At 67.0% G+C, this 55,310-nt stretch carries 52 protein-coding genes, 1 other RNA gene, 1 pseudogene and 1 riboswitch (2 of these 55 only partly in view); of the genes and pseudogenes, 28 read left to right on the plus strand and 26 right to left on the minus strand.

Annotation, left to right across the window (positions count from 1 at the left end; translation table 11 throughout):
- On the plus strand, window positions 1–41 hold the end of the coding sequence (gene ggt, locus ACTJI4_RS03205; protein ID WP_440868491.1) for a gamma-glutamyltransferase. Its footprint begins 1,678 nt before the window's first position; the window shows 41 of its 1,719 coding nt (coding positions 1,679–1,719); its start codon lies off the left edge, out of view; it ends in the stop codon at window positions 39–41.
- Between the two features lie 148 nt (window positions 42–189).
- Here ggt and ACTJI4_RS03210 read toward each other — a convergent pair whose 3' ends face one another.
- Window positions 190–1,761, minus strand: coding sequence for a BCCT family transporter (locus ACTJI4_RS03210; RefSeq protein ID WP_440868492.1), 1,572 nt, complete (start codon window positions 1,759–1,761; stop codon window positions 190–192).
- Between the two features lie 68 nt (window positions 1,762–1,829).
- Window positions 1,830–1,931, plus strand: a riboswitch (TPP riboswitch).
- Between the two features lie 113 nt (window positions 1,932–2,044).
- Here ACTJI4_RS03210 and thiC point away from each other — a divergent pair.
- From thiC to ACTJI4_RS03235, 5 genes are all read left to right on the plus strand, one after another.
- Window positions 2,045–3,814 (plus strand): phosphomethylpyrimidine synthase ThiC, encoded by a 1,770-nt coding sequence (gene thiC / locus ACTJI4_RS03215; RefSeq protein WP_440868493.1) that lies wholly within the window; start codon window positions 2,045–2,047, stop codon window positions 3,812–3,814.
- 114 nt (window positions 3,815–3,928) lie between these two features.
- Window positions 3,929–4,606 (plus strand): ion channel, encoded by a 678-nt coding sequence (locus ACTJI4_RS03220; RefSeq protein ID WP_392917994.1) that lies wholly within the window; start codon window positions 3,929–3,931, stop codon window positions 4,604–4,606.
- Window positions 4,607–4,878: 272 nt separating this feature from the next.
- Window positions 4,879–7,194 (plus strand): winged helix-turn-helix domain-containing protein, encoded by a 2,316-nt coding sequence (locus ACTJI4_RS03225; protein WP_440868494.1) that lies wholly within the window; start codon window positions 4,879–4,881, stop codon window positions 7,192–7,194.
- Window positions 7,195–7,316: 122 nt separating this feature from the next.
- Window positions 7,317–8,198 (plus strand): helix-turn-helix transcriptional regulator, encoded by an 882-nt coding sequence (locus tag ACTJI4_RS03230; RefSeq protein ID WP_440868495.1) that lies wholly within the window; start codon window positions 7,317–7,319, stop codon window positions 8,196–8,198.
- 68 nt (window positions 8,199–8,266) lie between these two features.
- Window positions 8,267–11,110: a TonB-dependent receptor gene (locus ACTJI4_RS03235; RefSeq protein WP_392917985.1), complete on the plus strand. Its 2,844-nt coding sequence runs from the start codon at window positions 8,267–8,269 to the stop codon at window positions 11,108–11,110.
- A gap of 238 nt (window positions 11,111–11,348) precedes the next feature.
- Here the strand turns inward: ACTJI4_RS03235 and ACTJI4_RS03240 are convergent, their stop codons facing one another.
- Together ACTJI4_RS03240 and ppa are read right to left on the minus strand one after the other, a co-directional pair.
- Window positions 11,349–12,470 carry an HDOD domain-containing protein gene (locus ACTJI4_RS03240; RefSeq protein WP_392917982.1) on the minus strand — a complete coding sequence of 374 codons (1,122 nt, stop codon included), beginning with the start codon at window positions 12,468–12,470 and terminating at the stop codon, window positions 11,349–11,351.
- Between the two features lie 152 nt (window positions 12,471–12,622).
- Window positions 12,623–13,159 carry an inorganic diphosphatase gene (gene ppa / locus ACTJI4_RS03245; RefSeq protein ID WP_320458030.1) on the minus strand — a complete coding sequence of 179 codons (537 nt, stop codon included), beginning with the start codon at window positions 13,157–13,159 and terminating at the stop codon, window positions 12,623–12,625.
- A 189-nt stretch (window positions 13,160–13,348) separates the two neighbouring features.
- On the opposite strand from ppa, the gene ACTJI4_RS03250 reads away from it, so the two are divergent.
- The 5 genes from ACTJI4_RS03250 to ACTJI4_RS03270 all read left to right on the plus strand — a co-directional run bounded on the left by ACTJI4_RS03250 (window position 13,349) and on the right by ACTJI4_RS03270 (window position 19,122).
- A complete protein-coding gene (locus ACTJI4_RS03250; protein ID WP_392917978.1) occupies window positions 13,349–13,873 on the plus strand; it encodes a hypothetical protein in 525 nt (174 codons plus the stop codon).
- Between the two features lie 39 nt (window positions 13,874–13,912).
- Window positions 13,913–14,419, plus strand: coding sequence for a hypothetical protein (locus tag ACTJI4_RS03255; protein ID WP_392917976.1), 507 nt, complete (start codon window positions 13,913–13,915; stop codon window positions 14,417–14,419).
- 108 nt (window positions 14,420–14,527) lie between these two features.
- Window positions 14,528–15,028 carry an RNA polymerase sigma factor gene (locus tag ACTJI4_RS03260; RefSeq protein WP_392917973.1) on the plus strand — a complete coding sequence of 167 codons (501 nt, stop codon included), beginning with the start codon at window positions 14,528–14,530 and terminating at the stop codon, window positions 15,026–15,028.
- Window positions 15,029–15,101: 73 nt separating this feature from the next.
- Entirely contained in the window at window positions 15,102–16,064 is a 963-nt protein-coding gene (locus ACTJI4_RS03265; RefSeq protein ID WP_392917971.1) for a FecR family protein, read from the plus strand.
- Window positions 16,065–16,197: 133 nt separating this feature from the next.
- The gene (locus ACTJI4_RS03270; protein WP_392917969.1) at window positions 16,198–19,122 is read left to right on the plus strand and encodes a TonB-dependent receptor; all 2,925 of its coding nucleotides are present in this window, start codon (window positions 16,198–16,200) and stop codon (window positions 19,120–19,122) included.
- A 39-nt stretch (window positions 19,123–19,161) separates the two neighbouring features.
- Here ACTJI4_RS03270 and ACTJI4_RS03275 read toward each other — a convergent pair whose 3' ends face one another.
- The gene (locus tag ACTJI4_RS03275; protein WP_392917967.1) at window positions 19,162–19,407 is read right to left on the minus strand and encodes a DUF2789 domain-containing protein; all 246 of its coding nucleotides are present in this window, start codon (window positions 19,405–19,407) and stop codon (window positions 19,162–19,164) included.
- 177 nt (window positions 19,408–19,584) lie between these two features.
- On the opposite strand from ACTJI4_RS03275, the gene ACTJI4_RS03280 reads away from it, so the two are divergent.
- Both ACTJI4_RS03280 and ACTJI4_RS03285 read left to right on the plus strand, forming a co-directional pair.
- Window positions 19,585–20,172: a biliverdin-producing heme oxygenase gene (locus ACTJI4_RS03280; RefSeq protein ID WP_392917965.1), complete on the plus strand. Its 588-nt coding sequence runs from the start codon at window positions 19,585–19,587 to the stop codon at window positions 20,170–20,172.
- Window positions 20,173–20,200: 28 nt separating this feature from the next.
- Complete coding sequence (locus ACTJI4_RS03285; RefSeq protein WP_440868496.1) at window positions 20,201–20,563, plus strand: YbaN family protein; 363 nt, start codon at window positions 20,201–20,203, stop codon at window positions 20,561–20,563.
- 49 nt (window positions 20,564–20,612) lie between these two features.
- Here ACTJI4_RS03285 and ACTJI4_RS03290 read toward each other — a convergent pair whose 3' ends face one another.
- Window positions 20,613–22,640: a sodium-translocating pyrophosphatase gene (locus ACTJI4_RS03290; RefSeq protein WP_392917961.1), complete on the minus strand. Its 2,028-nt coding sequence runs from the start codon at window positions 22,638–22,640 to the stop codon at window positions 20,613–20,615.
- 336 nt (window positions 22,641–22,976) lie between these two features.
- On the opposite strand from ACTJI4_RS03290, the gene ACTJI4_RS03295 reads away from it, so the two are divergent.
- Window positions 22,977–23,480, plus strand: coding sequence for a hypothetical protein (locus ACTJI4_RS03295; RefSeq protein ID WP_440868497.1), 504 nt, complete (start codon window positions 22,977–22,979; stop codon window positions 23,478–23,480).
- A gap of 97 nt (window positions 23,481–23,577) precedes the next feature.
- Here the strand turns inward: ACTJI4_RS03295 and ACTJI4_RS03300 are convergent, their stop codons facing one another.
- The gene (locus ACTJI4_RS03300; RefSeq protein WP_440868498.1) at window positions 23,578–24,834 is read right to left on the minus strand and encodes a 6-phosphofructokinase; all 1,257 of its coding nucleotides are present in this window, start codon (window positions 24,832–24,834) and stop codon (window positions 23,578–23,580) included.
- Between the two features lie 139 nt (window positions 24,835–24,973).
- On the opposite strand from ACTJI4_RS03300, the gene ACTJI4_RS03305 reads away from it, so the two are divergent.
- The 3 genes from ACTJI4_RS03305 (at window position 24,974) to ACTJI4_RS03315 (ending at window position 27,890) form a co-directional block, all read left to right on the plus strand.
- On the plus strand, window positions 24,974–25,537 hold the full coding sequence (locus ACTJI4_RS03305) for an adenylate kinase (protein WP_392917953.1): 564 nt from the start codon (window positions 24,974–24,976) through the stop codon (window positions 25,535–25,537).
- 366 nt (window positions 25,538–25,903) lie between these two features.
- Window positions 25,904–27,268, plus strand: coding sequence for a UDP-N-acetylmuramate:L-alanyl-gamma-D-glutamyl-meso-diaminopimelate ligase (gene mpl / locus ACTJI4_RS03310; protein ID WP_440868499.1), 1,365 nt, complete (start codon window positions 25,904–25,906; stop codon window positions 27,266–27,268).
- 10 nt (window positions 27,269–27,278) lie between these two features.
- Complete coding sequence (locus ACTJI4_RS03315; protein ID WP_392917948.1) at window positions 27,279–27,890, plus strand: LON peptidase substrate-binding domain-containing protein; 612 nt, start codon at window positions 27,279–27,281, stop codon at window positions 27,888–27,890.
- 41 nt (window positions 27,891–27,931) lie between these two features.
- On the opposite strand, the gene ACTJI4_RS03320 is transcribed toward ACTJI4_RS03315, so the two are convergent.
- Window positions 27,932–29,920 carry a VTT domain-containing protein gene (locus tag ACTJI4_RS03320; protein ID WP_440868500.1) on the minus strand — a complete coding sequence of 663 codons (1,989 nt, stop codon included), beginning with the start codon at window positions 29,918–29,920 and terminating at the stop codon, window positions 27,932–27,934.
- 55 nt (window positions 29,921–29,975) lie between these two features.
- Here ACTJI4_RS03320 and ACTJI4_RS03325 point away from each other — a divergent pair, with 55 nt between their 5' ends.
- A complete protein-coding gene (locus tag ACTJI4_RS03325) occupies window positions 29,976–30,638 on the plus strand; it encodes a phosphotransferase (RefSeq protein WP_440868501.1) in 663 nt (220 codons plus the stop codon).
- Window positions 30,639–30,841: 203 nt separating this feature from the next.
- Complete coding sequence (locus tag ACTJI4_RS03330; protein WP_392917939.1) at window positions 30,842–31,684, plus strand: SDR family oxidoreductase; 843 nt, start codon at window positions 30,842–30,844, stop codon at window positions 31,682–31,684.
- A 436-nt stretch (window positions 31,685–32,120) separates the two neighbouring features.
- Here ACTJI4_RS03330 and ACTJI4_RS03335 read toward each other — a convergent pair whose 3' ends face one another.
- On the minus strand, window positions 32,121–32,993 hold the full coding sequence (locus ACTJI4_RS03335) for an ion transporter (protein WP_440868502.1): 873 nt from the start codon (window positions 32,991–32,993) through the stop codon (window positions 32,121–32,123).
- Between the two features lie 64 nt (window positions 32,994–33,057).
- Between ACTJI4_RS03335 and ACTJI4_RS03340 the strand changes: the two genes are divergently transcribed.
- Window positions 33,058–34,287 carry an acetylornithine transaminase gene (locus ACTJI4_RS03340; protein ID WP_440868503.1) on the plus strand — a complete coding sequence of 410 codons (1,230 nt, stop codon included), beginning with the start codon at window positions 33,058–33,060 and terminating at the stop codon, window positions 34,285–34,287.
- 34 nt (window positions 34,288–34,321) lie between these two features.
- On the opposite strand, the gene ACTJI4_RS03345 is transcribed toward ACTJI4_RS03340, so the two are convergent.
- Window positions 34,322–34,936, minus strand: a complete 615-nt coding sequence (locus tag ACTJI4_RS03345) for an HAD-IA family hydrolase (protein WP_440868504.1) — start codon at window positions 34,934–34,936, stop codon at window positions 34,322–34,324.
- A 143-nt stretch (window positions 34,937–35,079) separates the two neighbouring features.
- Here ACTJI4_RS03345 and azu point away from each other — a divergent pair, with 143 nt between their 5' ends.
- A complete protein-coding gene (gene azu, locus ACTJI4_RS03350; protein ID WP_440868627.1) occupies window positions 35,080–35,508 on the plus strand; it encodes an azurin in 429 nt (142 codons plus the stop codon).
- Window positions 35,509–35,533: 25 nt separating this feature from the next.
- Here azu and hemL read toward each other — a convergent pair whose 3' ends face one another.
- Together hemL and thiE are read right to left on the minus strand one after the other, a co-directional pair.
- Window positions 35,534–36,823, minus strand: coding sequence for a glutamate-1-semialdehyde 2,1-aminomutase (hemL, locus tag ACTJI4_RS03355; protein WP_440868505.1), 1,290 nt, complete (start codon window positions 36,821–36,823; stop codon window positions 35,534–35,536).
- Complete coding sequence (gene thiE / locus ACTJI4_RS03360; protein ID WP_440868506.1) at window positions 36,820–37,467, minus strand: thiamine phosphate synthase; 648 nt, start codon at window positions 37,465–37,467, stop codon at window positions 36,820–36,822. The genes hemL and thiE overlap by 4 nt, the downstream gene beginning before the upstream one ends.
- A gap of 72 nt (window positions 37,468–37,539) precedes the next feature.
- On the opposite strand from thiE, the gene ACTJI4_RS03365 reads away from it, so the two are divergent.
- Window positions 37,540–37,731, plus strand: a complete 192-nt coding sequence (locus ACTJI4_RS03365) for a rubredoxin (RefSeq protein ID WP_392917922.1) — start codon at window positions 37,540–37,542, stop codon at window positions 37,729–37,731.
- Window positions 37,732–37,852: 121 nt separating this feature from the next.
- On the opposite strand, the gene ACTJI4_RS03370 is transcribed toward ACTJI4_RS03365, so the two are convergent.
- The 8 genes from ACTJI4_RS03370 to ACTJI4_RS03405 form a co-directional block, all read right to left on the minus strand.
- Entirely contained in the window at window positions 37,853–38,698 is an 846-nt protein-coding gene (locus ACTJI4_RS03370) for a SirB1 family protein (protein ID WP_392917919.1), read from the minus strand.
- Window positions 38,699–38,786: 88 nt separating this feature from the next.
- Entirely contained in the window at window positions 38,787–39,233 is a 447-nt protein-coding gene (locus tag ACTJI4_RS03375; protein WP_392918876.1) for a DUF192 domain-containing protein, read from the minus strand.
- A gap of 55 nt (window positions 39,234–39,288) precedes the next feature.
- Complete coding sequence (gene rpiA, locus ACTJI4_RS03380; protein ID WP_392917916.1) at window positions 39,289–39,936, minus strand: ribose-5-phosphate isomerase RpiA; 648 nt, start codon at window positions 39,934–39,936, stop codon at window positions 39,289–39,291.
- A gap of 25 nt (window positions 39,937–39,961) precedes the next feature.
- A complete protein-coding gene (locus ACTJI4_RS03385) occupies window positions 39,962–40,438 on the minus strand; it encodes an EVE domain-containing protein (protein WP_068853897.1) in 477 nt (158 codons plus the stop codon).
- 8 nt (window positions 40,439–40,446) lie between these two features.
- On the minus strand, window positions 40,447–41,022 hold the full coding sequence (locus ACTJI4_RS03390) for a 5-formyltetrahydrofolate cyclo-ligase (protein ID WP_392917912.1): 576 nt from the start codon (window positions 41,020–41,022) through the stop codon (window positions 40,447–40,449).
- Between the two features lie 70 nt (window positions 41,023–41,092).
- Window positions 41,093–41,277: non-coding RNA, 6S RNA (gene ssrS, locus ACTJI4_RS03395), on the minus strand.
- Window positions 41,278–41,368: 91 nt separating this feature from the next.
- The gene (locus ACTJI4_RS03400; protein ID WP_392917909.1) at window positions 41,369–41,665 is read right to left on the minus strand and encodes a cell division protein ZapA; all 297 of its coding nucleotides are present in this window, start codon (window positions 41,663–41,665) and stop codon (window positions 41,369–41,371) included.
- Window positions 41,662–41,883, minus strand: coding sequence for a TIGR02449 family protein (locus ACTJI4_RS03405; RefSeq protein ID WP_068853894.1), 222 nt, complete (start codon window positions 41,881–41,883; stop codon window positions 41,662–41,664). Before ACTJI4_RS03405 ends, ACTJI4_RS03400 begins: the two co-directional genes overlap by 4 nt.
- Window positions 41,884–42,012: 129 nt before the next feature.
- Here ACTJI4_RS03405 and ACTJI4_RS03410 point away from each other — a divergent pair, with 129 nt between their 5' ends.
- The gene (locus tag ACTJI4_RS03410; RefSeq protein WP_440868507.1) at window positions 42,013–42,561 is read left to right on the plus strand and encodes a UPF0149 family protein; all 549 of its coding nucleotides are present in this window, start codon (window positions 42,013–42,015) and stop codon (window positions 42,559–42,561) included.
- A gap of 7 nt (window positions 42,562–42,568) precedes the next feature.
- Complete coding sequence (locus ACTJI4_RS03415) at window positions 42,569–43,897, plus strand: aminopeptidase P N-terminal domain-containing protein (RefSeq protein ID WP_440868628.1); 1,329 nt, start codon at window positions 42,569–42,571, stop codon at window positions 43,895–43,897.
- A 416-nt stretch (window positions 43,898–44,313) separates the two neighbouring features.
- On the opposite strand, the gene pepQ is transcribed toward ACTJI4_RS03415, so the two are convergent.
- The 7 genes and pseudogenes from pepQ to rph form a co-directional block, all read right to left on the minus strand.
- Window positions 44,314–45,639, minus strand: a complete 1,326-nt coding sequence (pepQ, locus tag ACTJI4_RS03420; RefSeq protein WP_440868508.1) for a Xaa-Pro dipeptidase — start codon at window positions 45,637–45,639, stop codon at window positions 44,314–44,316.
- A gap of 82 nt (window positions 45,640–45,721) precedes the next feature.
- Window positions 45,722–46,069 carry a PilZ domain-containing protein gene (locus ACTJI4_RS03425; RefSeq protein ID WP_392917900.1) on the minus strand — a complete coding sequence of 116 codons (348 nt, stop codon included), beginning with the start codon at window positions 46,067–46,069 and terminating at the stop codon, window positions 45,722–45,724.
- A complete protein-coding gene (locus ACTJI4_RS03430; RefSeq protein WP_440868509.1) occupies window positions 46,066–48,531 on the minus strand; it encodes a DUF1631 domain-containing protein in 2,466 nt (821 codons plus the stop codon). The genes ACTJI4_RS03425 and ACTJI4_RS03430 overlap by 4 nt, the downstream gene beginning before the upstream one ends.
- A gap of 81 nt (window positions 48,532–48,612) precedes the next feature.
- Entirely contained in the window at window positions 48,613–49,818 is a 1,206-nt protein-coding gene (gene hemW / locus ACTJI4_RS03435; RefSeq protein WP_392918871.1) for a radical SAM family heme chaperone HemW, read from the minus strand.
- A gap of 58 nt (window positions 49,819–49,876) precedes the next feature.
- On the minus strand, window positions 49,877–50,470 hold the full coding sequence (gene rdgB / locus ACTJI4_RS03440) for an RdgB/HAM1 family non-canonical purine NTP pyrophosphatase (protein ID WP_392917894.1): 594 nt from the start codon (window positions 50,468–50,470) through the stop codon (window positions 49,877–49,879).
- Between the two features lie 3 nt (window positions 50,471–50,473).
- Window positions 50,474–50,857, minus strand: a pseudogene (locus tag ACTJI4_RS03445) (VOC family protein); the annotation flags it as partial.
- A complete protein-coding gene (gene rph / locus ACTJI4_RS03450; protein ID WP_440868510.1) occupies window positions 50,854–51,582 on the minus strand; it encodes a ribonuclease PH in 729 nt (242 codons plus the stop codon). The pseudogene ACTJI4_RS03445 and the gene rph, both read right to left, overlap by 4 nt.
- Window positions 51,583–51,702: 120 nt before the next feature.
- Here rph and ACTJI4_RS03455 point away from each other — a divergent pair, with 120 nt between their 5' ends.
- The 4 genes from ACTJI4_RS03455 to ACTJI4_RS03470 form a co-directional block, all read left to right on the plus strand.
- Window positions 51,703–52,563 (plus strand): YicC/YloC family endoribonuclease, encoded by an 861-nt coding sequence (locus ACTJI4_RS03455; RefSeq protein ID WP_392917886.1) that lies wholly within the window; start codon window positions 51,703–51,705, stop codon window positions 52,561–52,563.
- Window positions 52,560–53,225: a guanylate kinase gene (gene gmk / locus ACTJI4_RS03460; RefSeq protein ID WP_392917883.1), complete on the plus strand. Its 666-nt coding sequence runs from the start codon at window positions 52,560–52,562 to the stop codon at window positions 53,223–53,225. The genes ACTJI4_RS03455 and gmk overlap by 4 nt, the downstream gene beginning before the upstream one ends.
- 111 nt (window positions 53,226–53,336) lie before the next feature.
- A complete protein-coding gene (rpoZ, locus tag ACTJI4_RS03465; protein WP_068853884.1) occupies window positions 53,337–53,636 on the plus strand; it encodes a DNA-directed RNA polymerase subunit omega in 300 nt (99 codons plus the stop codon).
- Window positions 53,637–53,808: 172 nt separating this feature from the next.
- Window positions 53,809–55,310, plus strand: the 5' portion of a protein-coding gene (locus tag ACTJI4_RS03470) for a RelA/SpoT family protein (protein ID WP_440868511.1). Its footprint extends 658 nt past the window's final position; 1,502 of the gene's 2,160 nt are visible here — the first part of the coding sequence; the start codon lies at window positions 53,809–53,811; the stop codon falls past the right edge of the window.

Below are 55,310 nucleotides of genomic sequence, written 5' to 3' on the forward strand. Positions count from 1 at the left end.
CATCCGAAAGCCGTAAGGATGGCCAAGCGGCGGGGTACTAAAGAGTTTCGTAGAGCCGGGCTCTGCCCGGCTGCTTCATGCATCCAGGCGAACGGCCACTGGTTCAATCATGGCCTGAGCTGGGCTTACCCTCGACGGCGTGTTGGTGGCCACGGGAAGATCGACGGCGGCTTCGATCATTTTCATGCGTTAACCATCCGCTCGCGACGCCTCATCGCGCGTCTCTTCCTGCGCGGCGATCTCGCGCTCGATCCAGGCATCCATCATCCGCCGCGCGCGCAACGCGCGGCGGCGCTGCAGGGCGTACTCCATGTCGAGCACGCGGTACAGCGACCACATGACCGCCAGCATCAGCAGTGCAAAGGGCAGGGCGGCGATGGTGATCATGCCCTGCAGCGCATCCAGGCCGCCGGCCAGCAACAGCACGGCGGCGATCAGCGCGATCGCCACGCCCCAGGTGATCCGTCGCGACAGCGGCGGATCGCCGGCTTCGTCGGTGGACATGCTGGCCAGTACCAGCACGGCGGAGTCTGCCGAAGTAACGAAGAAGATCATCAATAGCAGCAGTGCGATCACCGAAAGCACGGTGGGCATCGGCAGGCTGTCGAACATGGTGAACAACACGGTTTCGTAGCCGTTGCCCAGCGCCTGCACCAGGTCTACATGGCCGAATATCTGCGACCACAGCGCCGTGCCGCCGAACACCGAGAACCACAGGAAGCCCAGCACGCTCGGTGCGATCACCACGCCGAGCACGAATTCGCGGATGCTGCGGCCGCGCGAGACCCGGGCAATGAAGGAACCGACGAACGGCGCCCATGCGATCCACCACGCCCAGTAGAAGATGGTCCAGTCGGCCACCCAGGTACTGCCCGAGAACGGCGACATGCGCAGGCTCATGGTCACCAGCTGGTTGAGGTAAGAGCCGATGGTGGTGGTGAAGGTATCGAAAATGAAGGCAGTCGGACCCAGTACCAGCACCAGCGCCAGCAGCACCGCCGCCAGCCCCAGGTTGAAGTTGGACAGCCACTTGATGCCGCGATGCACGCCGCTGGCAGTGGAGGCCATGTACAGCACGAAGGCTACCGCGATGATGGTCAGCTGCAGCGGCGCGCCGGCGTGGAGTCCGAACACGCGCTCAAGCCCGGCGGCGATCTGGATGGTGCCAAAGCCGAGCGTGGTGGCCACGCCGATCGCGGTGGCGACCACCGCCGCCACGTTCACCACGGTGCCGATCCAGCCCCGATGGTGCGTGCCGATCAGCGGCTGCAGCAGGTCGCTGATCAGTCCACGGCCGTTGCGGTTGAACTGGAACCAGGCCATCGCCAGCCCGATCAGCGCGTAGATCGCCCACGGATGCAGGCCCCAGTGGAAGAATGCATAGCGCATCGAGGCGCGCGCCGCGTCCATGCTCTGTGGTGGCAGGCCTTCGGGTGGCGTGACGAAGTGCGAAACCGGTTCTGCCGCGCCCCAGAACACCAGGCCGATCCCCATGCCGGCGGCGAACAGCATCGACATCCAGCTGGCGTTGGAAAAATCCGGTTCGGCGTCTTCGCCGCCGATCCGCAGCGAACCCAGCCGCCCGAAGGCGAGGTAGAGCAGGAACGAAAGGGTGATGAACACCACCAGCAGGTACAGCCAGCCGGCACTGCGGATGATGTGCACCAGCCCGCCGCGCACGAGCTCGTTGAACGGGTCGGGTGCCACGCCAGCGGCCAGCACCAGCAGCACCACCAGGGCGATGGAGAGTCGAAATACCATGCGCGCCAGTCTAGCCAAGGCGGCATGACATGGCTGTTCACACCTCCGGCGCAGGTGTGGTCTAATCCGCCCCGAAGCGGGGGTACCGCGGCCATGTGGCCACGGTTGAGACAGTCCCTTCGAACCTGATCCGGTTGATACCGGCGTAGGGAAGCTTCGCAACAGCCGATGCACCGCGCCGCCCAGCCCCCGCCTGGAAACCGCGCGCCGTGCGCCTGCCGTGCGCCGCCGCTTCGTCCCTCGCCGTGCGAACCCTCGCACCGACAACCCAGGACGATGCCCGATGAACGCACACCCTTCCGCCCTGCAGCAACAGGCCCAGCAGCTGTCTGAATCGGTCACCCGACCCATTCCCGGCTCACGCAAGATCTACGTGCCCGGCTCGCGCAGCGACCTGCGGGTGCCGATGCGCGAGATCGCGCTGAGTGGCGGCAACGCCCCGCTGACCGTGTACGACACCTCCGGCCCGTATACCGATCCTGATGCCCGCATCGACCTGTCCACCGGCCTGCCGGCGTTGCGCGCGGGCTGGGTCGCCGAGCGCGGCGACACCGAGCTGCTGGGCCGGCCCAGCTCGGCGTTCGGGCGGTCGCGCGCAACCGATGCGCGGCTGGACGCGGTGCGCTTTTCGTCGCGGCTGCAACCGCGCCGCGCCGTGGCCGGCGCCAACGTCACCCAGATGCACTACGCCCGGCGCGGCATCATCACTCCGGAAATGGAGTTCGTGGCGATCCGCGAAAACCAGCGCATCGAGGCGATCCGCGACCAGGCGCTGCTGGTGCAGCACCCCGGGCAGTCGTTCGGTGCCTCCATCCCCGCCTCGATCACCCCGGCGTTCGTGCGCGAGGAAATCGCGCGCGGGCGGGCGGTGCTGCCCAACAACATCAACCACCCCGAAAGCGAGCCCATGATCATCGGCCGCAACTTCCTGACCAAGATCAATGCCAACATCGGCAACAGCGCGGTGTCGTCCGGCATCGCCGAGGAAGTGGAAAAGCTGGTGTGGGCGATCCGCTGGGGCGGTGACACGGTCATGGACCTGTCCACCGGCAAGCACATCCATGAAACCCGCGAATGGATCCTGCGCAACTCGCCGGTGGCGATCGGTACGGTGCCGATCTACCAGGCGTTGGAGAAGGTCGATGGCCGCGCCGAGGACCTGAGCTGGGAGATCTTCCGCGACACCCTCATCGAGCAGGCCGAGCAGGGCGTGGACTACTTCACCGTCCATGCCGGCGTGCTGCTGCGCCACGTGCCGCTCACCGCCAATCGGGTCACCGGCATCGTCTCGCGCGGCGGCTCGATCATGGCCAAGTGGTGCCTGGCCCATCAGCGCGAGAACTTCCTCTACACGCACTTCGAGGACATCTGCGAGATCATGAAGGCCTACGACGTGACCTTCTCGCTGGGCGACGGCCTGCGCCCCGGCTGCATTGCCGATGCCAACGATGCGGCGCAGTTCGGCGAGCTGGAAGCGCTGGGCGAGCTGACGAAGATTGCCTGGAAGCACGATGTGCAGACCATGATCGAAGGCCCCGGCCATGTGCCGATGCAGCTGATCAAGGAGAACATGGACAAGCAGCTGCGCGAATGCGGCGAGGCGCCGTTCTACACGCTGGGGCCGCTCACCACCGACATCGCGCCGGGCTACGACCACATCACCAGTGCGATCGGCGCGGCGATGATCGGCTGGTACGGCACCGCCATGCTCTGCTACGTCACCCCCAAGGAGCACCTGGGCCTGCCCAACCGGCAGGACGTGCGCGACGGCATCATGGCCTACCGCATCGCGGCCCACGCCGCCGACCTGGCCAAGGGCCATCCGGGTGCTCAGGTGCGCGACAACGCGCTGAGCAAGGCGCGCTTCGAGTTCCGCTGGGAAGACCAGTTCCACCTGGGCCTGGATCCGGACAAGGCGCGCGGGTTCCATGACGAAACCCTGCCCAAGGACGCCCACAAGGACGCCCATTTCTGCTCGATGTGTGGCCCGCACTTCTGTTCGATGAAGATCACCCAGGACGTGCGCGACTACGCAGCGGGCCAAGCGGGGTAGGTCACGACCGTTGGTCGTGACCCGCCAGGACGGGCGGCCAAGGCGGACCGTCATGCCGCCTCGGCGCGGCAGCCGCTAAGCTTCGGGAACCGACACAGGGGCAGGAACACCACGATGGCCATAGCGCGCACCACCCGATGGCTGGCCATCGCCCGCCGACACCCCTCGGCCTGGTTGCTGGGGGTGCAGCTGCTGGGGGTGCTGCTGTACCCCGCCATGGACGAGTCCGGCGCCGGTCGCGCGCTGTTCGGCGCCTTTGGCATCGCGGTGCTCGGCCTGGCACTGTGGGTGGTGCGGCGCAGCCCGCTGGGAATGTGGGTGGCGCTGCTGCTGGCCATCCCCTCGGTGGTGTTCTCGCTCTCCGGGGCGCTGCTGGGGCGGCCGGCACTGGTCACCACCGCCCAGCTGCTGGAGTGCCTGCTCTATTTCTATACGGCCGGCAGCCTGATCGCCTACATGCTGCAGGACCACAAGGTGACCCGCGACGAGCTGTTCGCCGCGGGCGCCACCTTCACGCTGCTCGCGTGGGCGTTCGCGTTCGCCTTCGCGGTCTGCCAACAGTTTTTCCCGGGCAGTTTCGTGGCCACCAGCGAAAGCGACCTGCGCACGTGGATGGAGCTGCTTTATCTGAGCTTCAGTTTGTTGTCCGGAGTGGGGCTGAGCGACGTGGTGCCGGTGCACCCGCAGGCACGCGCGCTGGTGATGCTCGAACAGTTCGCGGGCGTGATGTACGTAGCGTTGGTGGTGTCGCGACTGGTCGGCCTGACCATGATCCGCAACGCGCGAAACTGAATCGCTGATAAAAAAATACTGAATCGCAGATAAAAAATTCGCGCCATGAGGCGCGAATGTTGAAGCGATTTATGTGGATTCGTCGGCGAGAGAGGCCTGATGTCCTCTGCGCGCACAGGCGCAGTTAACCGGCATAGGCTAGTATTCGCGCGCTTCAGTGTTTTTGCCCTTTGCGCTGATGCCTTGTGCGGAATCTGGCGGTTCGTTCGATCTGTGGTTGATTCGATGAATGCTGCGTTCCCGTTGTTCAGTTGTCTGTACGTAGCGCCGGAATGATCAGCCTGGAAAGTGAGACACCCGCTGCCGACCGCCTCCGGATCGGCGACTGCACCATTACGCTGTCATCGCGTGAAGTGGTGGTGGACGGCGCGCGTCGTCCGCGGCGTCTCACGCCCAAGGCGCTGGGTGTCCTCAAGGTGCTCATGCGCGCTCCCGGTGCGGTCGTCACCCGCGATGAGCTGTTCGCCGAGGTCTGGCCGGACACGCTGCCGACCAATGACGTGCTGACCCAGGCGGTGACCCAGCTGCGCAAGGCGTTCTCGCGCGACGACGACGCGGGCACGGCATATATCGAAACGATCGCCAAGACCGGCTATCGACTGCTGCAGCCGGTAACGGCGCTGGTCGAACCGACCGCCGATGCACTCGATGCCGGGCTGGCACCCACTGAAGATGAGCGCAACGCGCTGGCCGCCACCTTCGCCGCCGCCCAGGCCGTGCCGCGCCCGCGCAGCCGCTGGCGCCGCGCGCGCCGCTATGTGCTGCTTGCCATTGGCCTGGCCATGGTCGTCGCACTGCTGGTGCTCACGGCGCTGCTGCTGCAGCGGCCCTCGCCCAACCCCACCGCCAGCGGGGTACTGGAAGATGGCAGCCGCGTGGTCGGCAGCCCGCAGCGCCCGTATCGCCTGATCACCGCCACCGCCGGGTTCGAGACCTACCCGACCGTATCCCCGGACGGCTCGCAGGTCGCCTATGAAGCGGACGACGCAGCCGGCGGCGGCAGCGCGGTCAAGGTGCAGACCTCGGGCAATGCGCCCGCGCGGCTGCTGACCGAGACTCCGGCCGGCTATTCCGACCGCTTCCCGAACTGGTCGCCGAACGGCCGCGATATCGCGTTCGCGCGCTTCGGACCGGAGGCCAGCTGCGAGGTGTTGATCGCCAGCGCCACCGGCGGCGCGATCCGCCATGTGACCCGCTGCGACGGCACCGAGCTGCTCAGCTTCGACTGGACGCCTGACGGCCGCGGGCTGGTATTCGGGTCGCTGTCGGGGCGCCACGCCCATCGCGGCATCCGCGTACTGGACATCGCCAGCGGGGCCTGGACCCCGGTCAACTACCAGGTCGCCGACGACAGCTTCGACTACGCCCCGCGCTTCTCCCCCGATGGGCGCTGGATCGTGTTCGTGCGCAATCCGCAGATCGGCGACCTGTGGCGGCTGCCGGCAGCGGGCGGCCAGCCCGAGCAGCTCACCAGCGACTCTGCCGAGATACGTGGGTGGGCCTGGCGTGGCGACAGCCGCCACATCGTGTTCGGCCGCCGCGTGGACAGCGAGGCCCGGCTGTACGAACTGGATACCGAAACGCGCACTCTGCGGGATGTCGGCCTGGACGACGCGCAGTCGCCGGCGCTGTCGCGCCACAACAACATGCTGGCCTTCGTGCACCGCAAGGCGCAGTTCGGCCTGTTCCGCGTGCCGGTGAAGGACGGGCGTCCAGGTACCCCTGAGCGGCTGTTCCCGTCCAACGGACGCGATGCCCAGCCGATGCTGGCGCCCGATGGCCGGCAACTGGTGTTCACCTCGGATCGTTCCGGCAATTACGGGCTGTGGTGGGCGGACCTGACCCGGCCCGAGTCGTTGCGACCGGTCGAAGGCCTGCGCCCGGAAACCCGGCAGGCCGCCGATTGGTCGCCGGACAGCACCCACTTGCTGGTGTCTGGCCGCGATGCCCAGGCACGGCCGTTGATTTACGAGGTTTCCCCACGCGACGAACAGGTCGTGGCGCTTCCGGTGCCGGTGGCACAACCACTGCAGGCGCTGTATGCGGGCGACAATGATCACCTGCTGGTCGTCGAGCGCGACCATGATGAGCACATGCGGCTGTCGCTGTTTGACCGGCGCAGTACGCCGTGGAAACTGCTCGGCCACGTGGACGGGGTCTCGCAGGCACGGCTCGATCCGGGCAACCAGCGCGTCCTGTTCACCCGCCTGGCGGCAGGCGGGCTGTGGTCGGCCGATCTTCGCCTGGATCCGTCCAGCATCCGGCAGGTCAGCGAAGACCGGCCCTCGCGCTGGCGCTACCGAACCTGGGCCGTGGCCCGCGATGGCAGTCTGGATTACCTCTCCAACCGTGCCGATTGTTCAACGGTGTTTACCCGCATCAGCGCCCCCTCGGCCGGTGTCGAGTACTGCCTGGATGCGCAACGGCTCAGCGCCGGCAACGGCTTCAGCGCGCAGCCCGACGGCAGTGCGCTGTACCTGGCCCTGGCCGTCGCCGATGGCGCCGATATTGGCGTGATGACCCTGTCCGAACCCGCACGCCCGGTGTTCTCGCTGGTTCCCAACGTATTGTTCTGGAAGGGAAAGTAGTCGTCGTACTTTTTTCGTGATGGCGTCGTGGCGAATTCGGATCAATCTCGTCGAAACGTCCTGACGCACACCGCCTGATTTGGCAAAACGGGAGCCCTGTAACGGCAAACCCGGTGTACGTCATGCGTCAGCTTTCCCTCGCCGATCGCGGTCAATCGCTCTCCCTGGACAAGATCGTCGACGACGGTCCACTGCCGACCTGCCTGGGCGTGGCCCGGCTGGGCAGCCTGCAGACGGCCGGCACCACCTTCACCGTATGGATGCAGCTGCGTGGCAGCGCGTGGGTCGAATCCAAGGAAGGCCGCTTCCGCCTCCGCCAGCGCGAGTGGATCGCGTTCGAAAAGGAATCCAAGCCGATGATCCAGGCCGGCCGCGATGGCTTGTGCATCGGCTTGAGCCTGGCGCCTGAAGCGCTGCGCGCGTTGGGCGAACTGGCCGACTGCAGCCTGTACGCCGGTCGCGGCAGCATGAGCCGCAGTGAAGTGCGGGTCGCGCTGCGCCTGTGGCGCGATGCACTGGCCAGCGGCCAGCCCGCGCAGGCACTGCGCCCGGTGTTGCTGCACCTGGCCTCGATGCAGCGTGGCATGGCTGTCGGCGTGCAGCGCTGCCCGGGCCGTTCGCGCATCCGCAAGCGCCAGGTGTTCGGCCGCATGCAGCGTGCGCGCCTGTATCTGGAAGGCAACAGCCACCGGGTCGTGCGGATCGGCGAACTGGCCGAGCTGACCAACTTCTCCAGCTGGTACCTGTCCAAGACATTCCAGAGCCTGTATGAAGAAAGCCCGCAGTCGCTGTCGGCACGCCTGCGCCTGGAGCGCGCAGCGGATCTGCTGCGCGATACCGACATGATGATCGGTGAAGTTGCGGCCGCCAGCGGCTTCGACAACTGCTGCAGCTTCGCGCGCGCATTCCGCGCCCGTTATGGCCAGTCGGCGTCGGGCTATCGGCAGACTGGCGGATCGCTTTCGCCAAACTCGGCAAAGAGTCCGGTGGCATCGCGCAAATAATTAACGGTAACGCAATCGTAACTTTCCGAGGCGGTTTAACACGCTACTAACGTACCTTGGAGAGATTGATGAATTTTCGTACTCCCGCAGTGCGGCTGGGTCTTCTGCCGGCCGGCATTGCGCTGGCGCTCGTGCCGAGCTTCGCTTCGGCACAGGAAGCAGCCTCCGGCACCACTGACCTGGATCGCATCTCGGTCACCGGCTCGCGTATTCGCGGCGCCAACATGGAGACCCAGCAGCCGATCCTGACGATGACCCGCGAAGCCCTGGAAAAGCAGGGTTTCTCGAACGTCGCCGACGTGCTGAACAACCTGACCTCGGCCGGTTCGCCGGCCATCTCGCGTTCGGACTCGCTGTCCTCGGGCGAGAACGTGGGCGGCTACTACGTCGACATCCGTAACTTGGGCGCCCAGCGCACCCTGGTGCTGATGAACGGCAAGCGTCTTGGCGCCACCACCGGCGGCTACCAGGATCTGAGCCAGATTCCGATGTCGGCCGTTGAGCGCATTGAAGTCCTGAAGGACGGCGCCTCCTCGATCTACGGTTCCGACGCCATCGCTGGCGTGGTCAACGTGATTACCCGCAAGAACTTCGACGGCGGTGAAGTCAACGTCTACTTCGGTCAGTACGACCAGGGCGACGGCGAGAACCAGCAGTACTCGATGACCCTGGGTGCAACTGGCGAGCGCGGCAGCCTGACCCTGTCGGCCGAATACTCCAAGCAGGATCCGGTGTGGGCCAAGGACCGTTGGTACAGCCGTGATGGCAGCCGTGGTCCGAACTCCGTGGCCGCCGATGGCAGTCCGATCAGCCAGTACGGCAGCTGGTGCAACCCGCTGCAGGTCAACTGCGCCGATTCCAAGACCGCCGTGTGGCAGACCCTGAATCAGGGTGGCAACCCGAACAATCCGAACGACTACCACACGCTGACCGCCGAGGAGTACGCCAACTCCAACGAGCAGATGAGCCTGCTGACCGGTATCGAGCGCAAGTCGCTGTACGTCAACGGCACCTACGACTTCACCGACGCCATCAGCCTGAACACCGATGTGCTCTACAACGAGCGCAACACGTTCCAGCAGATTGCCGGCTACCCGTACCAGTCGTCGTCGTTCGGCACCCCGCTGACTGCTGAAAGCGCCTTCAACCCGGTCGGCCAGGACGTCAGCTTCCGTCGCCGCCTGTGGGAAGTGCCGCGTACCACCGACAGCCAGCTGAAGACCCTGCGCTTCGCCCCGACCGTCAGCGGCTACTTCGAGCTGGCTGGCAAGTCCTTCGATTGGGACGTCGGCGCGCTGTGGAACCGCAATGAGTCGATCAAGACCCAGCGCGGCGACATGAGCCTGATCGCTTCCGAACAGGCCCTGGGTGCGTCCTTCATCAATGCGCAGGGCGTGGCACAGTGTGGTACCGCTGCCAACCCGATCGCACTGGGCGACTGCCGTCCGTGGAACCCGCTGCTCCCGTACGGCGTTGCAGGCCAGGGTTCGCTGGCGGATCCGGAGCTGCAGGACTTCCTGTTCCCGACCTACACCACCCGTGGTGTGACCAAGACCACCAGCTTCACCGCCAACCTGTCCGGTTCCATCGTGACCCTGCCGGCCGGCGACCTCGGCTTCGCCGTGGGCGTGGAGCACCGCAAGGAAGAAGGCAGCTACGTGCCGGATGCCTTTGCACAGTCGGGCATGTCCACCGGTCTGGGCCAGAAGCCGACCCAGGGTGAGTACGATCTGAACGAGGTCTACCTCGAACTGAACGTGCCGATCCTGGCCGACATGGCGTTCGCCAAGGAACTGACCCTGAACGTTGCCAGCCGTTATTCGGACTACAGCAACTTCGGTGGCACCACCAACAGCAAGTTCGGCCTGACCTGGCGTCCGATCGACGAGCTGCTGGTCCGCGGCACCTATGCCGAGGGCTTCCGCGCTCCGACCATCAGCGACCTGTACGGTGGCCTGAGCTCGAGCTTCGAGCGTTACACCGATCCGTGCGCCGTTGGCGTGTCGGGCAGCGTGGCCGGCAATGCCGCCTGCCTTGCCGGTGGCGCTCCGGCCAACTACGTGCAGTTGGGCCAGGGCAACGTCCCGTGCTCGACCACGCCGTGCCAGTCGGGCGACCAGTTCATCTCGGGTGCGAACCCGAACCTGTCGCCGGAAACCTCCAAGAGCAAGACCGTCGGTCTGGTCTGGAGCCCGCGTTGGGTGCAGGGCCTGGATGTCTCGCTGGATTGGTACCGCTACGAAATCAGCAACATGATCATCGACGACTCCGTCGATCGCATTCTGCGTGATTGCTACGTGCTGGGCGATTCCAGCCGTTGCAGCAGCGTGACCCGTGCGGCCGATGGCCACATCAGCGCGATCACCTATGGCACCGCCAACCTCGGCAAGATGGACACCGAAGGTTACGACCTGGGCATCAAGTACCGCCTGCCGGAACTGGCCATCGGTCAGTTCAACATTGACTGGCAGACCAGCTACCTGACCAAGTACGACGAAGCCGCACAGAACGCCGCTGGCGACAACATCATGATCGGCAAGGTGGGTCAGGATGCACTGTTCCGCGTGCGCTCGAACCTGGGCGTCAACTGGTCGCTGGGCAGCTTCGGTGTGAACTACACCGCGCGCTACTACTCGGGCCTCAACGAAGCCTGCATCGCGATCGGCTGCACCGATCCGGACCGCATCGCTTACGGCGAGACGGCTCCGCTGCGCAAGACCGGCTCCAACACTTTCCACGACCTGCAGGTCAGCTGGAAGGCGCCGTGGGATGCCACCATCGCCTTGGGCGCGAACAACGTGTTCGACCACAAGGGTCCGCTGATGTACTCGCAGCAGAACTCGAGCTTCGCCTACTACGGCGGTTTCGATATCGGCCGCTTCCTGTACATGAAGTACACCCAGAAGTTCTGATCCATCGAACCACTGGTGCAATTGCAATAAGAGAGAGGGCGGCCCGCAAGGGCCGCCCTTTCTTTTTGATCACGACCAACGGTCGTGATCTACCGATGACACGAGCAACGGTCGTGATCTACCGCTGACCCACGACCATTGGCGATGGCGCCGCGCAAAAAAAATGGCGCGCCACACGGCACGCCATCATCGTTCCTGAAATCGCCGCCGGCAGGCAACGACCGCTGGTCGTTGCGCCTTATGCGTCCGCCGTAGCGAGACCCATCAACCCATTGGCGTGATCCCGCCACTGCGGCAGCTTGGCCAGCACGCCCGCACGCTGCAGGTAGTCCTCGTCCACCGGGTCGCCGTTGACCAGCGCCAGCGCCACGTGCACTGCGCCGGTGACCCAGAAGCTGCGCGTGTTGGAACGCTGCGGCTGCAGGTGGAAGGCCACCGCTTCGATGATCGGCATCGGCAGGCCCCACAGCCCCAGCAGGTAGGCACCGGCTTCGCTGTGCCCCGGGCGCGGATCGGCGTCGTCGGCCGGTTCGCTGCGCTCGTTGCGCACACCGGGCAGCAGCAGGCCGATATCGGCCAGCAGTGCGGCAGTCGCGCCCAGTTCGGCGCTGGAGTCAGGCAACAGCTTCGCGGCCAGCCGCGACGCGAGCAGGGCGCGCTGCTGCAGCGCGTTGCGCTCGCCGCTGGACAGCGGCGAGGCCGAGAACACCTCGCTGGCCAGCACCAGGTCGCGCAGGGTTGCCAGGCCCAGCCGGGTCACGGCGGTGCGCAGGTCGGAAATGGTCCGGCCGCTGTTGAAGAAGGCCGAGTTGGACAGCTGCAGCACCTTGGCCGCGATGGCCGGATCGGCCGACACCAGCTTGGACACGTCGGCCGTGTCGGTGTCGTCGTCGTGCTCCAGTGCCTGGGTCAGGCTCAGGTACAGGTGCGGCGGCGAAGGCAGCTTCTCGATGCGGCCGATGGCACTGCGCAGGCGCGCACTGTCAAGCAGCTCGCGCAGCTCTTCCAGGCTGGTCAGCGCTTCAAGCAGCACTTCCGGTGCCAGCGGCAGCGGCAGGAAACGGTGGGCAACGCCGATCAGGCGTGCCGGCGGCGGGCGGTTGCCCTGGGCCGCGTCGACCAGCGCGATGCGGATCGTCTCCGGGCGCAGCGTCCGGATCTGGCCCAACAACGTGGTGGCGTTGAGATCGGGCAGGGAAGGGCAGGCGATCACCGCATCCACCGGCGTGGACGCCACCATGTTCATGGCCGTCTGGCCATCGGGTGCCCGCAACGGCTGCCACTCTTCCCCAAGATCGGCAATGAAATCCATCAGCTCAGCCGACAGGCTGGCTTCGTCCCCAACTAGCAGAATACGCACGACACAATCCCCTGGGTGACCACGATGAAACGCACCGTGGACGGTGTAGAAGTCGCAATGTACCCAATCCGGCGCAAACAGTGATGCGCCGCATTGTAAAAACGTGATGCCCATCGCTCCGGCGGCGTGCGCCGGAGCAGGGTCATTCAGCCTCAGCTGTTGCTGGACAGGTAGCGCTGGTGGGCGTCAACCAGGATCTGCTTGGCTTCGGCAGCGCCGCCCCAGCCGTCCAGCTTGACCCACTTGCCCTTCTCCAGGTCCTTGTAGTGCTCGAAGAAGTGGCCGATGCGCTCCAGCCAGTGCTTGGACACCTGCTCGATGTCTTCCACGTGCGCGTAGCCGCTGAACACCTTGGAGATCGGCACGGCCAGGATCTTTTCGTCGCCGCCGGCTTCGTCGCTCATCTTCAGCACGCCCACCGGACGGCAGCGCACCACCGAACCCGGGACCAGCGGCAGCGGCAGCACGACCAGCACGTCGGCCGGATCGCCGTCGCCACACAGGGTGCTCGGCACGTAGCCGTAGTTGCAGGGGTAGCGCATCGGGGTGGAGAGGATGCGGTCGACGAAGATCGCGCCGGTTTCCTTGTCCACTTCGTACTTGACCGGTTCCGAGTCCTTCGGGATCTCGATGATGACGTTGATTTCTTCCGGCGGGTTCTTGCCGGGCGAGACGAGTTCCAGACCCATGGTGTGCTCCGAGAGGGGGGGATGGCGCGATAAGACCTCCCATTTTATGCCTTTGCCGGCCAACGTGCAGGTGGGGGCATGCCGACCCACGTTCGCGGCGAGCGCCGACCCGCGGACTGGCGCCCCGCTGATCCCCCCCAAGCCGCCGGCAGCGCACCGTAGAGCTCCCGCCACGAGCCCGAGCGCCCCATGTCCCAGCCTTCACCGTTGCGCCGTCTGCAGTCGCTGTGCTCCGTCCTGCTGGTGGCCGGCACCGTCCTGCCAGCCCCGGCGGCCGCCAGCCCGCCGCGCTACATCGACCTTGCCGACCGCCTGGAACCGGGCGAGCCGGTCGACGACACCGCCTATCACGATCTCGACCGCTGGCTGGCAGAGGAGTTCACCGATGCCTGCCCGGACGTGTTCTGCGCGGGCGCGTTCGGAAACTACCGCCCGCTGCGCCTCAACTGCGTGGTCGACACCCGTGACGACCACATCCACAACTGCCGGTACGCGGTGGTCGCCAGCCAGAGCCGGGTCCATCCCGGCAACGGGGCGGTCACCACCGAACTCAGCCAGTGGCATTGTCCGGTACCGCTGCCGGCCGGTGTGTCGGCCGCCACGTTCCTGTCGGTCATGACCACCCTTCAGCCGGACAGCTCCGGCTACCTGTTCAACCGCCTGCCGGGCTCGTCGGAGTCACTGTTCGACGTCCTGCGCCGCTGCCTGCCTTGACCCCATGAACCTGAACCCAGGACCCGAGGAGAACTGCCCATGCATGGCCTTTCCGTACTGCTCCGTTGTTCCCTGTTGCCCGCCGCGCTGCTGCTCCTGCTTCCTGCATCGGTCGTGCGCGCTGCCGCCGCAGTTCAACCGCTGCACGTCGATCTGGTCGATTACCCCACGCCGCAGGCGAACTGGTCAGCCTTCCGCGACCTGCGCCACCGCCTTGAGGCCGGGTTCGACGACGTCTGCCCCGACACCTTCTGCGAAGGCGAGTACACCGACTACCAGCCGCTGAAGATGCGCTGCTCGGTTGAACTGGCCACGGGTCGGGTGAAAACATGTGGCTGGGCATTTGCCGCCAGCGATCTGCAGGTCGACCCATCGACGGGCAACCTGGAGCGGCAGCAGCCCACCTGGCTGTGCCATTTCCCGATTGGCGGCGGCACTACCGTAGCGGCGTTGCTGGCGGCGATGGACGGGCCGCAGCCGCTGTTACGGCGTCTTCCCGGTACGGGACAGTCGGTATTCGAGGCGCTGGGAGACTGCCTGCGCTAGTCGCCCGCGCAAGGGGGGGGGCTGCATTTTGTGGATGCGATGCAACGAACTTAACGTGACGCATTCTCATTTGGGCGGTAAGATGCGGCTGCTCCGCGCGCCCTCCGCATGTCCTCCAACGCCTCCACCCTGACCGACCTGTTGATCCGCGAACGCCCGGCGCTGCTGCGCCTTGCGCAACGGATCCTCGGCAGCGACGGCAGCGCCGAGGACGTGATTCAGGCTGTCTGGTTCAAGGCGCGCGGGGTGGATGCCAGCCTGACCATCGACAACCCGCGGGCCTATCTGTACCGTCTGGCCACCAACCTGGCTACCGACCAGGGCCGGGAACGCAGCCGCCATGCGCGGCTGTTGGCCGACCACTATCTGTGGGGGCCGGATGAAGTGCTGTCCACGGAAGAACAGGCCATGGCCCAGGACGAGCTGCAGCGCGTGCTCGCCGCAGCCGACCACCTTCCCGAACCGACGCGCACGATCTTCCGCCTCAACCGGTTGCAGGGGCTGACCCAAGCGGAAATTGCCCGGCGCCGCGGCGTGTCGGTCACGACCGTGGAAAACCATGTGCGCGCTGCGTTGCAGCGGCTGGCATGGGCGCGTAGCGGCCGGTGACGCGCGGGCGTGGGGAAGTGCCGTTCCCCAGGTCTTGATGGTATCGGCGCTGCCCTTCCCACGCTTGCCAGCCATGAGCCCGCACGACCTGCCCACCGACCCGACCACGCCCACCCCGCCCGACCTGCTTGCCGAACAGGCGCAGGCGTGGATCACATGGCTGGCCTCCGGCTCCGTGGATGCGCCGCGCATGCAGGCCTTTGAAAACTGGCTCAGCCTGCCCGGTCATCGCCGGGCATTCGAATACGAGCGCCAGCTGTGGCAGGCCGTGGCGCAGCCCCCGGCGGTGGCACAGCGCGCGCAGACCCGCCATCGTCGCCTTTCACGCTTGGCCCTGGCCACTGCCGCCGCGTTGGCGCTGGCATGGGTTTCACCCGAAGCCTGGCTGCGCCTGCGCGCGGATCATCGCAGCAGCCAGGAGGTCGTCACGCTCGCCTTGCCCGATGGCAGCCGCGCGGTGCTGGATGCCGATTCGGCGATTGCCGTGGACTACGACGACCAGCGGCGCGGCATCCGCCTGCTGCGCGGGCGCGCCTGGTTCGAAGTTGCGCCCGGGCACGCGCAGCCATTCCAGGTGAGCGCGCAGGGCGGCATGGTGGAGGACATCGCGACGGCGTTCGCGGTGGCCAGCACCCCGCAGGGGGTGCAAGCGGAAGTCTCGCAGGGCCAGGTCCGCGTCGCGGCCTCACCCAATGGCGGGTGGACGTACCTGTTGGCGGGCCAGCGCGCCGGCTTCGCGCAAGGAGGTCGGGTGGTGCGCCATGACGACCTCGCCCCCGATCGCATCGCCGCATGGCGCGACGGCGAGCTGCTCCTCGATTCCACCGGGGTGGCAGACGCGGTTGCGCAGATTGCCCGCTATCGCGACGGACCCACCTACGTGCGCGGCGACCTCTCATCCCTCCCCACGGTCAACGCTGCGCTGCGCGCGGACCAGCCCGAGCAGGCACTGGACGCGCTGGCGACGTCGGCCGGGCTGCGTGTCACGCGCCTTCCGATGGGCGTGGCGATCGTGAGCGTCGCACCGGCGCGCTGAACCCGCCTTGGGGAAGTGGCCGCGCCGCACGTCTTACCCCCGAACGTACCCGCCGCCGCCACGTACGCGCAGCGCCCGCACCCCGTGCGGGGAAGCCGTGCTTCCGCGGCATCGCCTCTCGACAGGTTTCAACATGCTTCCTCTTTCCCGACCGGCGCCGATGCTGCGCCCGTCCCGCCTGTTCATCGCGCTGTTGGCCGCCGGCATGGCCTGGGCAAGCACGCCGCCCGCCGTGGCTCAGTCGGCGGACACCCGCGCACTGGCCGGCACCCGTCAGTTCGACATCCCCGCCCAGCCGCTCGCCGATGCACTGCGTAGCTACATGCGTCAATCCGGGGTGCAGGTGGCGTACCCGTCCGCACTGGCCGACGGCGCACGCTCCACCAGCGTGCGCGGGGCGCTGGACCCACAGGTGGCACTGGCGCGGCTGCTGCACGGCAGCGGCCTGGTGCCGCGCGCGCTGGGCCCGGGTGCGGCGACCCTGGAGCGCGCGCCGCGCGGCCAGGGCGACGACGGGGTGATCCACACCGCTCCCCTGCGCGTGGCCGCAGACCAGGTCAGCGCCCAAGGCGCCGCCGAGCGCGCGCTGGAGCAGTACCGCAACAGCGGTTCAAGCGTATACGTGCCGCGCGCCACCATCGAGCGCTTCCGCGGTACGTCCACCGCCGACATCGTCAAGGGCGTGGTCGGCGTCACCGCCGGTGATCCACGCACGGCCAGTGCGCTGGACCTCAACATCCGCGGTATCCAGGGCCAGAGCCGAATCCCGGTGATCATCGACGGCGGGCAGTCCACCATGGACACCTACCGCGGTTATGCCGGCCAGTCGCAGCGCACCTACCTCGACCCGGACCTGATCTCCAGCCTTACCGTGACCAAGGGCCCCAGCCTGGGCGCCAACGCGTCGGGTGGCATCGGCGGCGTAGTGGAAATGGAAACGCTGGACATCGGTGATGTGCTGCGCGACGGCCAGCGCGCCGGCCTGCGCGTGCGCAGCGGCATCTCCAACGGCAGCGCGCGCGATCTTCCCGCGTACAACGCCACCCCCGGCACCCACCGCAACAGCCTCGGTGGGCAGTTCTTCAACATCGCCGGCGGCAGGCAGTGGGATCGCTTCGACCTGGTGGCGGCCTATGCCTGGCGCGATACCGGCAACTACCATGCGGGCAAGCACGGCTACGACGATTTCCCGCAGACCCGGCGCACCCTTGCGCCGCTGAACCCGCCCAGCACCGAAGTGTTCAATACCTCGTCCAAGTCCAACTCGGTACTGCTCAAGGGCACCTGGCGGATTGACGACACGCAGACGCTGGAAGCCGGCTATCGCCGCTACAGCGGCCGCCAGGGGGAAATCATGGCCTCGCAGATCATCCGCGTGGACCGCGACCGCGTACCGCAGTGGGAGCCGGGCAGCGTGGACATGGATGCCTACAACCTGCGTTACCGCTTCAATCCGGACAACGACATCGTCGACCTGAAGGCCAACCTCTGGTACACAGACGCCGACAGCCTGATGTACAACGGCCTGACCGGCATCACCCCGTGGTACTTCGACCGCCGCACCGAGTGGTATGACGGCCCGTCCTTCAACACCGATCCCGGTTACAAGGAGGCCTACCGCAACGACATGGCCCAGACCCGGCTCGGCCTGGACGTGTCCAACACCACGGTGATGAGCACCGACAGTGCCGGCTTGTTCACCTTCGACTACGGGTTGTCCTTCAGCGACGAAGACGTGGGCCCGGGCGACAGCGCGCCGATCATGCACGATGACCTGATCAACAACCGCTTCCTGCGCAATGCCACGCGCAGGGAGTACAGCGCAGTGACCTCGATGAAGTGGCAGCCGGGCGAGCGCTGGGACATTCTGGTGGGCGGACGCTTCAACCGCGTCAGCATCCGCGACCGCAACCGCCTGGCCACGCCGGATACCATGGAAGTGATCGGCCAGTACCGCTACACCCAGCTGCTCAACGGCAACCCGGCGCTGCCGGCGTGGCGCGCGCAGCGGATCGCCATGCTCAACTGGTACCCCGATGCGAACGGCCAGTTCACCGAAGCCTCGCTGCTGGCTTCGCCGTACAAGAAGGGCACGGTGGCCGACATCACCGGTTGGAACTTCCACGACGTCACCGCCACCGAAGACCTGATCGTACCGACCAGCTGGACCTGGTCGCAGCCGATCCGCCGCACCGACAACGCGTTCATGCCCACCGCCAGCGTCACCTGGCACGCCGCTGAAGACACCCTGGTGTACCTCAAGTACGCCGAAGGGGTGAAGTTGCCCAGCCTGTTCGAGAGTACCCTGGGGCTGTTCACGGCGGCCAAGCCGGTGGACGGCGAACTCAAGCCCGAGCGCGCCGGTACGTGGGAAGTGGGGGCCAGCACCGTGCGCCACGACCTGTTTGCCGAAGGCGACCAGGCCGCATTCAAGCTCTCCTACTTCAACACCCGCATCGACGATCTGATCACGCGCGACTACCGCACGCTGTCGGCCGGCTATATCCGCAACATTGATCGGTTCAAGGTCTCGGGCCTGGAGTTCCAGTCCAGCTATGACGCCGGCACGGTATTCGCCGATCTGTCGGCGCATTACTACTTTGAAGCCAAGACCTGCGCCCCGGACATCGCCGCCGAGCGCCGCGCTTATGGCGTGCAGCGGAAGATCGAAGAGCTGGCCAGTACCCCCGACTGTGTCGACGGCGGTTTCGAAGGCTCCTACAGCAACACCCAGAACCCACCGCGCTACACGGTCAACCTGACGCTGGGGTCACGGCTGGTGGACCAGCGCCTGGCCTTCGGGGCCCGCGTGATCCACAACAGCGGGCCGATCAGCACGCTGGACAAGGAATGGAACGTGGGCCTGTCGGCGATCCAGCAGCTGTACCAGCCGGCCACCATCGTGGACGTGTTTGCCAGCTGGCAGGCCAGCGAGCAGCTGGCGGTCGAGGTCAACGCAGACAACCTGACCGACCGTTACTACCTGGACCCGCTCGCACTGGGGGTAATGCCAGCCCCGGGCCGGATCATGCGTCTGTCGCTCACCTGGCGGTATTGAGAACGTCGCGGACCGGGATCCACCCGGCCCGCGCGGACACTACCGGGCGGTCGCATCCGCATGCAGCGCCTCGTTCAACTCATCCACCACGATCGCCCAATCCGCATCTTCCTTCAGCTCTTCGCGCAGGAACTGGCGCTGCGCATCGCTCCAGTACGTGGCTTCGGCCAAGGTCACGTCGCCGGGCAGCTGGTGCGCCCGGATGAACCCCGCAATGGCCTCAGGGCTGGAGTCCAACCCCAACTGCTCGAACAGGTTGGTCATGCGCGATTCGGTGGTGTCCATCATGGCAATCCTTGTGGGCGGAAGAATGCGCCATTATCAACACCCCAAGGTGAGGATGGCATCGCCGGAACGGGGGAGGGCAGCACCGGCGATCCGGGTTGGGGTAGTCTGCGCCACAGGCGTCCTATCCCTGTGCCGGGCCTTGCCGGCGCTGCCACCTCTTTCTGTCATAACGCCATGAACGCCACCGATACCCTTGAAGCCACCCGCAGCCAACGCCTGAAGGCGGCTACCCGAGACAGCCACGGCGCGCTGGACAAGCGCATCATGGCCGGCGACATCTTCGCCGACCGTGGGCGGTTCGCGCGCTTCCTGCGGGTCCAGTACCGCTTCCACCGCGATATCGACGGCCTGTACGCCAACGCCGCGCTGGATGCGCTGCTGCCGGACCTGGCCGAGCGCCGGCGGCTGCCGCAGATCACCCGTGACCTGCGCGATCTTGAACAGACCCTGCCAGACCCGGTGCCGCTGCGGCTGGACCCGGATCTGCCGCTGCCTGCTGCACTGGGCTGGTTGTACGTGGCTGAAGGCTCCAACCTCGGCGGCACCGTCCTGTACAAGATGGCCGCGCAGCTGGGACTGGATGCGGACTTCGGCGCCCGCCACCTGGCCGCGCATCCGGATGGTGCCGCACGCCACTGGCGCGCGTTTACCGCCGCACTGGACAGCGTGGTGCTTACCGAGCAACAGGAGCAGGAGGTGGTGGATGCGGCCGATGCCGCGTTCCGCAGCGTGCACGCTCATGTGGAGCTGGAATTCGCATGAGCACTGATGCGCGCATCGGGTGGCGCTGATGCGCTGGCTCTGGTTCTGCCTGGGCTGGGTAATGGTGGCGCTGGGGGTGATCGGCGCGCTGTTGCCGATCATGCCGACGACCATCTTCCTGATCCTGGCCGTGGGATGTTTCGCACGCAGCTCGCCGCGCTTTGAACGCAAGCTGCTGGAACATCCCCGGTATGGCCCGTCGTTGCGTGCATGGCGCGAGCAGGGCGCGGTGAGCCGTAAAGGCAAGGCATTTGCCGCCGGCGGCATGGCCTTCGGCTTCGCGATGTTCTGCTGGGGCGCGCGGCCATCGTGGCCGTTGCTGCTGGGCGTAGGCGTGTTCTTCGCGGCGAGCGCAGCCTACGTGCTGTCGCGCCCGACCCCGCTACCGTAGAGCCACGCAGGGTAGCCCCCGACCGTTGGTCGGGGGGACCCGAAAACTTCTACAACAACGGCACCAGCAACAACGCCACGATGTTGATGATCTTGATCAGCGGATTGATCGCCGGCCCAGCGGTGTCCTTGTAGGGATCGCCCACGGTATCGCCGGTTACCGCCGCCTTGTGCGCCTCGCTGCCCTTGCCGCCGAAATGGCCGTCTTCGATGTACTTCTTGGCGTTGTCCCAGGCACCGCCGCCGGTAGTCATCGAAATGGCCACGAACAGGCCGGTCACGATGGTGCCGATCAACAGCCCGCCCAGCGCGCGCGGCCCGAGCAGCAGGCCCACCACCACCGGCACCGCGACCGGCAGCAGCGACGGTACGATCATTTCGCGGATCGCCGAGCGGGTCAGCATGTCCACCGCGCGGTCGTACTGTGGCTTGCCGGTGCCTTCCATGATCCCGGGGATTTCGCGGAACTGCCGTCGCACTTCCTCCACCACCGCGCCGGCGGCACGGCCCACCGCTTCCATGGCCATTGCGCCGAACAGGTAGGGGATCAACCCGCCGATCAGCAGGCCGATGATCACCGTGTGGTCGGAGAGGTCGAAGGCGAACACTTCACCCGGGTGCGCCGCCTGCAGGTTGTGGGTGTAATCGGCGAACAGCACCAGCGCGGCCAATGCCGCCGAACCGATCGCATAGCCCTTGGTCACCGCCTTGGTGGTGTTGCCCACCGCATCGAGCGGGTCGGTGATGTTGCGGATCTCCGGCGGCAGCTCGGCCATCTCGGCGATGCCGCCGGCGTTGTCGGTGATCGGCCCGTACGCATCCAGCGCCACGATCATGCCGGCCATGGACAGCATCGCAGTGGCCGCGATGGCGATGCCGTACAGGCCGCCGTGCAGGTGCGCCAGCCAGATCGCCAGGCAGACCGCGATCACCGGCAGCGCGGTGGACTTCATCGACACGCCCAGGCCGGCGATGATGTTGGTGCCGTGACCGGTGGTGGACGCCTGCGCCACGTGCTGCACAGGCTTGTACTGGGTGCCGGTGTAGTACTCGGTGATCCATACGATCAGCCCGGTCAGGACCAGCCCGATCAGCGCGCAGAGATAAAGGTTCGTTGCCCCGTGGGCGTTGTCCGGCATCAGTTGCAGGGTGATCGGGTAGAAGGCGATGGCGGCCAGCACGCCCGACACGATCACGCCCTTGTACAGCGCGCCCATGATCGAACCGCCCGGCTTCACCTTGACGAACAGCGCGCCGATGATCGAGGCGATGATCGACACCCCGCCCAGCACCAGCGGATACAGGATCGCGTTGCGGCCGGCCTCGGCGATCATCAGGCTGCCCAGCAGCATGGTGGCGATCACCGTCACCGCGTAGGTCTCGAACAGGTCGGCGGCCATGCCGGCGCAGTCGCCGACGTTGTCGCCCACGTTGTCGGCAATCACCGCCGGGTTGCGCGGGTCATCCTCGGGAATGCCGGCTTCGACCTTGCCGACCAGGTCGGCGCCCACGTCGGCACCCTTGGTGAAGATGCCGCCGCCCAGCCGCGCGAAGATCGAGATGAGCGAGGAGCCGAACGCCAGCCCGACCAGCGCATGCAGCGCCGCCGCGGTATCCAGCCCCATCTTCAGCAGCAGCGCGTAGTAGCCGGCCACGCCGAGCAGGCCCAGCCCGACCACCAGCATGCCGGTGATCGCACCGCCGCGAAATGCCACGTCCATGGCGGCACTCAGCCCGTTGCGCGCCGCTTCGGCGGTGCGCACGTTGGCCCGCACCGACACGTTCATGCCGATGTAGCCGGCCGCACCGGACAGCACCGCACCGATCGCGAAGCCGATCGCGGTGTACCAGCTGAGGAAGATGCCGACGAGCACGAACAGCACCGCGCCGGCGATGCCGATGGTGAGGTATTGGCGGTTGAGGTAGGCGCGCGCGCCTTCCTGGATGGCGGCGGCGATTTCCTGCATGCGGGCATTGCCAGCCGGTTGCCGGAGGATCCAGCGTGCCGACACGATGCCGTAGAGAATCGCGAGAATGGCGCAGAACAGCGCCAGAGAAAGCCCATGACGTTCCAGCATGTCCCCTCCCGGGTGATGGATGGCATCCAGTTGACGGACGAACCTCACCACGCGGGGCACAACGGGCTGCAACGATGGACCAACCCGTTCAGACCGTATCCGGTCATCAAGCGTGTGGCTTTGTTCAGCAATCCCTGGTGCCCCGAGTATGCAGGGAAAAACAAGGAAAGCACCACAACCCTGCGCCAAAGCGCCAACCACGCCCCACTTGCCAGCCGCACGAGCGTAGTGCCAGGCCTTGCCTGGCAACCACGCACACCCAAATGGGGTAGCGCCTTGCCACACCATTCATCCACCCAATGCCAGCCTCCCCCCATCCCCAAGGAGGCCCCGCCCATGTTCCCCCGCCACCTCATCCTGCTGGCCCTGCTTCCCGCCCTCGCGGCTAACGCCGCTGAAACCCCCGAACGCCAGCGTCCGGTAGGCGCGGCACAGGCAGTGAACGTCACCCACACCCTGCGCCAGATCCCCGAAGCCTGCGCGCGCCTGGAAGGCACCTTCACCGGCGACGCAGCGCAGCCTTACCGATTCGTGGTCGCCCGCACCAGCGAGCAGTGCCAGCCGCGCGCGAAGTTCGTCGAGTTCGACAAGGCGCAGCCCAGCGAAGCCAAAGGCTGGAAGCTCAACGACGTGATCCGCGTACCCAGCGCGGCCTGTCCCGCACAGCAGGCGGTGGTGAGGGTCTGGCGCCTGCCGGTGGAACAGAAGCCGCAGCTCGACGGCCAGGGCCAGTCGCGCATCTATCTGGAAGACGCGAAAAAGCAGGCTGCCACCGGCCAGATCGCGAAGATCCCGATGTTCGCCGCGCAGATGACCGTGGAAGGCAAAGTGTGCGGCTGAAGGGCCTGCGTAGGGACACCCCATGGGTGTCCGCTCTTCGTTCCGGGGTCATGAACGAGCCACGCCGCGCGTGGCTGCACCGTGTCCCCAAGCCCGGTTATGCCTCAAATGCCGGCAGCTTCTTCTTCACTGCCACGTTCTTCAGGGTGACGTATTTGGGCAGGCCATCGCTGCCGTAGGGCAGCGGTGCCTCGCCCTTGATCAGCGGCGACAGATACGCGCGGGCCTTGTCGGTGATGCCGAAGCCGTCGCGGCGGATGAAACCGGCCGGCATCTTTTTCTCATGGTTGGCCACCTTGTGCAGCGGCGCCGGCTCGATCCTCCAGCGGTACGGCGCATCGCTGCTGCGCACGATCACCGGCATCACCGCGTTCTGGCCCTTCAGCGCGTACTGCACCGCCGCCTTGCCCACCGCCTGCGCCTGTTCCCAATCGGTCTTCGAGGCAATGTGCCGGGCCGAGCGCTGCAGGTAGTCGGGCAGGGTCCAGTGCACCTTGTAGCCGAGCGCGTCCTTCACGCGCGCGGCCAGCTGCGAGGCAACCCCGCCCAGCTGGGTGTGCCCGAAGGAATCCTTGCCGCCGCCAGCATCGGCCACGAACTGCCCATCGGCGGTCTGGATGCCTTCGGAGGCCACCACCACGCAGTGGCCCACGCGTTCGACCACCTGCTTCACCTTCGCCAGGAACGCGGCCTCGTCATAGGCACGCTCGGGCAGCAGGATGATGTGCGGAGCCTCGTCCGGGCCGTTTCCGGCCAGCCCTGCCGCAGCGGCCAGCCAGCCCGCATGCCGGCCCATGGCCTCGTACACGAACACCTTGGTGGAGGTTTCGGCCATGGCCGCTACGTCCAGGGCCGCTTCGCGCACCGACACGGCGGTGTATTTGGCCGCCGAACCGAAGCCGGGGCAGGTGTCGGTCACCGCCAGGTCGTTGTCGATGGTCTTGGGCACGCCGATGCAGGTGAGGTCGTAATCGAACGCCTTGGCCAGCTGGGAGACCTTCCAGGCGGTATCGGCAGAATCGTTGCCGCCGTTGTAGAGGAACCAGCGCACGTCATGCGCGCGCAGCACCGCCAGCAGGCGCTCGTAGCGGGCCCGGTCGGCGTCCAGCGACTTGAGCTTGTAGCGGCAGGAGCCGAAGGCGCCGCCGGGGGTATGGGCCAGCGCCGCAATTGCCGCAGCCGACTCCTTCGAGGTGTCGATCAGCTCCTCGCGCAGCGCGCCCAGGATACCGTTGCGCGCGGCCAAGACCTTGATTCCCTTGGCTCTGGCGGTGCTGATCACCGCCGAGGCGGTGGCATTGATGACGGCGGTGACGCCGCCTGACTGGGCGTACAGCAGGGTACCTTTGGACATGATGGGACCTTTGTCGGGGGGAAGGACATTGCAGGGACATTACCGGTATGAGGTAAAGTGCGCGTATTGCGGTGCAGCGTGATTGTGGACAATCCCGGGCGCGCGCCCTTCCGTTTTTTACCAAGTTGGAGTCAGGTTGATGCGATTGGTTCTGTTGGGACCGCCCGGTTCGGGCAAGGGGACGCAGGCGACGCGCCTGAAGGAACACCTGAACATTGCGCACATTTCCACCGGTGACCTGCTGCGCGCCGAAGTGGCCGCCGGCACCGAGCTGGGCAAGCAGGCCAAGGCCGTGATGGACGCCGGCAACCTGGTGTCCGATGACATCCTGCTGGGCATGCTGGAATCGCGCCTGGGCCAGGCCGACGTGGCCAACGGCTTCATCCTGGACGGTTACCCGCGCAACGTGGCCCAGGCCAACGCACTGGACGCCGTGTTGGCCAAGATCGGCCAGCCGCTGGACGCGGTGGTGCAGCTGGATGTGCCGAGCGAACTGCTGGTCGAACGCATTGCCGGCCGCGCCCAGGAACAGGGCCGTGCCGATGACAACCCCGAATCGGTGCGCAAGCGCCTGCAGGTCTACACCGACCAGACCGCGCCGGTGGTGGATTTCTACGCCGGCCGCGGCACCCTGGCGCGCGTGGATGGCGTGGGCGGGCTGGAAGAAGTGGAAGCGCGCATCCAGGCAGCGCTCCAGGGCTGATCAACCTACACGCGCACGCCCGGTCCTTTCGGAAGCCGGGCGTGCGGTGTAAGGCGCCAGCGATCGGGCCTGCTCAGAGCCCCACAATATGAGCCCCCCTGGGGATGGCCTCTTGGGGAGTAGGACCGTCGGGGGTACTGCGGCTGGCGCGGTGAATTGTGTCCGTCTTCACAGTACACCGCTATCGGGATTTCCCCGACAGCACGCCAAAAGCCGTGCGCTGTCGTCCTACGTTGTGCTGCGCAAACAGTGGGCCCCATTCCACCACCTACGTCCCCGCCGCTTCGCGGCGGCCCCCTGACTCAGGGGCATGGTGCGCTACAGCCTCATCTCCCCAACGTGGTGGGCTTTGGGCGACAATCGGGTATGAGCACGATCCACATTCTTGGAATTGCCGGCACCTTCATGGGCGGCGTGGCCGCCTTGGCGCGGGAACTGGGCCATACGGTCCGTGGCAGCGACCAGGCGATCTATCCGCCGATGTCCACCCAGCTGGAACAGCTGGGCATCGCCCTGGACCCGGGCTATCGCGGCGACAGCGTGGCCCGCGATTGCGATGAAGTCGTGGTCGGCAATGCGCTGTCGCGCGGCAATCCGGCCGTGGAAGCGGTGCTGGACGCGGGGCAGCGTTACATTTCCGGCGCGCAGTGGCTGTCCGAACAGGTGTTGCCGGGCCGCGACACGTTGGCCGTGGCCGGTACGCATGGCAAGACCACTACCACCACCATCCTGACCTGGCTGCTGCAGGCCGCCGGCCGCGAGCCGGGGTTCCTGATCGGCGGCGTGGCTGAGGATTTCGGCGTGTCCGCGCGCGTGGGGCAGGGGCGTGAATTCGTGGTCGAGGCCGACGAGTACGACACCGCGTTCTTCGACAAGCGCAGCAAGTTCGTGCACTACCGCCCGCTGGTGGCGATCCTCAACAACCTCGAATACGACCACGCCGACATCTTCCCGGACGTGGCCGCGATCCAGCGCCAGTTCCACCACCTGGTGCGCACCGTGCCCGCGCGCGGCCGGCTGATCGTCAACGGCGACGATGCCTACCTGGCCGAAGTGCTGGCGATGGGCTGCTGGACGCCGGTGGAACGCTTCGGCTTTGATCCCGGGCTGGAATGGCATGCCGAACTGGTCAATGCCGACGGCAGCGCCTTCACCGTGCACCACCGTGGCGTGGCGCTGGGCGAAGTGCGCTGGTCGCTGCTGGGCCGCCACAACGTGCTCAACGGCCTGGCCGCGCTGGCGGCCGCGCACGCGGTAGGCGTTGCGCCGGCCAGCGTGATTCCGGCATTGGCACGGTTCCGCAGCGTCAAACGCCGCATGGAAGTCATCGGCGTGGCCGACGACATCACTCTCTACGATGACTTCGCCCACCACCCCACCGCCATCCACACCACGCTGGAAGGGCTGCGCGCCAGGGTAGGCGAGCGCCGCATCGTGGTGGCGATGGAGCCGCGCAGCAACTCGATGCGGCTGGGCGCACATGCCGCTGCGCTGGCCCCCTCGTTGGCGCTGGCCGACGCGGTGGTGTTCCTGCACCGGCCGGAACTGGCCTGGGATGCGGCGAGCGTGATTGCTGCCGTTCGCGGCCAGGCGCACGCGGTGCGCGACACCGATGCACTGCTGGCGCAACTGGGCGCCATCGTGCAGCCGGGCGACCACGTGGTGTTCATGTCCAACGGTGGCTTCGACGGCGCGCCGCGCCGTTTCCTGGCCCAGCTTCAGGCCAGGTGATCGGCCGGCCATGACCGATTCCATCGCCACGCTCCCGTTGTTCCCGCTGCACGCAGTGTTGCTGCCCGGCGCCGCACTGGGCCTGCGGGTGTTCGAACGCCGCTACCTGGACATGCTGCGCGAGTGCAGCCGCAACAACACCCACTTCGGGGTCTGCCTGATCCTGGACGGCGACGAGGTCGGCGCCCCCGCCACCCCGGCCGCGCATGGTGTGGAAGCGCGCATCGACGATTTCGACATGGGCGACGACGGCGTGCTGGTGCTGCGCCTGCGCGGCCATCGCCGCTTCCATGTGCGCCAGGTACGGGTACGCGACAACGGCCTGATCATGGCCGACGTCGAATGGAGCACGCCCGACCATGATGACGAACTGCGCCCGGAACACGCGCTCCTGTCCATCGTGCTGGGCCACATCATTGAACAGGCCGGCACCGCCTTCGCGCCCGCGCACCCTGCGCTTCTGGACCAGGCGGCATGGGTCGGCTGGCGGCTGGCCGAACTGCTGCCGCTGGAGGAATCGCAGCGGTTGCAGCTGCTGCAGCACGATGACCCGCACCAGCGGCTGGACGCGCTGCTGCGCTGGATGCCGGCCAACGCAACGCCGATCGACGAGAACTGGTAACCCGTAACCCGGTCACTCACGACCGTTGGTCGTGATCGCCCTCAGTACGTCCGCACCCGCAACACCGGCATGCCGGTCTCGGGATGCGTGTCCACTTCCTGCGGCAACCCTTCCAGCGCCTCGCGCACCGCCTTCAGCGACGGATCAATGCCGCGCATCGGTCGCCACATTCCCATCAGGTGGAAGTGCTGGTAATGCAGCGTCTGCGCGCTGCCCAGCCACAGCGGCTGGTCGCCCGGCTGCAGCTGGGTCGCGGCCGGCCACAGGCGCAGCGCGAAGATCTCGTTGGGTGCATTGCCCGGGCGCAGCAGCAGCAGCGATTCGACCTGCGTATCCAGCGTGGCCGGCAGCACCGGCACTTCGTCCGGGGTGGCCGACTTGTCCAGCATCAGCAGCGCCTGTTCCCAGCCGGCCTGCCGCTGCACGCGCCAGCCCTGGCTTTCCAGGCGCTCGCGCAGCGGTGCCAGCGGCCCGGCCACCTGGACATCCAGCGGCCAGCGCTGGTCATCATCGAATTCATTGCGACGCGAAGGTTGGGCGCGCCACTGGCTGCCCCACCAGTCCTGCGCGGCCACATTGGTCGGCGCCGGCTGGGCGGGCTCGAAACGCTCCAGCTTCGCCTCGGTGTTGCGCGGCGCGTACCACAGCGCGGCTACCGCGAAAGTACCGTAGAACAGCCACGAGACCGGCTTGACCCAGAAGGAGCGGTTGAAGCGGCGGCGGTAGGCGATGCCCAGCACCAGCAGCCAGAAGATGCCGAACAGCATCCCGCCCACCACGTCGCTCAGCCAGTGCGCGCCCAGGTACAGCCGCGAGAAGCCGATCAGGCTGACGATGATGCCCGACAGCAGGTAGGGCCATACGCGGGTGCGGCCGGGCAGCTCGCGCGCGATCAGTACCGCGAAGAAGCCGAAGGTGATGGTGGCCATGGTCACCGACACCGACGGGAAGCCGAAGCCACTGCTCGCGCCCGGCGGGCGCACCACCGTCACCGTGGCCCCCAGCAGCTTGGTCAGCGCCAGCCCGAAGGCCAGCGCCGCCAGCCAGTGCGCGGCGGCCATCCAGCGCCGGCGCCAGATCAGGTAGCCCATCGTGACTGCCGTGGCCGGCAGCAGCACCGGCCAGGCGCCCAGCGAGGCCAGCGCCGCCATGGGGTAATCGGCCAGCGGATTGCGCAGCGCCAGCATCGCCTGGTGCACGGCCAGGTCCAGGCTGAGCGGTTCGCCATGGGCCACCACCGCCATCAGCAAGGCGAACCAGCACCAGCCCAGCAACAGCAGCATCAATGCCAGCATCGCCAGCGGTACCGATTCACGGCGCTGCGGGTCGAACACCGACACCGAATAGCGGCCCAGCGTGGGGTGGCGCTGCGACCAGCGCAGCAGGCCGGCCAGCCAGCTGTCCATGCGCGCGGCCGACCAGCGGTAGCCGTACAGCACGATCGCCCAGACCACGCCCATCACCACGCCGACCAGCGCCAGCACCATCACCAGCCGTCCCGCCACCGCGGCGACTGCGTCATAGGCCTCGCCCAGCACCCAGCCCGGGGCCAGGAACAGTACCGCCCAGGAAATGCTGGCAATGCCACTGGCCTGCACGTAGCGCATGACCGGCATGTTCATCATGCCGGCGATGGCCGGCACGAACGGGCGGATCGCGCCTACATAGCGCGCTACCAGGATGCTTTTGAAGGCATTGCGGCGGAACATGGTCTCGCCACGGTCCAACAACTGTGGGTAGCGGCTGAACGGCCAGAATCCGCGCAGCCTGTCGCCCCATCGCCGGCCGATCCAGTAGCTGATGCCATCGCCGGCGAACGCGCCCAGCGCGGCGCACGCCACGGCGTATGGCCCGGAGATCTGGCCCAGCCCGATGAACACGCCCACCGCGAACAGCAGCGGCAGCGCGGGCACGATGGCGCCAAGCACGATGACGGCATCGCAGAAGGCGATGAGGAAGATGACCGCACCGGCAAGCACGGGGTGAGCTGAGATCCACGCAAGCGTGGCATCGATCCATGACGAGTCCATCGGGGGATTATAGAGGGGGCAAAGTGACTGACTGCCGGCCAGCTAGAATGGCCGCATGAATCGCCCGCTCCCGCCTGCCGCACATGCCCTGAAGGCCGACAGCTTCGGTCGCATCCTGTTGATGGAAGAAGGCGGCACGCGCTTCGTCCGCCGCGACCTGCTGGCCACCCCGTGGTGGTTGCGGCTGCCGGCCTGGTGGCTGGCCCTGCGTGAAGCCCGTGCGCTGGCGCATCTGGATGGAATGCCCGACACTCCGGCGCTGCTGGCCTGGAATGGCCGCTGGCTGGACCGCAGCTTCATGGCCGGTGACGCGATGTACCAGCGCCCGCCGCGTGGCGACGTAGCCTACTTCCGCGCCGCACGCCGGTTGCTGCAGCGGGTGCACCGCCACGGCATCGCCCACAACGACCTGGCCAAGGAAGCCAACTGGCTGGTGCGTGAAGACGGCAGCCCGGCGCTGATCGACTTCCAGCTGGCCGTGATCGGCAACCCGCGTTCGCGCTGGATGCGCCTGCTGGCCCGCGAAGACCTGCGCCACCTGCTCAAGCACAAGCGCATGTACTGCCGCGAGTCACTCACCCCGGTGGAAAAGCGCGTGCTCAAGCGCCACTCGTGGGTGCGCGACCTGTGGTTCCGGACCGGCAAGCCGGTGTACCGGTTCGTGACCCGGAAGATCCTGCACTGGGAAGACAATGAGGGGCAGGGCCCGAAGCCGTAACGTTCAATCAGCCGCGTGTCGACCAACGGTCGACACGTGCCGGAACGCCGATCGGTAGGTACCGACCGTTGGTCGGTACATGCCACTACGGTGCACGGCACTATCAGATTAGCGAAGGGTGAATAACTCGCAGCAGTAACCGGGGCATCAACTATCATCAACGGGCGGTTAATTGCGCGTGGGCGCGGCATACTTGGCCGATCATGAATCCGCAGGAGTTGATCGACGTGGCCAGTCTGCAAGGGAAAACCCTATTCATCACCGGCGCCTCGCGCGGTATCGGCCTGGCCATTGCCCTGCGCGCCGCGCGTGACGGCGCCAACGTGGCGATCGCCGCCAAGTCTGCGGTTCCCAATCCGAAACTGCCGGGCACCATTCATAGCGCCGCCGAAGCGGTCACCGCTGCGGGCGGGCAGGGCCTGGCACTGAAATGCGACATCCGCGAAGAAGACCAGGTGCGCGCGGCGGTGGCGGCCACCGTGGATACCTTTGGCGGCATCGACATCCTGGTCAACAACGCCAGCGCGATCTGGCTGCGCGGCACGCTGGATACGCCGATGAAGCGGTTCGACCTGATGCAGCAGGTCAATTCGCGCGGCAGTTTCCTGTGCGCGCAGGCCTGCCTGCCGCACCTGCTGCAGGCGCCCAATCCGCACATCCTCACCCTGGCGCCGCCGCCGAGCCTGGACCCGAAGTGGTGGGGCCCGCACACCGGCTACACCTTGGCCAAGATGGGCATGAGCTTCGTCACGCTGGGCCTGGCGGCGGAATTCGGGCCGCAGGGCGTGGCGGTGAATGCGCTGTGGCCGCGCACGGTGATCGCCACTGACGCAATCAACATGATTCCCGGCGTGGACATCGGCGGTTGCCGCACCCCGGAGATCCTCGCCGACGCCGCGCACGCGGTGCTGACCCGCGATGCGGCGGGCTTCAGTGGCCAGTTCCTGCTGGATGACGAAGTGCTGGCCGAGGCGGGCATCACCGACCTGAGTGGGTACGCAGTGGACCCGACGCGCCCGTTGCTGCCGGATCTGTTCCTGGATTGATCCGCAACACGTACATCGACGCCAGCACGAACGCCGCTTTTGATTACGGAATCGTCCTGCGCACGTAACAATTCGTAGGTCCACGCCCTGCGTGGACACCGCGCGCAGCGCGGCACAAGCGTCCGAAGCCATGTGCCGTGGGCCGACGATTGGCTACCGACGTTTAGACGATCCGAAGCAGACCGTCAGGCGTTCATGACCTCGGAACGAAGAGCATCCACGCAGGGCGTGGATCTACGCACGTTATGGATCGTAGGTCCACGCCCTGCGTGGACACCGCGCGCAGCGCGGCACAAGCGTTCGAAGCCAAATGCGTGGGCCTACGATTGGCTACCGACGCTTAGACGATCCGAAGCAGACCGTCAGGCGTTCATGACCCCGGAACGAAGAGCATCTGCGCAGGGCGTGGATCTACGCACCAATGATCCATCCATTCTCACTGATTGAACGTCTCCGGCAGCCGCGCCCCACATGCGCGGCAATGCTTCGCCTCCGCCTCATGCCCCTCCAGCCCGCACTGCGGGCATCCACGTGCATCGCGCTTGGCGGCACGCTCGGCATCACGCATGGTGTTGGCCAGCTCGGCGGTGTAGATGCCGGTAGGCACCGCAATGATGCTGTAACCAATCAGGATCAACACCGAGGTCACGAAGCGGCCCAGTACCGTCTGCGGCACGATGTCGCCAAAGCCCACCGTCGCCATCGTCACCACCGCCCAGTACATCGCGCTGGGGATGCTGGTAAACCCGTGGTTCGGCCCCTCGATCACGTACATCAGGGTGCCGGCGATGATCGTGATGGTGATCACCGTGAACAGGAACAGCAGGATCTTGCGCCGGCTGCGCCACAGCGATTCCATCAGCACGCCGCTTTCTTCGATGTAGCGGGTCAGCTTGAGGATGCGGAACACGCGCAGGATGCGCAGCGCGCGCACCACCAGCAGGCTCTGCGCGCCGGGAACGAACAGCGACAGGTAGGTGGGCAGGATCGAGGCCAGGTCGATGATGCCCCAGATGCTGAAGGCATAGCGCAGCGGCCGCTTCACCACCACCAGCCGCAGCAGGTATTCGGCGGTGAACAGGAGGGTGAACCCCCACTCGACCACGTACAGCCAGCTGGCGTGCTCGATGTGGAAACGCTGCACGCTGTCGAACATCACCACCAGCACGCTGGCGATGATGGCGTACACCAGCAGCAGGTCGAAATTGCGCGAGGGCCGGGTATCGTGGCGGTAGATGATGTCGAACCAGGTCCGGCGCCAGCCGGATTCGGTGGCGGGATTGAGCTGGGGGGCGCGGAAGGGGTGCATGGGCCGCATTGTGCCCCAGCCGGTGGAGGGGGAGAATGGAGCCTTTCCCGGACCCCTGACCGCCATGACCGCCGCTGCCCCCGATCCGCTCCTGTCCCTGTCGCATTACTACCTGCCGGTGTACAAGCCGCGCCAGGTGGTGCTCGAACGCGGCCAGGGCGCCCGCGTCTGGGACAACCAGGGCCGTGAGTTCATCGACCTGGCCGCCGGCATTGCCGTGTGTGGCCTGGGCCATAACGATCCGGACCTGAAGGCCGCGCTGATCGAGCAGGCCGGCAAGCTGTGGCACACCAGCAACGTGTTCTACAGCGAACCGCCGCTGCGCCTCGCCGAAGAGCTGGTCACCGCCTCGCGCTTCGCCGAGCGGGTGTTCCTGTGCAATTCCGGCGCCGAAGCCAACGAAGTGGCGATCAAGCTGGTGCGCAAGTGGGCCTCGTCGCAGGGGCGTCCGGCCCACCAGCGCGTCATCGTGACTTTCCGGGGCAGCTTCCATGGCCGCACGCTGGCCGCGGTGACCGCCACTGCCCAGCCGAAGTACCAGGAAGGCTATGAGCCGCTGCCCGGTGGCTTCCGCTACGTGGACTTCAACGATGAGGTGCAGCTGGAAACGGCGATGGCTGCCGGCGACGTCGCGGCGGTGATGCTGGAGCCGATCCAGGGCGAAGGCGGGGTGATGCCGGCCAAGCCTGGCTTCATGAAGCGCATCCGCGAGTTGTGCGACCAGCACAACGCGCTGATGGTGCTGGATGAGATCCAGGTCGGCATGGGCCGCACCGGCACCCTGTTCGCGCACTGGCAGGACGAGATCAAGCCGGACATCGTGACCCTGGCGAAGGCGCTGGGTGGTGGTTTCCCGATTGGCGCGATGCTGGCCGGGCCCAAGGTGGCCGAGACCATGCAGTTCGGCGCGCACGGCACCACCTTCGGCGGCAACCCGCTGGCGGCGGCGGTTGCGCGCGTGGCGCTGCGCAAGCTGTCCTCGGCGGAGATCGCGCGCAACGTGAGCCGCCAGTCGCAGGCACTGCGCGATGGGCTGGGCAGGATCAATGATGAGTTCAAGGTGTTCAGCCAGGTGCGCGGCCGCGGCTTGATGCTGGGCGCGGTGCTGGACAAGGATTTCGCCGGGCAGGCCGGGGCGATCCTCGACCACGCCGCCGCACACGGGCTGCTGACGCTGCAGGCCGGGCCGGATGTGCTGCGCTTCGTGCCGGCGTTGAACATCAGCGATGAAGAGATTGCCGAAGGCCTGAAGCGGCTGCGGGCTGCGGTGCAGTCGTTCATCGCGTCGCGTTGAGGTAACACCACCTGACGACGGGCACTGCCCGGCGTCAGGTGTCGATGCCGAACCGGTGCATGAGTCTGCCGAAACTGCGGCTGTCGTTCGCGGTGTCCGCATGCAGGCCCGCCAGGCGGGCGCCGCGCACATTGACGAACAGATCGTCCACGAACAAGGTCCGGTTGGGGCGTGCGTCGAGCCGTTCCACCGCGTCCAGAAACACCGCTGGGTCGGGTTTGCGCCCACCCAGTGCGCCACTGCACAGGATGCGCCCTTCCAGCGCTGGCGCCAGCGCAGGCAGGATGCGCGGGATGGTCTGCGCCATCAAGGCGCCGTTGTTGGTGAGGATGGCGATCGGCATCACCTGTGCGATGCGCTTCACGCGCTCGACCACGCCGGTCTGCGGCGGTGACGCGGCAATGCGGGCGTCCTGCCATTGGGCGATGCTGATGGTCCGGCCGAGTGCATCGCCCAGTTGCTGCAGGTAGCTCGCGCTGTCCAGGCCCAGATCGAACTGCTGTTCAAGCCCGCTGTCGAACAATGCCGCGTCCACCTGCGCGGGCGTGCGTGCGCAGGCCTCGGCCAGATGGCGTACGCGCAGGTGCCGCGCGTAATTGACGAGCACGCCATCGAAATCCAGCAGCAGGCAGTCCAGGGCAACCGGCATGGTCCACTCATGTGCGAAACGACAGCCGACGTTACCGCACTGTTGGGCGTCGCTGCGACATCCCGTCGCACCCCGCCTTCGGTCGAGCTGCCTAGAATTGCAGTGACTGAAGGATGGAGAACGCCGTGAAACTGTTTGTCCCCATGATCCTGGCAGGGTTGGTGTTGGCGCCCACCGCGCAGGCGCGCGTGTGTGCGGTCAGCATCGACGGCACCGACCAGATGAGCTTCAGCAGCAAGGAGATCAAGGTGGCCGGCGACTGCAGCCAGGTGAAGCTGACCCTGCGCCACACCGGCAAGCTGGCGGCCACGGCGATGGGGCACAACTGGGTGCTGACCAAGGCGGCCGATTACCAGCCGGTGGCGATGGCTGGGATGCGGATGACGCTGGCCGACAGCTACCTGCCGAAGAAGGATCCGCGCGTGCTGGCACATACGGCGGTGATCGGCGGCGGGCAGAGCACCAGCGTGACCTTCGCTACCACGGCATTGCGCAAGGGCGGGGACTACACCTTCTTCTGCTCGTTCCCCGGGCATTTCGCCATGATGAAAGGCCGGTTTGTGTTCGGCTGATGCCGAACACAAACCGGGCTGATACTTACCCCTTCGCGACCTTGAACGCTTCGCGCGCGGCATCGAGGGTCGCGTCGATGATGCTGTCATCGTGCGCGCTGGACAGGAACCCGGCTTCATACGCCGACGGTGCCAGGAACACGCCGCGCTCCAGCATCGCGTGGAAGAAGCGGTTGAATGCGGCGGTGTCACACGCAGTGGCCTGGGCGTAGGTTTCCACCTTCTGGTCGGTGAAGAACAGCCCGAACATTGCGCCCACCTGATTGGTGGTCACCGCCACGCCCGCCTCCGCCGCCGCAGCTTCCAACCCGGCGCACAGGCGCGCGCTGGCTGCCGACAGGCGCTCATGGAAGCCCGGTTCCTGCACCAGCTCCAGCATGGCCAGTCCAGCGGCCATGGCCACCGGGTTGCCGCTCAGCGTGCCGGCCTGGTAGATCGGGCCGGCCGGGGCGATCTGCGACATCAGCTCGCGGCGACCGCCATAGGCGCCCACCGGCATGCCGCCGCCGATGATCTTGCCGAAGGTGGTCAGGTCCGGGGTGATGCCGTAGTGCGCCTGCGCGCCGCCCAGCGCCACGCGGAAGCCGGTCATCACCTCATCGAAGATCAGCACCGTGCCGTACTGCGTGCACAGGGCGCGCAGGTGCTGCAGGTAGCCCTCGCGCGGCGGAATGCAGTTGGCGTTGCCCACCACCGGTTCGATGATCAGGCCGGCGATGTCCGCGCCCTGTTCGGCGAACAACGCGGTGGCCGCGTCGAAGTCGTTGTAGGGCAGGGTCAGGGTAAGTTCGCTCAGACCGGCCGGCACGCCCGGCGAGGTCGGCACGCCCAGGGTCAACATGCCGCTGCCGGCCTTGACCAGGAACGAATCGCCGTGGCCGTGGTAGCAGCCTTCGAACTTCACGATGCGGCTGCGGCCGGTGGCGCCGCGCGCCAGCCGGATTGCCGACAGCGTCGCTTCGGTACCCGAGTTGACCATGCGCACCATCTCGCACGACGGCACCAGTCGGGTCAGCGTTTCGGCCATGGTCACTTCGGCCGCGCACGGGGCGCCGAACGACAGGCCGTTGTTGATCGCGTGCTTGACGGCCTGGCGCACCGTGCTGTGGTTGTGGCCGACGATCATCGGGCCCCAGGAGCCTACGTAGTCGATGTAACGGTTGCCATCGACGTCGTACAGGTACGGGCCGTCGGCACGCTCGACGAAGAACGGCTCGCCGCCCACCGACTTGAACGCGCGCACCGGCGAATTGACGCCGCCCGGAAGCAGTTCCTGGGCGCGGGTGAACAGGGCGTGGGACTGGTCGTGCTTCATGCGGAAGGGTCCTGGAAACAAGCAAGGTAAGCGTGCATGGTGGCGACCGGGTCGTTGGCGGCAAAGACGCTGCTGACTACGGCCACCAGGTCGGCGCCGGCGGCGATGATCGGGCCCACATTGTCCGGCGTCAGCCCCCCGATCGCCACCCGCGGCACCCCGAGTGCGGCGCTTTGCCGCAGCAGGTCCGGGTGGGCCCGGCTTCGGGTGATCTTGGTAGTGGTGGGGAAGAAGGCGCCGAAGGCCACGTAGCTGGCCCCGGCGGCCACCGCCCGTTCGGCGTTGGCCAGCTGGTCGTAGCAGGAGGCGCCGATGATGGCGCCCGGGCCGAGCAGCGCGCGCGCGGCGCCAATGTCGCCATCGGAGCCGCCCAGGTGCACGCCGGCTGCACCGACCTCGTGGGCCAGCGCAGGGTCGTCGTTGATGATCAGCGGCACGCCGTGTGTGGCGCACAGGGCCTGCAGGGCCAGCGCCTGTTCACGGCGCAGCGCGTCGCTGGCGGTCTTGTTGCGGTATTGCAGCCAAGTCGGACCTGCGGCCAGCAGCGGCGCCACGCGGGCCAGCAGGCGGGCGGTATCCGACTCGTCGGGGGTGATCAGGTACACGCCGCGCGCGGGCGCGGCCGGGGAAGCAGGGAGCGTCATCAATGGCTACCGGTAGGGCGGCGGGAGTGGGACAATGGCCTATGACCGTACTGCCCAACGCCTGATTATCCGATGACCGACGCCACTGCCACCACCTTCCGCACCTGGATGTGCGTCGTCTGCGGCTTCATCTACAAGGAAGTCGAAGGCCTTCCTGAAGAGGGCATCGCCCCGGGCACCGCCTGGGAAGACGTGCCCGACACCTGGACCTGCCCGGACTGTGGCGTGACCAAGGACGATTTCGAGATGGTCGAGATCGACTGATCCACCAGACCTGCATAGCGCCCTCCGGATGAGGGTAGCCCCCCTGAGTCAGGGGGCGGCCGCGAAGCGGCGGGGTATGGGTGCTGGTAAGAGAGGGGCCCGCGTGCGATGACGCATACCCTCAATGCAGGCGCGGCACGCGCCCGCCCATTTCCACCAGCTTCTCCCGCACCCACTGCGCATCATTGGCCTGGCCGTTGCGCTGCAGGTACAGCGCCAGGTCCTGGCGCGCGCCGGCCTGGTAATCCAGCTGCAGGTAAGCCAGCCCGCGGTCACGCAGGGCATCGTCCTGTTCCGGGGCCAGCTTCAGCAGGCGGTCGGCACTGCGCGCGGCGCGGTCCCACTCGCTGCGCTCCACGTATACGCCATGCAGGTTGCGCAGCATCCGCATCAGGATCGCCCGCGCCGGGGCCGCATCCAGGATCTGCGCCAGCACGTTGTCATCGGGCACTTCGCCGCCCAGGTGGGAGCGGGCGCGTTCGCGCAGCTCCTCCACGTCCAGCGGGCGTCCGCCGTTGAACGGGTCCATCACCAGCATCCCGTCATCCACCGGCAGTCGCACCAGGAAATGGCCGGGGAAGGACACGCCGTCCAGCGGGATGCCCAGCCGGCGCGCCACTTCCATCTGCACCATGGCCAATGAGATCGGGTTGCCCAAGCGGCGTTCGAACACCTGGTTGAGGTAGCTGTTGCGCGGGTCGTAATACTCGCCGTGGTCGCCGCCATAGCCCAGTTCATCGAACAGGTGGCGATTGACGGCCGCGATCTTGAGCGGCCACTGCTCAATGGTCTCCACTTCGGTGCGAAGGTGGTCGGCGTGGCTCTGCACCAGCGCGTCATAGACCTGCGGGTCCAGATCGGGGTATTCGTCGCGGGCGATCAGCAGGGCCGTAGGCAACAGCGGCAGCGCCTCGTCGTCCAGTTCGGCCAGGGAGTCCCACGCCGGCAATGTAATTGGCGCCTGCATGGACACAGCGTGGCGACAAACGCGGCCCGATTCAAGCAGGATCGCGTGAAAAAACCCGGTGCTGGCAGGGCATGCCTGCCAGCGCAGTTCAAGGCTTGTCGGCGATACCGGGGCCGAAGGTCAGCACCGCGCCATCCTGCAGGCCCAGCTTCTCGGCCTGGCCGGCATTGAGTTCCAGCACGTACCGGGCCGGGCCGCTGCTGGGATAGGGCGGACAGCGGTCGCCCGCCGAACACGGCGGCACATCACGCTGCTGGCTGACCAGCCGGCGCTGGTCGTCGAAATACAGGATGTCCAGCGCGATCCTGGTGTTCTTCATCCAGTACGCCTGCAGCTCCTGGCGGTCGTGCAGGAACAGCATGCCGTGGTCGGCGGGCATCTCGTCGCGGAACATGAGGCCACGTGCGCGGCTTTCATCATTGGTGGCCAGTTCCACCTGGTAGCGGGCGCCGCCCAGTTCTACCCAGTGGCTGGCACCGGCGCTGGCGCAGCCGGACAGGGTGAGCAGCAACAGCAGCGGCATCAGCAGGCGCATGAAGGGCATGGGCGGTCCTCGCAGGAGAGCGGCACTGGCGTGCCGTCGGGGGGTATCAGAACACCATCGGCGGTTCACCGCCAACAATGACCACATCGGCGCGGCGGCGCGCGAACAGGCCCACGGCAACCACGCCGGGCAGCTGGTTGAGCTCGCGCTCCAGCGCCACCGGGTCGGTGATCTGCAGGTGGTGGATGTCCAGGATCTGGTTGCCGTTGTCGGTCACCACGCCTTCGCGCCAGGCTGGCTGGCCGCCGGTCATGTCCATGATGCGCCGGGCGATCAGGCTGCGCGCCATCGGGATCACTTCCACCGGCAGCGGGAACCTGCCCAGCACCGGCACCTGCTTGCTCGGGTCGATGATGCACACGAAGCGCTCGCTGGCCTCGGCAATGATCTTCTCGCGGGTCAGCGCCGCGCCGCCGCCCTTGATCAGGCACTTGTTGCCGTCGCATTCGTCTGCGCCGTCCACGTACAGGGACAGGCCGCCGGTATGGTTGAGTTCGAGGACTTCGATGCCGTGCTGCCTGAGGCGAGCGGTGCTCTGCTCGGAGCTGGACACGGTGCCCTTGATGCGGTGCTGGATGCGGGCAAGGCCGTCGATGAAGTAGGCCACCGTAGAGCCGGTGCCGACCCCGACGATCATGCCGTCTTCGACGTATTCCAGGGCTTTTTCTGCGGCGAGGCGTTTGGCTTCGGACATGGCGGGAAACTCGTGAAGGAAAAGGTCAGTGTTTTTCGAGCGACAGCAGCAGCTTCCACTGCGCGGCGGTCACCGGCAGGATCGACAGGCGGTTGCCGCGTGCGATCAGGGGAAACCCTTCGCCCAGCGCGTCGGCATGCAGCTTGATCTCGTCCAGCGAAATGGTGTCGCGCAGTTTGCGCTCGAAGGCCACGTCCACCAGCAGCCAGCGTGGCGTTTCGCGGGTGGCCTTGGGATCGTAATAGTCCGATTTCGGATCGAACTGGGTGTCATCCGGGTACGCCTCGGTAGCGACTGTGGCAATGCCCACGATGCCCGGCACCTTGGTGTTGGAGTGGTAGAACAGGATGCCGTCGCCGACTTTCATGCCGTCGCGCATGAAGTTGCGCGCCTGGTAGTTGCGCACGCCATTCCAGGGTTCCTGGCCCACGCGCTTGAGGTCATCGATGGAAAAGGCGTCCGGTTCGGACTTCATCAGCCAGTAGCGCTTGCGTGCGGTCATGCGTCGTTCTATCGGGGAAGGTACGTGGTGGTGTCGGTACAGATCGCATCCACGCCGACGTCCCACGGCTGCACGGGCAGGTTGTCGACCTGCTGAACCGAAAAACCGACGCCGACCAGCCACGGCGGGGCCGGTCGCTGGTTGCGGAATGCGAAGCTGCGATCATACCAGCCGCCTCCCATGCCCAGTCGCCGGCACTGGGCGTCGAAGCCCACCAGCGGGGCCACCACCAACGCCATCTGTTCGGGCGCCAGGGTGTCGTCCACGGCCATGTCGGGTTCGGGAATGCCGAAGCGGTTGCTGGTCAGCGGCTGGCCCGGACGCCACGGCGCAAAGCGCAGCGTGTCGCCGGCCAGCACGGGCAGGCAGTAGGTGGCGGTGTCGGGCAGACGCATCTGCCAGCGGTGCAGTGCGATTTCGCCATCCAGTGCCCAGTACCCGGCCACATGGCCGTGGGTGGGCGCGAATGGCACGGCAAGCAGGGCATCGGCAAGCAGTTCGGCGGCGGCCAGGCGCTGCGCGGGGGGAATGTCTCGGCGGCGTTGGCGCAGCTGCTGGCGCAGTGCGGAGCGCGGGTCGGTCATGCCTGGGTCCGTTGGGGCCGGATAAAACAAGAGCGACGTTCCAGTGGAACGTCGCTCTTGCCGGAATACTGCATTCTCCGCGGTGACGATGCGTGCGAAACGACCTTGAACCCGGGGTTCAAGTGGGTACGCTGGGCCTCCATCGGGCTTCCCGCTACAAGGCGGACCTGCACTCCCGGCGACGTCGCGCACCCGTGGTCGTAATTAAGGGACAAGGCGAATGTTTGCACACGCCGTCGTTCACAGCAGAGAACGCACGGCCATTATAGCCAACCGCACCGGATCGGATACCCCGTTCGTCGGTTCAATTACGTGCCAATTCAGAACGGTGAACTGCGCGTGTGTGTCACGCGCCGTCGATGGCGCGGTCCAATCGCCTGTTCAGATCAGCCAGCGTCTGCTGCAGGGCCACGCCCTGGCGGGCATGGTCGTCGCGCAGCTGCTGCAGCTCGTGCGCCAGGTTCAGCGCGGCCAGCACCGCGACCCGGTCCACTGCGGCCATGCGGTTGCTGCCGCGGATCTCGCGCATCTTGGCGTCCAGCAGGCGCGCGGCGGCGGTGAGGCTTTCGCGCTCTTCGGCGCCGACGCCGACGGTGTATTCGCGGTCCAGGATGCGGACACTGACCGGTTCGGTCTGGCTCATGTGTGCTGCTCCAGGCTTTTGAGCCGGGTGATCATTGCTTCCACCCGCGAGCGCGCCTGCTCGTTCTTGGCCAGCAGCTGCGAGCGCTCGTTGACCAGCTGTTCCTGCTGGTGGCGCAGGCTGCGGTTTTCCTCGGCCAGCCGCTGGTTGCGGTCCAGCAACGCCTCCACCCGGGCGGCAAAGGCCTGCAATTGGGCGATGGCATCGGCGGGTTCCATGTCCGGCACGATAGGCAAGCGGGGTGGAGCCGGTCAAGCTAATAATGACAAGGGGCGGATTGATACACTGTGGCGCTGCCAACCCAGGGTTGCCGGCCGCGCCGCCGACCCACCTGATCGAGCCCCAAGATGACCGAACTTCCGAGTGTCAACGACGTAAACCAGGCCAGCCAGGCGGCGGGCCTGGGCGCTACTGCCGCGGAGCTCCACGGGGGCCTGTGCGGCTGGCTGTCGGCCGGTGGCGCGCCGGTGCCCGAATGGCCGGCCCGTGTGCTGGCCGACGACAACCTGCCGACCCCGACCGCAGGCGATGCGCTGGACCGGCTGCTCGGCGCCAGCGTGGCGCAGCTGGAGGACCGCGATTTCGCCTTCGAGCTGCTGCTCAGCGACGGCGATGACACCGCCGCGCAGGCCGATGCGCTGTTCACCTGGGCGCGTGCGTTCCTGGGGGGCTTTGGCCTGGGCGCGGGCCAGCAGCGTCCCAAGCTTTCAGAGGAAGGCGACGAGGCACTCAACGACCTGGCCAAGCTGGCCCAGGCCTCGAGCGAGGACTTTGAAAGTGGCAACGATGACGATGAGGACGCGCTTGCGGAAATCGAAGAGTTCATCCGCGTGGCAGTGCTGATCCTGCACGGCGACTGCGTGATGGCCGCGCGCCACCGGCAGCGCCTGAACTGAGATGGACATCCGCGAGTTGACCGGCATCACCGCGGCCGAATACGCGGGGCGCCGCCAGGCGCTGATGGACATGGCCGGCGATGACGCCATCCTGGTGCTGCCGGCCGCGTCCGAGCGGGTGCGCAGCCTGGATACGCATTATCCGTTCCGGCAGGACTCGGACTTCTGGTACCTGAGCGGCTTCCCGGAGCCGGATGCGGTGCTGGTGCTGATTCCCGGTCGCCGCCACGGCGAAGTGATCCTGTTCTGCCGCGAGCGCGATGCCGACCGCGAAGCCTGGGATGGCGCACGTGCCGGCCAGGAGGGCGCGGTGGCGCAGTACGGAATGGATGACGCGTACCCGATCGATGATCTGGACGACATCCTGCCGGGCCTGCTGGAAGGGCGCTCGCGGGTGTATTACCACTTCGGGCGCGACGCCGAGTTTGACCTGAAGCTGATCGGTTGGGTCAACCGGGTGCGTTCGCAGGTGCGGCATGGCGCGCAGCCGCCGCATGAATTCCTGGAACTGGGCCACCTGCTGCATGAGCAGCGCCTGTTCAAGTCCAGCGCGGAAATCGCCTTGATGCAGCGCGCGGCCGACATCACGGTGCAGGCGCACCGGGTCGCGATGCGCGTGGCGCGGCCGGGCATCCACGAGTACGAACTGCAGGCGGACCTGGAGCGCGAATTCCGCGCCAACGATGCGTGGGCGGCCTACGGCAGCATCGTGGGTACCGGCGCCAACGGGTGCATCCTGCATTACCGCGCCAACAACGCGCGCAGCCGCGATGGCGAGCTGGTGCTGATCGATGCCGGCGCCGAGTACCGCGGCTACGCCAGTGACATCACGCGTACGTTCCCCGTGAATGGTCGCTTCACGGCCGAACAGCGCGCGCTGCACGATCTGGTCGGCGCGGCGCAGGCGGCGGCACTGGCGCAGGCCAAACCGGGCGTGCCCTACGAGGCCGGTCATCTGGCGGCGGTGCAGACGCTCACCGAAGGATTGCTGCGGCTGGGCCTGCTCACGGGCACGCTGGAAGAGAACATCGGCGACGGCCACTACCAGCGTTTCTACCGGCACAAGACCGGCCATTGGCTCGGCCTCGACGTGCACGACGTGGGCGACTATCGCCTGGCGGGCGATTCGCGGCTGCTCGAACCGGGCATGGTGTTCACCATCGAACCGGGCTTGTACATCAGCGCCGACGACCGCAGCGTGGAAGCGCGCTGGCGCGGGATCGGCATTCGCACCGAGGATGACGTGGTGATCACCGACAGCGGGCATCACGTGCTGACGGCTGGGTTGGCGCGAAGTGCTGATGAGATCGAGCAGGAAATGAACGCTGTTCGCTGAGTCAAAGCGAAGAGCAGCGTTTCAGTTGCTACGTGTTGGGGAGGCCGACGGGCAGCAGCGTGCGGACGCAAAGAGCAGCCACGCAGGGCGTGGCTCTACGCGGTGACGCTGGTAGGTTCGGTTCCCGAACGAACGCACGGAACGCACCAGCGTCCGGTAACGCATGGAATTGAAACAGCGCCGCCGTTGATCTTCCATGGCCACCAACACACCGTCGAGGGTCGGCGGGGGCGGGTTTGCGGGACTGTCAAAAACATGGATGTTTTTGCCAAGCCCCCATGGATGGGTTCACGGCGTGTCCCGCAAACCCGCGCCCGCCGGCCCCGCTCAGGCCATGCGGGAACCACCGGCTGTTCGCCCAAATGCATGAAGCAGCCGGGCAACAGCCCGGCTGCACAACACGGTGTCAACGACCATCAGGCCTTAGCAAACTCCGGTCGGGTCAGGTTCTCTGCATCGCCCTCGGTGCAAAGCACTTCATCTTCAATGCGGATGCCGCCGTAAGGCCGGAAGAAGTCCACGCGAGCCCAGTCGATGCTGTCGCCCTGGCCACGTTGCTTCACTTCGTCCAGCAGCATGTCGATGAAGTACACGCCCGGTTCGATGGTGACCACCATGCCCGGTTCCAGTGCACGGGTCAGGCGCAGGTACGGGTGGCCCTGCGGGCGCTCGACGCGGCCGCCGCGGTCGCTGGCGGCAAAGCCGGCCACGTCGTGGACCTGCAGGCCGATCAGGTGGCCCAGGCCATGCGGGAAGAACGCGGCGCTGACGCCGGTGGTCAGCGCCGCTTCCGGCGAGACCTTCAGCACCCCGACGTCCTTCAGGATGCCCATCAGCGACAGATGCGCATCGATGTGCAGCTGCTTGTAGTCCACGCCTGCGCGCACGCCGGCACCCATCTTCTGCTGGGCCGCGTCCACCGCATCGATCATCGCCTGGAACTCGTCGTGGCCGGCGGCCGCATACGTGCGCGTGATATCGCTGGCATAGCCGTACGCGCTGGCGCCGGCGTCGATCAGGAAGCTGCGCAGCGGCTGCGGCGCGCTGCGGCCCAGGTCGGTGTAATGCAGCACCGCAGCGTGCTCGTTCAACCCGATGATGTTGCCGTAGGGCAGCTCGTTGGCATCCTGGCCGACCGCGCGGCAGTAGGCCATGTGGATCTCGAATTCGCTGGCGCCGGCGCGGAACGCCGCCTCGGCCGCGCGGTGGCCGCGCACGCCCAGCTGCTGGGCCTGGCGCATCAGCGCGATTTCATAGGGGGTCTTGTACGCGCGGTGCCAGTCCAGGTAATGGATCACCGGTTCGGGGTTGTTCGGGGTGAACGCGCCCAGCGCGCTCTGCGGCTCGCCCAGGATCGCGCAGCGGGCCGCATCGCGCGGCAGCAGCGCCAGCGCCTCATCCGGCGTGCGGATGATCTCGATGTCGAAATGGTCCACCCACCAACCGTTCGGCGCATCGGGCACCACGTGCCAGTAATCGAAAGGCTGGTGGAAAATCACCTTCGGGCGCTGGCCCGGGGTGTACACCAGCCAGCTGTTGGGCACCTTGGTCAGCGGCAGCCAGGCCTTGAAGTTCGGGTTCACCGCATACGGGTAATCGCGGTCGTCGAAGGCCTGGTAGTGCAGCGTGCCGCTTGGAATCACCAGGTGGTCAAAGCCGCCGCGCGCCAGCGCCTGTTCGGCGCGTTGGCTCAACACGCGGACATGATCGGAATACAGGGCGGCGAGGTCGGGCTGGTTCATCGCGGAGGCTCACAGGGCAATGCGGAATGCAGCCCCTGATTCTGCCGCAATCAGCCCGCGCGCGCTGTGCCGGAACCGGCACTCACACCGCCGAAGATTCCTCGGCGATCCAGGCGCGCAGCTGGTCGCGGTGCTCGCGGCTGAGGGTCAGGAAGCGGAAGCCTGCCCAGGATTGGCCCGGAGCGTTGCTGTGTTCGTTCCACAGCAGGTGAGCGCCCACATCCACCTGCACCGGCTGGCCGTGGCTACCCTGGATGGCAAACCGGAACTGATACAGCGCGTCGGGCGTCATCGGCACCGAACAGATCATCAGCATGCCGGTCTCCGACACATTGCCCAGCCGGCCGATCACCGCCTCGGCCATCATGTCGGTCACCGGCACCTGGTCGGCTACCTCGCGGCGGGGGGCTCGGCGGGTGTCGTCGTTCATTGTCCAGTCTCCGCAGTGGCCGGGGTGCCGGCCAGCGAGCGCAGGGTGCGCAGGGTGGCCTGCCAGGCGCGGTCGATCAGGCGACTCTTGTCCTCGTTGACCAGGCGCGCCTGGCCATGCGCCATCAGCCGGGCCAGACTGTCCAGTGAATGCTCGGCCACCTTCTGCCCGCGCGGATTGACGAACAGCGCGTTGTCGGTGATCAGGCTGTACCAGGACAGCCGTTGGCGGCGCATGTCGCCCTGCTGGTTGGTGGTGAATTCGAACCACGTGCCGAAGGGCAGGGTGCGCAGCTGGCGGTACCAGTCTTCCTCGGCCGGGCTGCGCGCCAGCGGCGCCTCGCGCCGTGCTTCGCTGCCTTCGGCCTGCTCGCCCAGCCGGGTGCGGGCACGGATGCGTGCGGTCAGTTCGGTACGCGAGCTGCCGTCGTCTTCGCCGCCCGGGGTCGACAGGCGCCGCGCGATCGCCGCTGCTTCGTCCTGGTGGTAGCCGACCTGAAGCAGCGCCGCTTCAACCTGCTCGCCCAGCTGGGTGTCGCTGTCGGCGCTGCCGGGCGGCTGGCAGGTGACCTCGGCGATGCGTGCGGTTTCCTGCTCACGCGCCTGCCATTGTTCGGAGCCTTCGCCGCTGCGCAGCAGCGTCAGGGTCAGCACGTCCGACCAGGCCTGCTTCAGCAGCGACTGCACGAACCGCGGCGGGGCGGCCTGCGCGCACAGCTGTTCGATGCTGGCGCCGGCCTGCTGCTTGGCGGATTCCAAGCGTTCCTTGCCGCGCGCCGCTTCCACGTGGCGGCGCTCGGCCAGCTCGGCTTTGTGCGCCAGCGCGCGGAAGTGCTGCTGGATTTCGTCGTTGGCCGTTTCGAAGACTGCCGCATCGCCCTCGTAGTCGGCGACCACCTTGTCCACGGCGCGGTCCAGCTTCTGCACCAGCTGGGGGTCGACATCCTCCTCGCCCAGCCAGTTGGCGCCGGCTTCGGCCACCGCGTTGAGCAGCTCGCGGGCCGGGTGCTGGTCGCGCACGAAGAAGGCCGGGTCGGACAGCGCGGCGCGCGCCACCGGCACCTGCAGGCGGGTGAGCAGGTCCACGGCGGCCGCGTCGGGGCGGACCTCGCGGTGGATCTGCCCGTACAGCATGTCAAGCAGGTCGAAGGTGTCGGTGTCCTTGACGGTCAGTGAGGCCTGCGGGCCGTGGTCGGCACGCATCTGGGCAAGCAGGGCGTTGTGCAGGTCGGCCATGGTCCGGCGCACGCCGGCTGACTGCGCCTGCAGCTTGGCCAACGTGGCGTGCAGGTTGCCGCTGGAGATCGCGACCGGTTCCGGGCGCTCACCTGCGCCTGCATCGGACGGGAGCGACGCCCCGGCCGCGGCCTGTGCCTCCGCGCCACCCGCGCCGGCCCCGACGGGGGTGCCGTGCTGGGCCGGCGCCAGCGGGATGCCGTGGCCCAGACCTGCCGCCCCCTGGGCATGGCGGGCGGCGTCCAGCAGGTGGTGCAGGGCCGATGACGCCGGCGCGCTCAGGTCGACCGGGGCAGCGTCGGCGGGCGATCCAGTGGCGGTCGACGGCGGGCCGGCGGCGGGGGCCGGAGCCGCGGCCGGGCCGATCGCTTCGCTGGTCATCGCCGCCCAGCTGCCGCTGCTGGCCGAGCCACTCCACCCGGTAAGCGGACGTCCGCCCGCTGCGCCGGGTTCGCGCGCGGGCGCCGTGCCGGCGCTGCGCCCGGGACCGGTGACGATCCGCCGGGTGGTGGCCGAACGCGCCAGGTACGGGGTATAGACCAGCCCGGGCAGGACGCCCTCATGGGTCAACAGCACGTTGGCGCGTTCCAGCAGCTCACCCAGGCGCTCCAGCAGCTGGCGGTCGAACACGCGGAACAGCGCCAGCTGGGTTTCCAGGCCCAACGCGAATTCCTCACCCAGCTCACGGGTGATCCGACACAGCACGTAGGGCCCGAACGGCAGGTCCTCCGCATCGAACGCCGGGCCGGCGGCAAGCACGCCGAAGCGCTGCCCCAGCAACTGCAGCGCACTGGCCGAACGCTGCGCCTCACGCCGGGTGATGTCGGCAAGCACGATGTCGCGGTCGATATCGGTGTCGGTCACCAGGGTCAGCGTGGTGGCCGAGACCGGCGCGCCGGGGGCGGGCACGTGGCGCACCCGCGGCTCGCGCAGGTTGGACAGGGCCGTGGCCAGCGCATCCAGGAAGCGGGGCGCGAACTGCGCGTTGATGTCGTGCAGGCGCCGTGCCTGGGCGTAGATGTCGGCCTGGATCTGGCTGTTGCGCGCGCGCTCGGCGTCGCGCAACAGTTCGCGCTCGAGCTCCACGATGGTCAGCTTGAGCGGGGTGCTGAGGGTCTGCACGGCCAGTGCATGCAGCACCGCCAGCAGGCGGCGCACGCGCGGCGGCGCATTGACGCTGGCGAACCGGGTCAGATCGGGTGGCGATGAAGGTGCGGACGCAGACATCCGTTGTAGGTTCCGGCTCCCCTGAGAGCACAGAATCTAACGTTTTCCCGGGGTCCCCGCCAGAAGGGATCTCCCGACCCCTCAGCCCAGGAACAACTCCACTACGTCGTTGGTGAAGCGCCGCCCCAGCTCGGTGGGCTGGACATGATCGCCCTGCACCACCATCCATCCGTTGGCGAGGGCCGTCTGCAGCGGCGCGGCGATGGTTGCCCGGTCCAGCCCGGTCCGCGACTCGAAATCCTTGTAGCGGAAGCCCTCATGCAGGCGCAGCAGGTTGAGCATGTATTCGAACGGCAGGCGGTCGGCGCCGATCACCTCGTCGCCGCCGATCGACGCAGCCGTACCGGCGGTGTCCATGAACGTCTGCGGGTGCTTGTGCTTCCAGCGGCGAAGCACGTGCTGCCCGGCACCGGAGCTGATCTTGCCGTGGGCGCCCGCGCCGATGCCGAGGTAATCGCCGAAGCGCCAGTAGTTCAGGTTGTGCTGGCTCTGCCGACCGGGCCGCGCGTAGGCGCTCACCTCATACTGCGCATACCCGGCATCGGCCAGCAGGCGCTGGCAGTGCTCCTGCATGTCCCACGCCGAATCGTCGTCGGGAATGCCCTGCGGCGGCCGCGCGAAGAACACCGTGTTCGGCTCCAGGGTGAGCTGGTAGTGCGAAAGGTGGGTGGGCTGCAGCGCGAAGGCGCGCTCCAGGTCATGCTCAGCCTGGGCAAGGGTCTGCTGCGGCAGCGCGTACATCAGGTCGATGTTGAAGTTGTCGTAGCCTGCGTCCTGGGCCAGCTTCACCGCGCGCTCGGCTTCCCCGCTGTCGTGGATGCGGCCCAGCCGTTGCAGCGCTTCATCGTTGAAGGTCTGGATGCCGAAGCTGATCCGGTTCACCCCGGACGCGCGGTAGCGGTCGAACCGGCCATGCTCGGCCGTGCCCGGATTGGTTTCCAGGGTCACTTCCAGGTTGGGCGCGAAGCGCAGCCGTGCCGAGGCTGCCTGCAGGAAGCGGTCGATCGCCTCCGGCGGAAACAGGCTGGGGGTGCCGCCCCCGAAGAACACGCTGTTCACCACCCGGCCCCAGACCAGCGGCAGGTCCTGGTCGAGGTCGCGGATCAGCGCATCGATGTAGGCGTCGAACGGCAGCTCGCCCTTGGCCTGGTGCGAGTTGAAATCGCAGTACGGGCATTTGCGCACGCACCAGGGCAGGTGCACGTACAGCGACAGCGGCGGCGGCACCAGCGACACAGCGTGGTCGTGGTTGCAGCTTCCGCCGGGCAAACATTCGTGGTCTGACATCGTGCTCATCGGTAGCGCCGGCCGTTGGCCGGCCCTCGGGAGATCATCAATAGTCGAATCAGGTCAACGCCGACAATTTCTGCTTCAGCACCTGCAGCGCCTTGCCGCGGTGGCTCATCGCGTTCTTTACGTCCGGTGCCATTTCCGCAGCGGTCTGGCCCAACACCGTATCCAGGAACAGCGGGTTGTAGCCGAAGCCATGGCTGCCGCGCAGCTCATCCAGGATCTCGCCTTCCCAGCTGCCTTCGCAGATCAGCGGCTGCGGGTCGTTGGCGTGGCGCAGCAGCACGATCACCGCGTAAAAGCGCGCGGTGCGCCGCTCGACCGGTACATCGCGCATTGCTTCCAGCAGCTTGGCGTTGTTGGCCGCGTCGTCGGTCGGGCTGCCCGCATAGCGCGCGCTGTAGAGACCCGGCGCGCCGTCCAGCGCATCCACGATCAGACCCGAATCGTCTGCCAGTGCCGGCAGGCCGGTGCTGGCGCTGGCATGGCGGGCCTTGATCAGCGCGTTCTCGACGAAGGTCAGGCCGGTTTCCGGCACATCGCTCACGCCCAGCTCGCCCTGCGCGACGATCTCCAATGGCAGGCCGGCCAGCATGGCCTGCAGTTCCTTCAGCTTGCCGGCGTTGCCGCTGGCCAGTACCAGTTTCATTGCTTTGGGCTCCAGCAGGTCCCACGTGTTGCCGTACAGGTCGCGGAACACCGCAACCGTGGCGTAGGGCTCTTCGCGCGGGGCTTCAAGGAATTCCACGCCGCGCGCGGTCATGGCGGCATGGTCGCGGTGGAAATCGTCGGTGTTGAGGAAGAAACCGACCCGGCCACCGGTCTGGTTGCCGACCCGGCTCTGCTGGTCTTCGTTGCTGGCGCGGGCCAGCAGCAGCGCGGCTGCGCTGCCGTCGGTCGGGCCGACCACCACCCAGCGCTTGCTGCCCTGGTCGATGTCATCGATCAGCTGGAAGCCGAGCTTGCCCGTGTACCAGGCGATCGCCTCGTCGTAATCGGCCACCACAAGGGTCACCAGGGCAAGGCGCCGGCTCACGCTTGCGCCAGCGCGGCCTGCTGGGCCGCGAACAGATCGGTGATGCCCTTTTCGGCCAGGGCCAGCAGTGCGTCCAGTTCCTCGCGGCGGAACGCGTGGCCTTCGGCGGTGCCCTGCAACTCGATGAAGCCGCCGCCGTCGTTCATCACCACGTTCATGTCGGTGTCGCAGTCGCTGTCTTCGGCGTAATCCAGGTCGAGCACCGGGGTACCGCGGTAGATGCCCACCGACACTGCGGCAACGGCGCCGAAGATCGGGTTGCGCTTGATGTCGCCGCGCTTGATCAGGAAGTTCACTGCGTCCACCAGCGCCACGTAGGCACCGGTGATGGCGGCGGTGCGGGTGCCGCCATCGGCCTGCAGCACGTCGCAGTCCAGAGTGATGGTGCGTTCGCCCAATGCGCCCCGATCAATACAGGCGCGCAGGGTGCGGCCGATCAGGCGCTGGATCTCCAGGGTGCGGCCGCCCTGCTTGCCGCGTGCCGCTTCGCGGTCGTTGCGGGTGTGGGTGGAGCGCGGCAGCATGCCGTATTCGGCGGTGACCCAGCCTTCGCCCTTGCCGCGCAGGAAGCCCGGCACGCGGTTCTCCACGCTGGCGGTGCACAGCACGCGGGTTTCACCGAAGCTGACCAGCACCGAGCCTTCGGCATGGCGGGTGAAGGCGCGTTCGATGCGCACTTCGCGCAACTGGTCGGCCTGGCGGCCGCTGGGACGGGAATCGGACATGGATGGCTTCCGGTAAGACGAGGGATGCGGGACCGCGCCCGGACCGGTGACCGGCAGGCGAGGAGGCTCCAAAGGAACCGCTAGGGTACCATTTGCACTTTGAGAGCACCGGAAACCCGCATGATTCGAAGCATGACCGCCTACGCCGGCGGCGAGCGCGCCACACCCTGGGGCACGCTGGCCTGTGAGCTGCGCTCGGTCAACCACCGGTTCCTGGAGGTGGGCGTGCGCCTGCCCGAGGAGCTGCGTGCGCTTGAACCGCAACTGCGGGAGCGTGTCGCCAACCGCTGCAGCCGCGGCAAGATCGATCTGGTCATGCGGCTGCGCGCGCCGGAGGTCACCGGGGCATTGGTGGTCAACGATGCGCTGCTGGCCCAGCTCGGCGAGCTGGCCAGCCGGCTGGCGCCGGGCTTCCCCAGCCTGCAGGTGAGCTTCACCGAACTGCTGCAGGTGCCGGGCGTGATGCAGGGAGAGGCGGTCGACGCTGCCGCGCTGCAGGCCGAGGCCCTGGCCCTGTTGGAGGAGAGCCTGGACGGGTTCGTTGCCGCGCGCGAGCGTGAGGGCGACAAGCTGGCCACGGCGATCCAGGAGCGGGTCGATGGCGTGGAGCGCATCGCCACCGAGGTCACCACGCTGATTCCGCTGATCCGCGATGGCCAGCGCGCCAAGCTCTCGGCCCGGCTGGCCGACCTGCCGCACCCGGTCGATCCTGGCCGCGCCGAGCAGGAACTGGTGCTGTGGCTGCAGAAGCTGGACGTGGACGAGGAACTGGACCGCCTGCGCAGCCACATCGTGGAAATCCGCCGCGTGCTCGGGCAGCGCGAGCCGGTTGGCCGCCGCCTTGATTTCCTCCTGCAGGAGTTCAACCGCGAAGCCAACACGCTGGGCTCCAAGTCGGTGGACAGCCGCACCTCCAATGCCGCCGTCGAGCTGAAGGTGCTGATCGACCAGATCCGCGAACAGGTGCAGAACATCGAATGAGCAGCCAGCCCCTCCAGAGCCCGGAACCGGCCCGCGGCACGCTGTACATCGTGGCCGCCCCGTCCGGGGCCGGCAAAAGCAGCATCGTCAACGCCACCCTGGCGCGCGACCCGCAGATCGCCCTGTCGATCTCGTTCACCTCCCGTGCCATGCGCCCGGGTGAGGTGAACGGCCAGCACTATCACTTCGTCAGCGCCCCGGAGTTCGAGCGGATGATCGCTGCCGGCGACTTCTTCGAACATGCCTGGGTGCATGGCGACTGGAAGGGCACCGCCCGCCAGTCAGTCGAGCCGCAGCTGTCGGCCGGCCAGGACGTGCTGCTGGAGATCGACTGGCAGGGGGCCCAGCAGGTCCGCCAACTGGTACCCGGCACGGTCACGGTGTTCATCCTGCCGCCGTCGAAGCAGGCGCTGCAGGACCGCATGCGCAAACGCGGGCAGGACAGCGAGGCGGTGATCGCCCAGCGCCTGGCCGCCGCGCGCGAGGAAATGCTGCACTTCAACGACTTCGACTACGTCATCGTCAACGAGGTGTTCGAGACTGCCGTGGACGAGCTGTGCGCCATCTTCACGGCCAGCCGTCTGCGCCGGGAGGCCCAGAAGGTCCGCCACGCGGGCCTGATCCAGGCTTTGTTGACCCAGGATGCAACCGCAACTGACTGATTCACAAGGGGTGGGTGCCCGGTCGGCTTGATTTTTTCCAGGCCCGGCCGGTACAATCCGTCCCCTTTCCCTCATTCGATGAGCAGCCCCCGCCGGCTGCCGGGAGCCCGCATGGCCCGCATCACCGTAGAAGATTGTCTGGAAGTCGTCGATAACCGTTTCGAGCTGGTCATGATGGCGTCCAAGCGCGCCCGTCAGCTGGCCAATGGCGTCCAGGCCACCCTGGACAACAGCGAAACCGAAGACAAGCCGACCGTGCTGGCGCTGCGCGAAATTGCCGCCCGCAAGATCGACAACGCCCTGATCGACGAAGTCGAGAAGGCCGAACGCGAGCGCGCCGAGCGTGAAGCGCTGGAATGGGCCGCTGCCGAAGTCGTCGCCGACGAAGACATGTCCAAGAACGACGACTGATCGCACCCGATCATCCGTTGTTGCCACAGACAGCCCGCCATGTGCGGGCTGTCTGCTTTTCGGTGGGTGGGTCGCAAGCATCGCTCGGTCACGACGTCGGTCGTGACGCATTTGACGGTTGGCAGCACGCAATAGTTTGCCGTTATCCCGTCGCTGGAATAGTCTTCCAGCCATGAACCCAGGCCCCTCTGCCAAGGTCGCCGCGTCTCCCGGCGCGGCCGTACCCGACTATGTCCTCCAGCTGGAACGCGCAGCGCATTACCTGCCGCCCGAGCAGTTGCCACTGCTGCGTCGCGCCTGGGAAGTAGGGGCGTCCGCGCATGCCGGGCAGACCCGTAAATCCGGTGAGCCGTACATCACCCACCCGGTGGCGGTGGCGCAGGTGCTGGCCGAGCTGGGCCTGGACGTGGAAGCGCTGATTGCCGCGATCCTGCACGACACCATCGAAGATACCCCGCTGACCCGCGAAGAGCTGGCCGCCGAGTTCGGCGAAGCCGTGGCCGAGCTGGTCGACGGGGTCACCAAGCTGGACAAGCTGAAGTTCCGCGACCGCCAGGAAGCGGCCGCCGAGAGCTTCCGCAAGATGCTGCTGGCAATGTCGCGCGACCTGCGCGTGATCATGATCAAGCTGGCCGACCGCCTGCACAACATGCGCACGCTGGGCGCGCAGAGCACCGAGGCGCGTGGCCGCATCGCCCGCGAAACCCTGGAGATCTACGCCCCGATCGCGCAGCGGCTGGGCATGAGCCTGGTCAAGAGCGAGCTGCAGAACCTGGGGTTCAAGGCGCTGTATCCCTGGCGCCACGCGATCCTGGAAAAGCACATCCGCAGCCAGCCGGTAGTGCGCCGCGAGGCGATGGCACAGGTGGAAGTGCAGCTGTCGCAGCGGCTGGCCAAGGAAGGGCTGGAACACCGCCTGGTCAGTCGCATCAAGACCCCGTGGAGCATCTACAACAAGATGCGCGACGAGAACAAATCCTTCGACCAGGTCATGGACGTGTTCGGCTTCCGCCTGGTCGTGCGCAGCGTGCCCAACTGTTACCACGCGCTGGGCTCGGTGCATGCCACCTTCAAGCCGCTGGATGGGCGCTTCCGCGATTTCATCGCCATTCCCAAGGCCAACGGCTACCAGTCGCTGCACACGGTGCTGTTCGGACCGTACGGCTCGCCGATCGAAGTGCAGATCCGGACCGAGGAAATGGACCTGATCGCCGAGCGCGGCGTGGCCGCGCACTGGACCTACAAGTTCGGTGGCGACACTCCCAACAGCGCGCAGAGCCGTGCCCATGCCTGGATCGTGGAGCTGATCGATTCCCAGCGCGCGGCCGGCTCGTCGCTTGAGTTCCTCGACAACGTCAAGGTGGACCTGTTCCCGGACGAGGTCTACCTGTTCACGCCCAAGGGCAAGATCCTGGCCCTGCCGCGCAACTCCACCGCGCTGGACTTCGCCTACGCGGTGCACACCGACGTGGGCAACATGGCGGTCGCCTCGCGCGTGGACAAGAAACTGGTGCCGCTGCGCACAAAACTGGTCAGCGGGCAGACCGTGGAGGTCATTACCGCGCGTTCGGCCACGCCCAAGCCGCAGTGGCTCGAATTCGTGGTCAGCTCCAAGGCGCGCACCGCGATCCGCCACCAGCTCAAGCAGCTCGAACATGAAGATGCCGTGCAGCT

Source organism: Stenotrophomonas sp. 22385, assembly GCF_052045085.1.
Lineage (GTDB): Bacteria > Pseudomonadota > Gammaproteobacteria > Xanthomonadales > Xanthomonadaceae > Stenotrophomonas.

Bases quoted from the DNA above. Each gene is read 5' to 3' on its own strand.
- ACTJI4_RS03300 (WP_440868498.1), bottom strand. From the start codon at position 24,834: ATGTCCAAAGGTACCCTGCTGTACGCCCAGTCAGGCGGCGTCACCGCC.
- ACTJI4_RS03255 (WP_392917976.1), top strand. From the start codon at position 13,913: ATGCATGGCCTTTCCGTACTGCTCCGTTGTTCCCTGTTGCCCGCCGCG.
- ACTJI4_RS03225 (WP_440868494.1), top strand. From the start codon at position 4,879: ATGATCAGCCTGGAAAGTGAGACACCCGCTGCCGACCGCCTCCGGATC.
- ACTJI4_RS03335 (WP_440868502.1), bottom strand. From the start codon at position 32,993: ATGCACCCCTTCCGCGCCCCCCAGCTCAATCCCGCCACCGAATCCGGC.
- ACTJI4_RS03305 (WP_392917953.1), top strand. From the start codon at position 24,974: ATGCGATTGGTTCTGTTGGGACCGCCCGGTTCGGGCAAGGGGACGCAG.
- rpiA (WP_392917916.1), bottom strand. From the start codon at position 39,936: ATGTCCGAAGCCAAACGCCTCGCCGCAGAAAAAGCCCTGGAATACGTC.
- ACTJI4_RS03375 (WP_392918876.1), bottom strand. From the start codon at position 39,233: ATGCGCCTGCTGATGCCGCTGCTGTTGCTGCTCACCCTGTCCGGCTGC.
- gmk (WP_392917883.1), top strand. From the start codon at position 52,560: ATGAGCAGCCAGCCCCTCCAGAGCCCGGAACCGGCCCGCGGCACGCTG.
- ACTJI4_RS03275 (WP_392917967.1), bottom strand. From the start codon at position 19,407: ATGGACACCACCGAATCGCGCATGACCAACCTGTTCGAGCAGTTGGGG.
- rpoZ (WP_068853884.1), top strand. From the start codon at position 53,337: ATGGCCCGCATCACCGTAGAAGATTGTCTGGAAGTCGTCGATAACCGT.
- ACTJI4_RS03230 (WP_440868495.1), top strand. From the start codon at position 7,317: ATGCGTCAGCTTTCCCTCGCCGATCGCGGTCAATCGCTCTCCCTGGAC.
- ppa (WP_320458030.1), bottom strand. From the start codon at position 13,159: ATGGGTCTGGAACTCGTCTCGCCCGGCAAGAACCCGCCGGAAGAAATC.
- ACTJI4_RS03345 (WP_440868504.1), bottom strand. From the start codon at position 34,936: ATGCCGGTTGCCCTGGACTGCCTGCTGCTGGATTTCGATGGCGTGCTC.
- ACTJI4_RS03365 (WP_392917922.1), top strand. From the start codon at position 37,540: ATGACCGACGCCACTGCCACCACCTTCCGCACCTGGATGTGCGTCGTC.
- ACTJI4_RS03265 (WP_392917971.1), top strand. From the start codon at position 15,102: ATGAGCCCGCACGACCTGCCCACCGACCCGACCACGCCCACCCCGCCC.
- ACTJI4_RS03290 (WP_392917961.1), bottom strand. From the start codon at position 22,640: ATGCTGGAACGTCATGGGCTTTCTCTGGCGCTGTTCTGCGCCATTCTC.
- rdgB (WP_392917894.1), bottom strand. From the start codon at position 50,470: ATGAAACTGGTACTGGCCAGCGGCAACGCCGGCAAGCTGAAGGAACTG.
- ACTJI4_RS03430 (WP_440868509.1), bottom strand. From the start codon at position 48,531: ATGTCTGCGTCCGCACCTTCATCGCCACCCGATCTGACCCGGTTCGCC.
- ACTJI4_RS03220 (WP_392917994.1), top strand. From the start codon at position 3,929: ATGGCCATAGCGCGCACCACCCGATGGCTGGCCATCGCCCGCCGACAC.
- ACTJI4_RS03390 (WP_392917912.1), bottom strand. From the start codon at position 41,022: ATGACCGACCCGCGCTCCGCACTGCGCCAGCAGCTGCGCCAACGCCGC.
- thiE (WP_440868506.1), bottom strand. From the start codon at position 37,467: ATGACGCTCCCTGCTTCCCCGGCCGCGCCCGCGCGCGGCGTGTACCTG.
- ACTJI4_RS03455 (WP_392917886.1), top strand. From the start codon at position 51,703: ATGATTCGAAGCATGACCGCCTACGCCGGCGGCGAGCGCGCCACACCC.
- ACTJI4_RS03410 (WP_440868507.1), top strand. From the start codon at position 42,013: ATGACCGAACTTCCGAGTGTCAACGACGTAAACCAGGCCAGCCAGGCG.
- thiC (WP_440868493.1), top strand. From the start codon at position 2,045: ATGAACGCACACCCTTCCGCCCTGCAGCAACAGGCCCAGCAGCTGTCT.
- ACTJI4_RS03425 (WP_392917900.1), bottom strand. From the start codon at position 46,069: ATGAACGACGACACCCGCCGAGCCCCCCGCCGCGAGGTAGCCGACCAG.
- ACTJI4_RS03330 (WP_392917939.1), top strand. From the start codon at position 30,842: ATGAATCCGCAGGAGTTGATCGACGTGGCCAGTCTGCAAGGGAAAACC.
- ACTJI4_RS03405 (WP_068853894.1), bottom strand. From the start codon at position 41,883: ATGGAACCCGCCGATGCCATCGCCCAATTGCAGGCCTTTGCCGCCCGG.
- pepQ (WP_440868508.1), bottom strand. From the start codon at position 45,639: ATGAACCAGCCCGACCTCGCCGCCCTGTATTCCGATCATGTCCGCGTG.
- azu (WP_440868627.1), top strand. From the start codon at position 35,080: ATGATCCTGGCAGGGTTGGTGTTGGCGCCCACCGCGCAGGCGCGCGTG.
- ACTJI4_RS03285 (WP_440868496.1), top strand. From the start codon at position 20,201: ATGCGCTGGCTCTGGTTCTGCCTGGGCTGGGTAATGGTGGCGCTGGGG.
- hemL (WP_440868505.1), bottom strand. From the start codon at position 36,823: ATGAAGCACGACCAGTCCCACGCCCTGTTCACCCGCGCCCAGGAACTG.
- ACTJI4_RS03325 (WP_440868501.1), top strand. From the start codon at position 29,976: ATGAATCGCCCGCTCCCGCCTGCCGCACATGCCCTGAAGGCCGACAGC.
- ACTJI4_RS03210 (WP_440868492.1), bottom strand. From the start codon at position 1,761: ATGGTATTTCGACTCTCCATCGCCCTGGTGGTGCTGCTGGTGCTGGCC.
- rph (WP_440868510.1), bottom strand. From the start codon at position 51,582: ATGTCCGATTCCCGTCCCAGCGGCCGCCAGGCCGACCAGTTGCGCGAA.
- ACTJI4_RS03315 (WP_392917948.1), top strand. From the start codon at position 27,279: ATGACCGATTCCATCGCCACGCTCCCGTTGTTCCCGCTGCACGCAGTG.
- ACTJI4_RS03270 (WP_392917969.1), top strand. From the start codon at position 16,198: ATGCTTCCTCTTTCCCGACCGGCGCCGATGCTGCGCCCGTCCCGCCTG.
- ACTJI4_RS03320 (WP_440868500.1), bottom strand. From the start codon at position 29,920: ATGGACTCGTCATGGATCGATGCCACGCTTGCGTGGATCTCAGCTCAC.
- ACTJI4_RS03260 (WP_392917973.1), top strand. From the start codon at position 14,528: ATGTCCTCCAACGCCTCCACCCTGACCGACCTGTTGATCCGCGAACGC.
- ACTJI4_RS03340 (WP_440868503.1), top strand. From the start codon at position 33,058: ATGACCGCCGCTGCCCCCGATCCGCTCCTGTCCCTGTCGCATTACTAC.
- ACTJI4_RS03400 (WP_392917909.1), bottom strand. From the start codon at position 41,665: ATGAGCCAGACCGAACCGGTCAGTGTCCGCATCCTGGACCGCGAATAC.
- ACTJI4_RS03385 (WP_068853897.1), bottom strand. From the start codon at position 40,438: ATGACCGCACGCAAGCGCTACTGGCTGATGAAGTCCGAACCGGACGCC.
- ACTJI4_RS03235 (WP_392917985.1), top strand. From the start codon at position 8,267: ATGAATTTTCGTACTCCCGCAGTGCGGCTGGGTCTTCTGCCGGCCGGC.
- ACTJI4_RS03250 (WP_392917978.1), top strand. From the start codon at position 13,349: ATGTCCCAGCCTTCACCGTTGCGCCGTCTGCAGTCGCTGTGCTCCGTC.
- ACTJI4_RS03280 (WP_392917965.1), top strand. From the start codon at position 19,585: ATGAACGCCACCGATACCCTTGAAGCCACCCGCAGCCAACGCCTGAAG.
- hemW (WP_392918871.1), bottom strand. From the start codon at position 49,818: ATGTCAGACCACGAATGTTTGCCCGGCGGAAGCTGCAACCACGACCAC.
- ACTJI4_RS03370 (WP_392917919.1), bottom strand. From the start codon at position 38,698: ATGCAGGCGCCAATTACATTGCCGGCGTGGGACTCCCTGGCCGAACTG.
- ACTJI4_RS03295 (WP_440868497.1), top strand. From the start codon at position 22,977: ATGTTCCCCCGCCACCTCATCCTGCTGGCCCTGCTTCCCGCCCTCGCG.
- mpl (WP_440868499.1), top strand. From the start codon at position 25,904: ATGAGCACGATCCACATTCTTGGAATTGCCGGCACCTTCATGGGCGGC.